This is a genomic window from Micromonospora sp. NPDC048063, assembly GCF_043202855.1.
Lineage (GTDB): Bacteria > Actinomycetota > Actinomycetes > Mycobacteriales > Micromonosporaceae > Micromonospora.
On sequence record NZ_JBIDBG010000002.1, the window covers coordinates 1 to 56,038 of the forward strand.

Consider the following 56,038-nt stretch of genomic DNA (forward strand, 5'->3'; position numbering starts at 1 on the left):
AGGAGAAGCTGGACGGGCGGCCGGTGATGGCCGACGGCGGCTACCGCGGCAACCCCGAGGTGATCATGCCGTACCGCAAGCCCGCCGACGGCACCGATCTGCCGGACTGGAAGGAAGCCCTCAACGCCGAACACCGCACCGTCCGAGCGGGGGTCGAACACGCCCTGGCCAGGATGAAGTGCTTCAAGATCCTGCGCGACTACCGTCGCGCCGCCCACACATTGGCCGACGCCGCTTCCGGCATCGCCAACCTCCACAACATCATCCTCGCCGGCTGACCGCCGACCCCGTCCCAGGCAACGCCTTCACCCGGTTACGAGACGTCCCTTAGGGCAACAAGCTGGACCAGTTGAAGCATCGCGGAGCCGCCCGGACGGAGCTTCGGAGACGAGGTCATCACGCAATGCTCCCGCTCGGATTCAATCGACACCAGTACCCGCGACATCCGGGGCCGTGGGCTCGCTTAAAGAACCTGAGACCTCTCGCTCGCAAGGCAACCAACAGGGCATTTCGACCTGCTGGCCGTCGTGCCGCAACCAGGTGATCGTGTGCGCCGGTGTCCATGCTCGTGCGTCGGTGTCCGTCCTGATCGTCACTCACGCTCCCTCCGGTGTTCGAGAAGGTGCTCCAAGTCGTCGACTTCGCCGTCGCCTGGTCGCGGAAGGATGTTCTTGGGAGACCCGTCAGCGCGGAACGCCTTCTCAACCAGGGGCTTCGCGCAGCCATCCGAGTAATGCGACTTGTGGCTCCCTGCACGACGCTGCATGATCCAAAAGACGATGCCCCAGCCCACGAAGACGATCAGTCCTACCACGATCAACCACTGCACCCATCCCACCCCTGGACTCCCTTCGCGCTGCCGCCGACCCATACACCCGCCACAGGGTAGATCAGGCGGTAGTCAATCCGTCACACAGAGACGCTAGTCTATTTCTATGGATCTGGCGCTTCGCTCGTCGCGGGCAGCTGAGTCCCTGACCAAGTGGCTCGCGCCCCTCTCCTTCACTGACTGGTCAGCACCACGGGTCACCACGGCACTGACGCAAGGCGTTGTGGATTGGGGCGTCGCACACGGTTGGCGCGTTCGGCGGGAAGTCCCGAGCATCGCAGGCCTGCCCGGTGCCCATCCAGACCGGCCCGGCTACCTCGACGTGGTCTGTGAGCGCCTGGGAGCGCCACCGATCGCCGTCGAGATCGACAGGACCGACAAGCAATGGTCGTCACGCAAACTGCTCTGCGAAGCCGACGCGGGAGCTGTCGCAGTCTGGGTTCGCTGGGGTAGCCCTCGGACCTGGATCGTGCCGCATCCGGTCGCCCTGGTCGACATACCCACCATCCGCCGCCGCGTCGCCGGCCGTGTCCTCTACTCCCGCGCGGAGGCACACATGGCCGTTGCTGCGACAGCGCCAACACCGCCGCCCCGCTGCCGCGCCACCACGCGCAAGGGCGCTCCCTGCCCCATCGACCCACGCCCTTCCGGCCTCTGCCATGTGCACGACCCGGCGGTCCAGTGCGGCGCGAGAAAGAAGAACGGCCAGCGTTGCGGCAATGCCACCGGCGGCGCTCGCTGCGCCGCCCACCAGAACAGCCCCATGTACGACGACGCACCTACCCTGCTTTAGCCGGCGGCAGCAGCCCCGAGCGGTGTTGCCATCCCGTCTGCCGTCGACCCGCCCTCCTGGGGAGCGGGCCGCCGCCCGGTCCGCCACGTCAAGACGGCCTTGACGCACGGTCGGACGCTGGCGGGTCGGGCGGTGGTCTGCTCGGCTTGCCCGGGTCGTCGGCTGGCGGGATGGCCCGCGCAACCACCCACGGACCGCAACCCGCCGACGGGGTCTTCAACCATCTCGGAGCCCGAGCGCCCCCGCCGGAGGCGTAGTAACCGCAACCCCGCCACCGGACGCCAGCTTGCCGACGCGGCCGGCGTGCGCTCCCCTACGCCGCGCGGGCTCATGGCCGCGCGGCCCGGCCGGCTGCCGGCTCACCATCCGGTCAACGCTCCCTGTCGTTCTGCGGCGGCCCCTTGGGCTTCCCGCTTCCGCGCCAGCCGCCGGGCGTGTTGCGTGGCCGGAGTCGGAGCGCCAGCGTAGCGACGGACGCGCGCCCAGGCGGCGGCGCGTGCGGCCCGTTCAGGGCCGCCTTGAAGACGTACAGAAAGTTTGAACCACTTCGCCGGCAGCCGGCCGCCAGCTCTGGCTACTGGGACCGGCCGAACTCGGCGTAGTGCGGCTGGTCATCGTCGAGTGCGTCGAGTGCAGCTCGTACCCGGCGTGCCATGGACGGTCGGAGAAGCGGCACCGCGTCGTCGTAGGCCAGGAACCGTAGACCTTTTAGTTCGTCGTCGGTCGGCTTGAGGGCAGCGGCCTGGTCCTCGTCGAGCTGCCCGCCGTCGAAGATGAACATGATGCCGTCGGGCCAGACTCCGTGAGCCGGAATCCAGTCGACGACCAGTAGTCGGTTGACCGGGAGGTCGAGGCCGATCTCTTCGCGGATCTCCCGGCGACACGCGGCCAGTGGCGATTCGTCGGCGTCGGCCACGCCTCCTGGGATGTCGAGGAACGGCTTGTATCCGGGCACTACGAACAGCACCCTGCCGGCGGGATCACGGATCAGGGCGCCGCCGGCCACCCGCTTGCGGGGCAGCCGCCCAGCGATGCCTGGGTTGAACTCTCGTTCCGGCTCGCCTTCAGCGAGGAGGTCCTCGGCCAACGTCACGGCCTTACCGTACTGAACTCCGAGCAGGGTCATGTCATGCACCTCAGCTGGCCAGGAGCAGATCAGCGCGCTGCTGGAAGTTCCTGACGGCGGCTTGCCGCTCGTGTGGTGCGAGCTGCTGTCGAAGCTGTTTCAGGTGCTCTCGGGATCGATGAGACGTCTGTCCGGCGGCCGATTCGACTGCCGTTGTGGCGAAGGCTGTTGACTGTTCGATGTCTCCGTCAAGGAGTGCCACGCGAGCCAGTTGGACGGCACCGTAGACGCGGCGGCGGGCTTGGTCCTTCGTGTTGTCCCAGACCAATTGCAGCATGGGCCGCGCTTCCTTGGCCTTGCCCAGCTCGACCCAGCACGTCCCCGCGTGACTGGCGAACAGGACCTCACTCCAGTGCCTGCTCCATTCGGGGCCTTCCTCTGGAACGACATGGTTGAAGCTCTGCTCTGCGCGAAGCAGCGCCGCGGTGCAGCCCGCTTCGTCGCCTTGGGCGGCAAAGGATCGTGCTTCGAAGATGCATGCTTCGGTGACTGCCACCGGCATGCCGGCCCGGATGCTTGTGTCGCGGGCTACCTGGGCGAGTCGGAGTGCCTGGTCGGGTCGGCGAAGGTACAGGGCCTGGTCGGCCATGCTGGTCAGAACGTAGGCCGCGTAAGCCTGGTCGCCGGCGGCCTCCGCGAAACGCAGTGCCTGAATGAAGTATCGCTGCGCCAAAGAATGCCGTGACGTGTCGTAGGCCATCCATCCGATCAGCTCACACAGAACTGCGGTCGCGCTGAACAGTTCCCGCTCAATAGCTGCTGGCTTCGTCGCATGAACCTTCGGAATGACGCGGTCCCGCAGGTATCGCACTGCCATCATTCGGCAATGCTCGCCACCGAATTTCCGGTCAAGCCCGTCAAACGTGCTAGTCATTGCGCGGACTTCGTCTACATCTTGTGGGGAGACCAATCCGCCGCGAGTCGGGAGGTCCGTCACAGAAGCACCAAAGAGCCAGTCGAGGCAAGCCGCGTTCAGTGCCTCCGGCATGTACTTGCCGAGGGTCACGGCGGTGTGCTTCATGTCGTCGAAACGCGTCAAATCGCCGAGGGTCGACGCGGCCTGACTCAACGAGGCGCTGTAGATGAGGCCGATGTCAGAACGGACCCGGTCCGTTCCGCCGCTGAGCCCCAGCTCGGCAGCGTTCCGCGCGTATGCCTCGCACAGCAGAGAGCGGTACGGGTCAGACGCGTCTCGTTCGCCGCTTTCCCACGCTGAGATCATGCGTAGCAGGCTGGCCCGTGTCGCCAGTGAATGCCGCCCCTGCGCCAGCCGCTCCAGTTCGTGGGCCAGCCGCGCTTTCGACCAACCCTTGTCTTGTCGCGCTTGCCGTAGCGGCGTCATGAACCATCCCCGATCGGTACGCAGACACAATTCGCCCGATCCACCATGCCCTATTTGCTGGGCCGATTGCAAGGGGTGCGTCATCCCTCGTCACTACCGGCCATCCCTCGCCATGTGCGCCCTGTCTCGCCATCTGCTCGGGCGGCCTGGCATGCGTTTCTCTTGATGCACGGGTGAGAGACACCCGGGGCACCCAAGCCCTCTGCCAAAGGAGCAGACATGAAGCTGTACGTAGACACCCAGAGCAAGCAGGTCCAGGTGACGAAGGACCCGGAGCCGAAGAACGACCAGAACGGCAACCAGCGGTCGGAGAAGAACACTGGCCGGCCCATGTGGTCCACCCAGGTCTTCGTTCTCGACGAGACCGGCGGCGAGATCATCACCATCACCACGGCGGGTGAGAAGCCGGGCGTGACGGTGGGTCAGCTCGTCGCTGTCGAGCAGTTGGAGGCCATTCCGTGGGCGACCAACGGGCGTAACGGCGTCGCGTTCCGCGCCATCTCGCTGAAGCCGAAGGCTGGTACGTCGGCGGCTAAGTAGGTCCCTCGCTCACCGTGCTGTGTGAGCCTCTGGTGTCTGACGCGAAGCGGCCTGATGGTCCGCTGATCTGAGATCCAAGGTCCGGGAGTGGTTCCGACTCCTACATTCCCGGCCCGTCACCACCTGTGGTGGTGGCACCCCCGCAAGAGCTGGCGCGGGGTCGGTCCGACTCCTACATCTGCCGACCCCGTGCCCTCCAACTCATCCAGCCCAACTCGCGATTGGGAGGACGTGTCGTGTCCAAGTCTAGCCCCCGCCGCACCTTCGGCGGCAGAAGCAACGGAACGGTGACGGTCATAGAGGCCAAGGTTCACCGTTCCTCGGCCAGGAAAGCTCGCCTGGCGTTCATCCTGACGGCGGTCATCGTCGGCCTGCTCTCGGCCGTGGTGGCCGCTTCCTACATGCACCCCATCCTCGCCCTCATCGTCGGCGCGCTCATCGGCGTACCGACCGGCGCGCTGGCGTGGGTGCTGGTCCGTATCTGGCCGGTGCTGCGGCTGCTGTGGTGGTGGCTTCCCGAGATCGTGCTCACCACCGCCGCCATCACCTTCTGGACGCAGCTGGTCAACCACACCTCCGGCCCGGTGACCTTCGTGGTGGTCGCCTTGGTCGTCGGCGTCCCCGCCGCCATCCCGGCCACACGCCGCGCCCTGGTGGCCTGGACGTGGGTCTTTGTGGTCCGGCACCGGCTGCGCATGTGCTTCGCGCAGTTCATCATCGCCAACCAGTCCGGTTCGCTGCCGCTGATCCTGTGGGCCAAGCCCACCCCCGTCGGCGAGCGGGTCTGGATCTACCTCCGACCCGGCCTGTCCCTGGCCGACCTGGAGGGGCGTCTCGACCGCATCGCGGTCGCCTGCCACGCCTCCACCGCCCTGGTCGAGCGGGCCTCGGACGGCAACTCCGCCTACCTGCGGTTCGACATCAAGCGCCGCGAAGTCCTCACCGCCGATGTCGCCTCGCCGCTGATCGACGTCATCAACCCCGACACCCCGGCCACCGACCGGCCGACGCCGGTCGTCCCGACGGCTCTGGACCTGCCCGACGTCGACGCACCCACCATCACCCTGCCCACCCAGGACAAGCCGGCCGCGAAGAAGCCGGCCACCACTGCCAACGGCAGCAAGCCCGCGGCTACGTCCTCGACGCCCGAGGACGACGTCTCCGACTGGATCTAACCCACCACACCAACCGGACGCGGGGAGCCAACTTCGGCTCGTTCGTGTGGCTCCTCGCGCCCACCAACGCCCAAGGAGGGCATCTCATGACCACCACGGCACCCGCCCCCGCTGCGGGGGTTCCGGTGGGGCCTGGCCTGTCGATGTTCGACCCCATCTTCGTCGGCATCGACGAGTTCGGTCAGCCCGTCTACATCACCCTCGCCTACCGCAACCTCCTCGCCGGCGGCGAACCCGGCGGAGGCAAGAGCGGTCTCTTGAACTGCATCGCCGCCCACGCCGCCCTCTCCATCGACTCCCGCCTCGTCCTCCTCGACGGCAAGCTCGTCGAGCTCGGGCAGTGGGAAGACTGCGCGGACGCGTTCATCGGCCCCGACATCACCGAAGCCCTCGCCGTGCTGCGGCGGCTCCAGGTCGTGATGAACAACCGCTACGCCTGGCTACGCGCCCACGGGCGCCGCAAGCTCACCGCCCTCGACGGCCTGACGGTCATCACCGTCCTCGTCGACGAAATCGCCTTCTACTCCGCCACCGTCGGCAGCAAGCAGGAACAGGAAGAGTTCGTCGCGCTGCTGCGCGACCTCGTCGCCCGGGGCCGCGCCGCCGGCATCCCGGTCGTGGCCGCGACTCAGCGGCCATCGTTCGACATCATCCCGACGTCGCTGCGGGACCTGTTCGGCTACCGCGCCGCGTTCCGCTGCACCACACCCAACAGCTCGAACATCGTCCTCGGGCATGGCTGGGCCGAGCAGGGCTACTCCGCCACCGACATCCAGCCCACCAACCAGGGCGCGGCGTACCTCATCGCCGAAGGTGGCGTTCCCCGCCGCATCAAGGTCGCCTACCTCACCGACGGCCAGATCGCCGGCATCGCCGACTACGCCGCCTGGATCCGCCGACCCACCAACCTCACCGCCTCTGCCACCACGGCAGACCTGGGGGTGGCGGCATGACCACCCGCGAACGCGCCTACGCCAAGGCCAGCAACCAGCGGGCCGCCCAATACACCGAAATGTGGATCGTCGGCAGTCCCGAGGACCTGGCCGTAATGATCCAGGCCGCCACCCGCACGGGCCGGCTCGTCTACGTCTCCGCACCCCACCAGATGGGCGGAGACGACACCCGCCACCGCCGCTACCTGCGGCTCCGCTCCAACTGATCGGCCGACAGGACCAGACGCACGCCTGCCAGCAAGTGCTGGTCCTGCCGGCCTCCGCCAACAGCCCTACCGAAAGGACGTGGCTGCCATGAAGGCTACCCAGAACCCACCCACCACCGTCCAGGTCAGCCCGGCTGACCTGCTGCGGATGGCTGCCCTCTACCTGCGCCGGCACGGCTGGCACCAGGGCACCTACTACGCCAAGAACACCGACACCCTCACCCCGCCGGCCTGCGCCGCCGGGGCCATCGGCATCGCCTGCGCCGGCCACCGCGTCGAGCACTTCTCCCAGCTCGACGGCGACACCCTCGCCGACTACCTCACCGCCCTCGCGGTGTTCGTCGACTACCTCGACGCCTTCGCCCCGGTCTTCTTCATCGACGAAGACGGCCACCTCCTCGACGAACACACCTCGCCCTACTCGTGGAACGACGACCCGACCCGCACGGCCGAGCAGGTCATCACGGCCCTTGAGACGGCCGCTGACGAATGGGACCGCCTCCACCAGCAGGGAGGCGAGAACCGATGAACACCGTCAAGGCCACCTTGACGCACCTGCCGCGATCGCAACGGCGTCGGGATGTCGTCGAGAACGACGAGTTCGCCGCCTTCGCCCGGCGCATCATCCGCGCTCACGGCCGCCGTGTCGCTACCGGCGATGTGGAAGCCCTCCGCGACTTGGTCGCCCTGTCCGCCAACCTCGACGACGCCATCACCGAAGCCGTGATCGGGCTGCGGGCCTTCGGCTACTCCTGGGCCGAAATCGGCTCCCGCCTCGGCATCTCCCGGCAGGCCGCCCAGCAGCGCTGGGGAGGCCAGCAATGACCACCCTCGCCGACGCTCCTACCGGTCTGGCCGTCGAGTTCTACGACCCGACCGGCACCCGCTACGGGTTCCCCACCTTCCCCTACCAAACCGCCCCGGCTGGCCTGGCCACCCGCCGGCAACTGCGCGCCGCCGGCCTTCGTCCGGGCGGCCATGAACCGGTCGCGCAGATCCTCTGGCGGCGCGGCAAGCGCGTCGCCTACCTCTACCGCCTCGACCTCGCCCAACCGAAGCGCACCGCCACCCCCGCCCAGCGGGAGGCCATCGCCAAGGCGCTCCGCGCCCGCCGCATCTGCCGCGTCTGCGGCCTGGTGCAGCCCTACTACATCCCCCGCCGTACCGGCGGCTGCCTCGACTGCATTCCTGGAGGTGCCCAGTGACCACCACGACCGTCAACGCCGCCGCCGAGCAGCGAATGACTCCCGACGACTACGTCGTCACCACCGTCGCCGCTGACTTCGCCGACCACGGCCAGGCGGCCCACCGGGCGTTCCTCGCCGGCTACTACGCCGAGTCGATCCGCCTCATCCACCAAGCCCACCTCACCGACTGCACCATCGCCGCTGGCGACGTCTGCGCCACCTGCAACGCGATCCGGGGCGGCCTCGTCGGTCTGCTTGCCGCGCAGCGCACCGACACCACCGGCCGAGGTGACCGGTCGTGACCCGCGCTGACCACACCACCGGCACCCGCCTCGAAGGCGTCGTCCTGGTCCTCATCCTCCTCACCGTCGCTGGCTTCGCCGGTGCCGCTTCCTTCACCCACGTCAAGGACTGGACCCTCACCAACTCCCCGGACGGGACCGGGGCTTGGTTCGGCTGGGCCAACGCCGTCATCTCCGAACTCGTCCCCATCGCCGCCCTGCTCACCATCCGCCGACGCCGCCGCACCGGGGCACCGATCGGCTATCCGCTGTTCCTGCTCATCGCCGCCGCCGGCCTCTCCCTCGCCGCGCAACTCGCGGTCGCCAAGCCCGGCCCGTCCGGGTGGCTCCTGTCCGCCGTACCCGCCCTCGCCTTCATGGCCCTGGTCAAACTCGTCCTCGCCCCCGCCCCGACCGTGCGGGAAGACACCGCGCCGGCCGTCAAGCCGGCCGAGCCGATCCGCGTCCAGGTGACCGAGCAGGTCACCACCGAACCGGAACCGCCGGCTGCCATCACTCCCGCACCCGAACCGACCCCGGCACCAGAACCGGCCCCCGTCGCTGAGCCGGCCGTCACGCCGGTTGTCGAGCCGGAACCCGTCACCGCCCCGGCCGCCGAGCCGGTCGACGTCCCTGCCCACCTGCTGCCCATGGCGCGGTTCGCCGCCGTGCAGCACGAACAGGCCACCGGAGCGCCCATCACCCCGGCCGAGCTGGCCGACCGGCTCGACGTCGCCCCGGCCGTGGCCGGGCAGCTCCTCGCCATCGCCCGGGGTGCCCGATGACCATTCACCTCGTCGACATCGAACACGTCGAGCACACCTGCCCGGCCCATTCTGAACCGCACCCGTATGACACCCGCCGGACGCTCATCGACGTCACCCCCGGCGGACCCTGCCGCGCACCGGTCACCATCCGCTGCGGCAACACCACCACCCAGATTCCCTGCCACCGGCACGAGCCGGCCAAGCGCCAGTGCGGCGCCTGCCGGGTCATCGTCACCGAACGCACCATCACCACCCGCACCCTCGGGGTGTCGGCTTGATGGCGTCGACGCTGGACCCCACACCCCGGACCACCACGGCCCGGGGTGTGGGCTCGAACGCCGACGTCCCACCCGTCTACACCTACACCGCCGCCGGGTCCGCCTTCGAACGCGCCACCCGGCCGGACTACTTCGGCTGGCTGGAACATGTCCGCGCCGCCGCCGGCTGCACCCGCCCCATCCGCCTCGCCGGTCAACTCCTCACCGTCGAGCAGGGCACCGGGCGGGTTCTGGACCAGCGGCACACCGACGGCATGCCCGACGCCGCCATCTACACCGCCTGCGGCAACCGACGCGCCACCGTCTGCCCTTCCTGCGCGCAGACCTACCAACGTGATGCGTTCCAACTCCTGCGCGCGGGCCTCGTAGGCGGCAAGGGCGTCCCGAAGACGGTCGCCTCGCATCCGGCCGTGTTCGCCACCTTCACCGCCCCATCGTTCGGCCCGGTCCACGCCCGGGTCGTCCGTAAGCACACCTGCGGCAACCGACGTCGCTGCGACTGCCGTGCCGAGCCGTGCCACGCCCGCCGCGATGTCGGCGTCTGCGCCCACGGCCGCCCCGCCGTCTGCTGGGCACGCCACGAAGCCGGTGACACGGTCCTCGGTCGGCCGCTGTGCCTGGACTGCTACGACCACGACCACCAGGTCGTGTGGAACCTCTACTCCGGGGAGCTGTGGCACCGCACGAAGCAAGCCGCGCAACGCCACCTCGCCAAGCTCGCCCGTCAACGCGGCATCCCCCGCGTCGAGATCGTCACCGCCTCCGGCAACACCCGCAAGGTCGCCCCGGTCCGGCTCTCACCCGGCAAGGTCGCCGAACTGCAAGCCCGAGCCGCGGTGCACTTCCACGCCATCGCCCGCCTCGACGGCGTCAACCCAGACGACCCCGATGCGATCGTCCCGCCACCGGCCGGGTTCACCGTCGCCGACCTCATCGACGCGCTGCGCCACGCCGCCGCCCAGATCGCCTTCCACACCCCGGCACACCCCGACCGGCTCGAGGGCTGGCCGATCGCCTGGGGCCAGCAGCTCGACGTGGAGCCGATCGCCACCGATGGCACGGGTGAAGTCACCGATGGCATGGTCGCCGGCTACCTTGCCAAGTACGCCACCAAAAGCACCGAGGCCACCGGGCACACCTCCACCCGCCTGACTGCCGACACGATCGGCGACTACGCCGACCCCGACGGCGACCACACCGCCCGCCTCATCGACGCCTGCTGGCGTATCGGCCGACCCACCGGCACCCCGGTCCCCCTGTCCGAGCGGCCCCGCGACCCCCGGCCCCGGCCCGGCTTCGTCGACCCCTGGGAGTGCCCCGACTGCGGCACCCACACCCGCTACGCCGCCTGCCCCGTCTGCGTCGCCAACCGTCAAGCCAGCCTTGACACCGAACCGACGAAACCAGCGACGGCCAACCCGTACGCACGGCTACGCCGCTGGGCGCACATGCTCGGCTACGGCGGCCACTTCCTCACCAAGGGCCGCCGCTACTCGGTGACCTTCCAGCTTCTGCGGGACACCCGCGTCGCCTTCCGTCGCCACGAACACGCCCACCAGGTCGACGAGCAGCCCGGCATACCACGAACCGCCGACGACCTCGACGACACCACCCTGATCGTCGGCACCCTCACCTTCGCCGGCGTCGGCTGGCACACCACCGGCGACGCCCTCCTCGCCAACACCGCCGCCGCCATGGCCAGAGAGCGACGAACCACCGGCCGCGAAGAACTCGCCCACGAACTCGCCACCACCCCGGCCGGCACCGCGCCGGTAGCCGCGTAACCCGCCAACTAGTGAGGAGTGCAAGATCAATGGCTAGGCGCACAATCGAACCGCTCTGGACCGTCGAGGAGGTATCGGCCTACCTCGGTGTACCCGTCGCCACGCTGTATCAGTGGCGTCACCGTCGCGTCGGCCCGCGCGCATCACGCGTCGGTCGGCATCTGCGCTACGACCCGGCCGATGTACGGGCCTGGCTCATCGAGAGGCAGGCGGCTTGAAATGCCCGTCGATGATCTGTGGTATCTGGGCAAGCGTGGTTCGGACGGCAAGCGGCTGCCCTCCAAGCGGCACGGCCGGGGGAAGCGCTGGCGGGTCCGATACATCGACGACACCGGCCAGCCCAAGCAGAAGTTGTTCGAGCGCAGGGCCGACGCGGACCAGTTCGACGTAAACACTCGGGCCGATGTCTCCCGGGGCCAGTACGTCGATCCGGCCGCCGGGAAGGTTACGGTGACGGCCTACGGCGAGCAGTGGCGCAAGCACCAGTTGCACCGTGACGCGACTGCGGCGCGCATCGAGATGACCCTGCGCGTGCATGTCGAGCCGATCCTTGGTCGGATGCAGCTCGCGCAGGTCCGCCCGTCGCATCTTCAGGCGTGGGTGAAGGACCGGGCGAAGGTGCTCGCACCATCCTCACTGCGAGTCGTGTACCACGTGCTGGTCGGCATGTTCGACGCGGCGACACGTGACCGGCTGATCGGCCGTAGCCCGTGCGTCGGCATTCGGCTACCGGAGATCGAGCGGGCGGAGAGGTTCATTCCCACGCCCGACCAGGTGCACGCACTCGCCGATGCGTTCAGCGTCAAGCCGGAACCGGGCAAGCCGAGCCGGCAGCGGTACGGGGCGCTGGTGTACCTGGCTGCCGGCGCCGGCCTGCGTCAGGGCGAAGCTTGGGGCCTGGAGTTGGAGCACGTCGACTTCTTGCGCCGGGAGATCCGCATCGTTCAGCAGGTTGTCACCCCGCCGGGCAAGTCGCCACGACTCGCGCCACCGAAGACTGCGACCAGTCGGCGGACCGTGGAGATGGGCCAGGTGGTCGCCGATGCGCTCGCCCGGCACATCGAACTCTTCCCGCCGGTCGACGTGGAGGTTCTCGATGAGACGAACCCGCGTAAGCCGGTGGCTCGCAAGGCGAAGTTGCTGTTCACGAGCGGCCGGGGCAACCCGATCCAGCGCACCGGGTGGGCGTACCCATGGAAGAAGGCCGTGGAAGCGGTCGACGGGGTACCGGAGGGGTTCGGTTATCACGGGCTGCGCCACTACTTCGCCACGCTGTTGATCCAGGGCGGAGCAAGCGTGAAGACGGTTCAGATGGCGCTTGGACATTCAACGCCGATGATCACCCTGAACACGTACGCGGGGGAGTGGCCGGAGGCGATCGACCGGACGCGGAACCTGGTCGACGCGGCCCTATCGGGCGCTCGGCTGGCGGTAGCCCGGTGATGGGCCGAGTTGTGCCCGATCTGTTCCCGCGATCTTGGGTTGGCGTTGCGTCGCAGGTCAACGCGGTGGTCTGCTCCGGTTCACACATTTCCGCTGGAAGTAGTGCCGGGACGCTCCTGCGACTAGAGGGAGTAGGTGCGGGCGACCGCCAGCATCTCCGAGCTGTGCGAGCCGACCACCCCCACGCCGGGCGGGCGGGGCCGGAAGCCGGGCAGCGCGTCCAGACCGTCGCTGGCGTCCATCGCGCGCAGCGCCATCTGCCCCGCCTTCGGCGTGACGGTAAGGGTCACCTCGACGCCCTCCGGCGGTGGGGCGTGGAAGACCACGCCGAAGCCCCAGCGGCCCTCCCGGGCCTCCGCCGGCACCGACCGGCCGGCCACCTCCGCGCGTAGCACCGTCGCGGTCGCCGAGTCGACGTGCAGGGTGGCCAGGCGGACCTGGCGCTGCGGGACGAGCCGCAGGCGCAGGGTGCGCTCGGTGCCGGCGGTGGTGTCCGAGAGCACCTCCAGCTTCGGCGCGGGCAGGTTCGCCGCCTGCGCCGGACCGACGCGCAGCTCGGCGTCGCCGAGGCCGGGGAAGTCGGCGACGCCGACGACCCCGTCGACGTAGCCGTCGGTCCACGGCTGCGGGTCCTCCTCGTGGGAGAGCCAGCGGGCCTGCCCGGTGCCGGCGTCGAGGGCGTACATCAGGTGGGTGGGCGCGGGGTGTGCGGCGTCGAAGCGGTCGACGGCGAGCCCGACCCCGGCGAACACCGCCGCCGCCAGCGCGGCGGCTGCGGCCGGCAGCGCGCCGAGCCGGCGGGCGCGCAGGGCGACCATGCCCCGTTGGCCGCCGGCCTGCGGGTGCAGGAGGTCGACCACCGGCAGCGAGGCCAGGCCGAGCAGCACCGCGACCAGCGCCGCGACGCCGCCCATCGCCATGCCGAGCGCCGGGAACAGCAGTACGGCGGTGGGCAGCAGGACCACCACGGCCACCGCTGCGGCCAGGGTCGCCGCGACCACCGGCCACGGGCCGTCGATCCGCGCGCCCACCGCGACCAACCCGGCCAGCGCGCCGGCCAGGGCCGGCAGGGTGACCAGGTACGCCCCGCCGGGCACCAGCACGGCGAGCAGCACCCCGAGCAGGGCCAGCCAGCCCAGCGCGCCGATCGCGAGCGCGGCCGGGCCGACCCGGCGGCGGGTCAGCGCGTACCAGGCGAACAGGACGGCGGCGGCGAGCGCCACCACGGCCAGCCGGTACCAGGCGGGCCGGTACGGATCGAGCAGTTCGGCGTAGCCGGGGCGGACCGCGGTGACCGCCGCCCAGAGCAGTTGGGCGGCGAGCGGGGCGATCACGATCGGTGCCAGCGTCAGCCCGAACCCGGCGGCGAGCCGGCCCCCGGTGACGCGGCCGCGCCGCCGAGCCAGCCAGCCGAGGGCCACCACGGCGGCGAGCGCGAGCAGCGCCAGCGGCAGGCTCAGCCAGCCGGGGTAGCGGACCAGCCCGCCGGGCACCGGGAAGTAGGTGGCGTCGTGCCCGGACTCCAGCGCCGTCAGGTCGACCCGGCCGAACTCGCGGGCGAGGCCGAGGGCGTTGTCGCCGTGGTGCTGGAGGCTGGCCCGGTCCATGGCCGCCGGGGTGTCCAGCGGGGTGTGGTAGATCGCCCCGCCGTCGATGTACGCCGAGTTCAGCCCGACGAAGTCGGCGTCGAGGAACGCGGTGAAGTCGGTGTCGTTGGGCAGCGCCCGGTAGATCTCCACCGCGAACGACGTGCCGACCGGGTGCGGCGCGCCCCGGCCGAAGGCGTCCACCAGCGCCGCGTTGTTCCGCGAGGTCTCGAACATGATCACCGGGCCGGTGGAGCCGCGCGCCTCCAGGTTGAGCACCACCCCGCCGTCGGCCGCCAGGGGGTGGCCCGACGCGAACGCCGACGCCCCGCACAGGCACGCCTCCTCGGCGTCGGTGAGCACGAAGACGATGTCGTTGCGCGGACGGGGGCCGGCGGCCAGCGCGCGGGCCACCTCCAGGATCGCCGAGGTGCCGGCGGCGTCGTCGTTGCCGCCGGGCCCGGACTGGACCGAGTCGTAGTGCGCGACGAGGAAGACCCGGCCGGTCGGATCGGTGCCCGGGAGCCGGGCCACCACGTTGCGGACCCGGGCCAGGGTGGCGCCGCCGGCCGCCCCGCTGAGCTGGCCGGCCTCGGGCGCGACGGTGTCCTGCACCTCCGTCTCCAGGCCGAGGCCGCGCAGCACCCCCTCGACGTGGGCGCGGACCTGGTCGTTGGCCGGGCTGCCGGCCACGTGCGTCCGCGCCGCGACGACCTTGACGTGCTCGTACGCCCGACCCGCGCTGAACTCGCCGGGCGGCGCGTCGGCCGGTCGCGGCGCCGGGGTGCGCAGGTCGAGCAGCGTGCCGGCGCCGACGGCGACGAGCGCGACGAGCGCCGCCGCGGCGGCGGCCAACCGGCGGCGTGGCCGGGCGAGCGCACGGTCGGCGGCGCGGGTGGTGGGTGCGCCCACGGGGACTCCTCGGGGGTGGGGCCAGGGGTGGCACCAATCCTGCACCGGGGCGGCGCCCGCGGGACTCCCCCGGACGGGCGGGGCAGCGCCCGGGCCGCCCGGCGGCGGTGATCCGGCCCATGCCCGCGCCTGCGGCGCCCGTCGTGTTGTGTGCGAACGTTGTCTAATACAGGATCAGCAGGGCACTCGGAAGGAGCCCGACATCACCAGCGAACTTCCGCGTCTCGCGGCGGTGACCCGGCCGCACCGGGGGGCCGGCTCGGCCGGTTCTCCTGTCGTGCCGTACCCGCACGGCGGCATGGGAAGGCACCCCAACCTGCCTCCGGGTGAGCGGCTGCGGGTGCTGCTGGTCGAGGACGACGAGGGCGACGCCTTCCTGGTCGGCGAGCTGCTCGCCGAGACCAACTCCATGATCGAGCTGCTGGTGGCGACGAGCCTCAGCGAGGCCCGGCGGCGGGTGGTGGGCGTCGACTGCGTCCTGCTCGACCTCGGCCTGCCCGACGCGCAGGGCCTCGACGGCCTGCGCCAGGTGCTGGAGATGGCCAGCGGCGCCGCGGTCTGCGTGCTGACCGGCCGCTCCGACGAGCACCTCGGCATCGTCGCGGTCGCCGAGGGCGCGCAGGACTACCTGGTCAAGGGCGAGGTCGACGGGGTGCTGCTGACCCGCGCGCTGCGCTACGCGGTGGAGCGCAAGCGGGCCGACGAGAACGCGCGGCGGCTGCGCGAGGTCGAGCTGCGCCAGGCCGAGTCCGCCCGCCTCGAACGGGGCCTGCTGCCGCAGCCGCTGATGACGACCGACGAGGTCGCGGTGCACACCTTCTACCGGCCCGGCCGGCACGCCGCCCTGATCGGCGGCGACTTCTTCGACGTGGTGCAGACGAGCCCCGACCGGCTGGAGCTGATCGTGGGCGACGTCTGTGGGCACGGCGTGGACGAGGCGGCGCTCGGCGTGGAGCTCCGGGTCGCCTGGCGGGCGCTGATCCTCGCCGGCGTGCCGGACGACGAGGTGCTGCCGGCGCTGGAGCAGGTGCTGATGAGCGAGCGCCGCCTCCAGGAGATCTTCGCGACCGTCGCCACCGCGCGGCTGGACCTCGACGCCAACCGGGCCACCGTCCGGCTGGCCGGGCACCCGCCGCCGCTGCTGCTCGCCGGCGGCAAGGTGGTGCCCGTTCCGGCGCCCGGCGGCCTGCTGCTCGGCGTACGACCCCGCCGGCCCGTGGCCTACGACCTGGAGTTCGACACCGATGACTGGTCCCTGTTGATGTACACCGACGGGCTGATCGAGGGGCGGGTCGGCGAGGGCGACGAACGCCTCGACGTGCCCGGCCTGGGCGGCCTGCTCGCCGACCCGGCGAGTCTCGCCGTGCCGCTGGCCGAGCTGCCGGCCTGGCTGGTCGGGAGCGCCGAGCAGCTCAACGGCGGGCCGCTCGCCGACGACGTCGCCATGCTGCTGGTCAGCCGGGGCGGTGGCCGGTGACCGGAGTCCGCGAGTGGACCCTGCGTCAGCGGGTCGTCACCCTGCTCGCCGTCGTCGCGCTGCTCCTGGTCGGTCTGGCCGGTGGCGCGGTCGTCGTGGCGGCGAAGAACCGGACGCACATCGACGCGATCCTGAACAAGACCGGCCCGCTGCGGGTGCAGGCGCAGGAGGTGCTGAACGCGCTGCTGGACCAGGAGACCGCCGTGCGCGGCTACGCGGTCAGCGGCGACCCTGCCGACTTGGCCCCGTACGACGCCGGCCGGGCGCAGGAGCGCGACCTGGTCGCCGCGATGCAGCGGCTGCTCGACGACTACCCGGGCATCCGGGCGGAGCTGCGGGTCGTCGAGGAGCGGGCCGAGGCCTGGCGCCGGTCGGTGGCGGTGCCGGTGATCACCACGACGGAGCAGAGCGGCACCGCCGCCGGGCAGGCGCTCGTCACCGACCAGGCCCGGGCGCAGTTCGACCAGGTCCGCGGCGCCCTGGAGAACCTCCAGTCGAAGATCATCGAGGCCCGGCAGCAGAGCGCCGCGGACGTCCGGCGGACGAGCGACCAGCTGGTCGTCCTGCTGATCGCCGCCGTCGCGGTGGTGGTCATCGCCGGCAGCATGCTGCTGATCTCGCTGGACAAGATGGTGGTCCGCCCGCTGACCGGGCTGGCCGACCAGGTCCGGGAGGTCGCCGAGGGCGACTACCGGCACGGCATCACCGGCGCCGGCCCGCCCGAGTTCGTCCGGCTCGCCGGCGACGTCGACGCCATGCGGCGCAAGATCGCCAAGGAGCTGGACGAGGTACGGGAGGCCCGGGAGCGGATCGAGTGGGTCAACAGCCAGCTCCAGAAGCAGGCCGAGGAACTCACCCGCTCCAACCGCGACCTGGAGCAGTTCGCGTACGTCGCCTCGCACGACCTGCAGGAGCCGCTGCGCAAGGTGGCCAGCTTCTGCCAGCTCCTCCAGCGCCGGTACGCGGGGCAGTTGGACGAGCGGGCCGACCAGTACATCGCGTTCGCCGTCGACGGTGCGCAGCGGATGCAGCGCCTGATCAACGACCTGCTGGCGTTCTCCCGGATCGGTCGGCTCACCACCGGCTTCACCGAGGTCGACATGAACAAGGTCATGGGCGACGTGGCCGGCCAGACCGAGGCCGCCCGGCAGTACGCCGACGCCGAGCTGACCTGGGGCGAGCTGCCCGTCATCCGCGGCGAGGAGCCGCTGCTGACCAACCTGCTGGCCAACCTCGTCAGCAACTCGATCAAGTTCCGCCGCCCCGACGTGCCGCCGAAGGTGCACGTCTCGGCCCGGCTGGTCGGCGACGAGTGGGAGATCAGCTGCCAGGACAACGGCATTGGGATCGAGCCGGAGTTCGCCGACAAGATCTTCGTCATCTTCCAGCGGCTGCACGCCAAGGACGCGTACCCGGGCACCGGGATCGGCCTGGCGATCGTCAAGAAGATCGTGGAGTACCACGGCGGCCGGGTCTGGGTGGACACCGGCACCGAGGAGGGCACCGCGATCCGCTTCACCCTCCCCGCGCTGCCCGAGGACGTCGAGGCGGCGACCGCCGCCGCCGATGCCGACGGGCCCGCGACCGACGGGCCGGCGACCGACGACGCCGGGGACGGCGACGGCACGAGCGGGGCCGAGGACGACGGCGGGACGATCGGCGGGGCGACCGGCGTGCCGGAGCAGGCCACTGGTTCCGGCGACGAGACGGACGCCACGGACGGCCCCGACCGGGCGCCGGCAGGCGGTAGAACGGGTGACATGAGGGAGACGGTGGGATGACCGCACCGGCGGACGGCAAGAGCCCGATCGAGGTCCTGCTGGTCGAGGACGACCCGGGCGACGTGTTGATGACCCAGGAGGCCTTCGAGGAGCACAAGCTCCGCAACCGGCTGACCGTCGTCTCGGACGGCGCCGAGGCGCTGGCCTACCTGCGGCGCGAGGGCCAGTACGCGGACGCGGTGACCCCGGACCTGGTCCTGCTCGACCTGAACCTGCCCCGCCGGGACGGGCGGGAGGTGCTGGAGGAGATCAAGAAGGACGAGCAGCTCTGCCGCATCCCGGTCGTGGTGCTGACCACCTCCCAGGCCGACGAGGACATCCTGCGCAGCTACCAGCTGCACGCGAACGCGTACGTGACCAAGCCGGTGGACTTCGAGCGGTTCATCTCCGTGGTCCGGCAGATCGACGAGTTCTTCGTCAGCGTGGTCAAGCTGCCGCCGCGTGGCTGACACCCTCCTCGACGACGTCGGTGGGCTGCTGCACGAGACCGCCGACCAGGTCGTGCTGCCGCTGTTCCGCAAGCTGGACGACGCCGACGTCACCGAGAAGGCGCCGGGCGAGCTGGTCACCGTCGCCGACCGTCGTGCCGAGGAGATGATCTCGGCGGCCCTGCGCCGGCTGCGCCCCGGCTCGGTGGTGGTCGGCGAGGAGGGCGTCGCCGACGACCCGGGCCTGCTGCGCCACCTGCGCGGGTCCGGCGACGTCTGGCTGGTCGACCCGGTCGACGGCACGTCGAACTTCGCGGCCGGCCGGCGGCCGTTCGCGTTGATGGTGGCGCTGCTGACCGACGGCGAGCCGGCGGCCGCCTGGGTGTTCGACCCGCTCGCCGGCACGCTGGCCGTCGGGCGGGCGGGTGAGGGGACGTGGCTGGACGGCCGGCCGGTGCGGACCGCCGTGGACACGCCGCCCGTGGACGCGCTGCGCGGTGCCGCGATGTCGCGGTTCCTGCCGCCGGCGGCGAAGGCGCGGGTCGAGGCGGGCGGCGGGCGGGTCGGCGAGCTGCTCCCCGGCCAGCACTGCGCCGGCCGGGAATACCTGGACGTGCTCACCGGCGACCAGCAGTTCGCGCTGTTCTGGCGCACCCTGCCGTGGGACCACGCCCCCGGCACCCTGCTGGTCCGGGCGGCCGGCGGCGTCGCCCGGCGCTTCGACGGCACCGACTACCACCCGGCCGACGAGGGCCACGGCCTGCTGGTCGCGGCGAGCGAGCGGGTCTGGGCGGAGGTCCACGAGGCGCTGCTCGGCGCTGCGTGACGTCGATGCGACACTACGTCGATGTCCGATGGCCGGGGCGGTCACGGGCCTGATCACGAGCGGCCGGTCCGGTATCCTGGCCGCCGGTCTCCGCCAGCAGGCCGCCGACCGGCGCCCGGCGGGGGCCGCCGCCGCGCAGCGCTGTCACCCGGGGCCGGCGGCCGACGAAAGGATGCTTTCGTGCGCAGGACCATGCCCGTCGGGCGTCGCGGCCGTCGTCCGCTGATCGTCCTGTCGGCGCGGCGTGCCCGCCGCCCGCTGCCCGCCCCGTCGGCCGTGCGCCGTCCGCTGGTCGCCCTGCTCGTCGCGGTGGCGCTGCTCCTCGGCGGCGGCGCCGTGCCCGCGTACGCGGAGCCCAACGAGGGCGGCACCAAGAAGCTGCGGGACGCCCTGGAAGCCACCGCCAAGGCGCACATCGAGGCCAAGGCGAAGCTGGACAACTCCAAGCGCCGGCAGAAGACGCTGACGGGGCAGCTGACCACGCTGGAGGGCCGGCTGGTCGAGCTGACCGCACAGGTCGGCGAGGTGGCCGCCCAGTCGTACCGGGTGGGCCGGCTCACCCCGACGGCGATGCTGCTCAACAGCGCCTCGCCCGAGGCGTTCCTGGAGCGGGCGGCGCACCTGGACCTGATGGCACAGCGCGACGGCCGGCGGCTGCGCGACCTGACCGAGGCGCGCGAGCAGGCGCGGCAGGCCAAGATCGCCCTCGACACCGAGGTCCGGGAGCAGCAGAAGCAGCTCGCGGTGATGGCGAAGAAGAAGAAGGAGGCCGAGGCGGCGCTCGCGGCGGTCAGCTCGGGAAGCAGCGGCGGCTTCAGCGGCGGGAACTCCTCCTCGGCGAAGCCGGCGCCGCGCAACCCCGACGGCTCCTGGCCCTCGGAGTCCTGCTCGGTGAACGACCCCACCACCTCCGGCTGCATCACCCCGCGCACGCTCAACGCCCTCCAGCAGACCCAGAACGCCGGCTACAAGCGGCACGTCTCCTGCTACCGCAGCGGCGGCTCCGGTGAGCATCCCAAGGGCCGGGCCTGCGACTTCTCGGCCGCCGCCGGCGGGTTCGAGGACAGGACCGCCACCGGCGGGGACAAGGCGTACGGGGACAGCCTCGCCGCCTGGCACGTGCGCAACGCCAGCCGGCTCGGCGTGCTCTACGTGATCTGGTACCGGCAGATCTGGCACCCGGGCACCGGGTGGCGGGCGTACGGCGGCAGCGGCAGCCCCGCCGCCGACCACACGAACCATGTTCATCTCTCGATGTACTGACCCGCGGCCCCAGGTTCCCTGCGTACCATCGCGCGGGTGAGCTCCCCATCGTCCGACGTCACGGCCCCGCCGGCCAAGCCGGAGCGGCCGGCCGCCCGGGCCCTGCCCAACGGGCTCGCCGCGTTCCTGGTCTTCTTCTCCAGCGGCGCCGTCCTGGTGCTGGAGACCGTCGCGCTGCGCCTGGTCGGGCCGTACGTCGGGGTGACCCTCCAGGTGACCAGCTCGGTCATCGGCATCGCGCTGGCGGCCATCGCGTACGGGGCGTGGTCGGGCGGCTGGCTGGCCGATCGGCGCAACCCGCGCACCCTGCTGGCCCCGGCGCTGGTGCTGGCCGGCATCGCCACCGCGGTCACCCTGCCCGTGGTCCGGTACGTCGGCGAGGTGCTGCGCGGCGGGGCGGCCACGGCCATCCTGCTGCTCGTCGCGCTCGCCGTCTTCGTGCCGGCGGCCCTGCTCGCCGCGGTCACCCCGCTGGTCGTCAAGCTCCAGCTCGCCGACCTGCGGCGCACGGGTCAGGTGGTCGGCCGGCTCTCCGGCATCGGCACGCTGGGCGGCATCACCGCCACCCTGGGCACCGGTTTCGTGCTGGTCGCCGCGCTGCCCAGCACGGTCATCCTGTTCGCCCTGGCGGCCTCGCTCGGGCTCACCGGGCTCGGTCTCGGGGTGTGGCTGCGCCGGCAGGACCGGGCGGAGCTGCCCGGCCCGGCGCGGGCCAAGGTGGCCCTGGCCGTGCTCGGTCTCGTCGGCGCCGGGCTCACCACGGTCGCCCCGAACCCGTGCGACATCGAGACGGCCTACCACTGCGCCAGCGTCGAGGCCGACCCCGGCCGGGACTCCGGCCGCACCCTGCTGCTCAACTCGGCCCAGCACTCGTACGTGGACCTGGCCGACCCCACCCATCTGGAGTACGCGTACACGCGCTGGATCGGGGCGGTGGCCGACGTGGTGGCTCCGAAGGGGCAGCGGCTGGACGCGCTGCACCTGGGCGGCGGCGGGTTCACCGTGCCGCGCTACCTGACCGCCACCCGCCCGGGCACGGACAACGTGGTGTTCGAGATCGACGGCGGGCTGGTCGAGCTGGGCGAGCGCGAGCTGGGCGTACGCCAGGGGCCGGACCTGCGGGCGGTGGTGGGTGACGCCCGGATGCTGGTGGCGGGGGAGGCGACCGACAGCCGGGACCTCGTGGTCGGCGACGCCTTCGGGCACCTGGTGGTGCCCTGGCACCTGTCCACCCGGGAGATGGCCGCCGAGATCCGTCGGGTGACCCGGCCCGGCGGCGTCTACGTGCAGAACGTCATCGACTACCCGCCGCTGCGCTTCATCCGCAGCGAGCTGGCCACCGTCGCCGCCGAGTTCCGGCACGTCGCGGTGATCGCCCCGGCGGCGGCGCTCGCCGGGCAGGAGGGCGCCAACTTCCTCATCGTCGCCTCCGACGCCCCGCTGCCGTTGGACGCGATCCGTGTCCGGCTGGTGGACCTGCGGGAGGGCGCCACCCTGCTCGCGGGCGCCGAGCTGACCGCCTTCGTCGGCGAGGCGCTGGTGCTGACCGACGACTACGCCCCGGTGGACCAGCTCCTCGCGACCGCCTGATCGGGTGACATCGGTGACCGATTCCGACCGCCGAGGTGTAGCCGGGGCAGTCCGGGGCAACAACGACTCCCATGGGTGGACCGATCCGGGACGGCGCGCAACTGCTGGGTGAGCGGTACCGGCTGATCGAGCAGCTCGGCGCGGGCGGCATGTCCGTCGTGTGGCGGGGCTACGACGAGGTGCTCGGCCGCCAGGTGGCGGTCAAGGTGCTCGCGTCCCGGCTGGCCGCCGACCGCGCGTTCCGGCACCGCATCCGGATCGAGGCGCAGGCGGCGGCGCGGCTGTGCCACCCCAACATCACCAACGTCTACGACTACGGCGAGTCCGAGCAGGCCGGCCTGACCGTGCCGTACGTCGTCATGGAGCTGGTCGACGGCGAGTCGCTGACGGGCCGGCTGCGCCGCGGGAGCCTGCCCTGGCGGGAGGCGGTGACGATCGGCGCGGAGGTCACCTCGGCGCTGGCCACCGCACACGCCCGGGGCGTGGTGCACCGGGACGTCACCCCGGGCAACATCATGCTGACCGCCACCGGCGTCAAGGTCGTCGACTTCGGCATCTCGGCGCTGGTGGGCGAGAAGGAGAAGGGGCCGGACGGGGCCCTGCTCGGCACGCCCGCGTACCTCGCCCCGGAGCGGCTCGACAACGGCCAGGTCTCTCCGGCCACGGACGTGTACGCGGTGGGCCTGCTGCTCTACCGGATGCTCACCGGCCGGCTGCCCTGGCAGGCGAGCACCACCACCCAGATGCTGCGTGCGCACATGTACAACGACCCGGAGCCGATGCCGCCGGTGCCGGGGCTCCCCGACGAGGTGCGCGAACTGGTGCACCGGTGCCTGGCGAAGCGGCCCGAGGACCGGCCCGGCACCGCCGAGGTCGCCCGGACGTTCGCCGAGGCGGCCGGCATGATCGCGGCGGTGCCCGTCTCCCCGGCCGCCGGGCCCGTGGACCCGGCCGAGCTGGCCAGCGCCGGCACCACGATCCTGCCCTGGTCCGCCGCCACCGACGCGCTGCCGTTCTCCGGTACGCGGAACCGGCGGGCGGCGGCCCGGCGTCGGCGGGTCGAGGCGGGGGTGGCCGCCGCCGGCCTGGTGGCGGTGACCGCGGCGCTGTGGGGGGTGACCGCCCGCAGCCCGGCCAGCGGCGGCATCGACCAGCCGACGCAGGCGCGGATGGGCGCGGAGCAGCCGGCGCCCTGCCGCGTGGCGTACACGCTGCGCAAGGACTCCGGCAAGGACTTCGCCGCCGAGCTGACCCTGACCAACACCGGCCAGCAGGAGCTGCGCGCCTGGCGGATGAGCTTCACCTTTCCCGGCCAGCAGACCGTGACGAAGTCGGTGCCCGTGCCCGTACGCCAGCAGGGCCGGACGGTGCTCGTGGAGCCGGCCCCGGAGCGGGCGTTGGCCCCCGGCGCGTCGGAGAAGTTCACGCTGACCGGCCGTCACACCGGGGCCAACCCGCTGCCGGTGGAGTTCCGCCTCGGCGACGAGACCTGCGGGGTGCAGGTCTCCGGCGTGGCCGGCTCGGCGCCGAGCACCGCGCCCGCCACCAAGGCCCCGACGACCAAGGCTCCGAAGGCGAAGGCCGGCACCTCCGCGGGCGGCTCGAAGGCCAAGTCCGACAACTCCGGCAAGGGGAAGGGGTCGGGTGGTGGAAAAAAAGCAAGCCAGGAAAGGGGAAGGGACGATGACGACGACTGAGTCCGCCGGGGTCGGCTGAGCCGGCCGGTCAGCTCAGCGCCGCGAAGCTCTGCACCTGCGCGATGCTCCCCTCGATGATCAGCATGCTGCCCGGGGAGATGACGGTCGCGTCGGTGGCGTACCGGAAGCGTTCGCCGGGCAGTTTCACGCCGACCACCCGCACCCCGTAGCGCTCGGTGGGCACCAGGTCCGTCAGTGGCCGGCCGACCATCGCCTCCGGAACGCACACCTTGGCGATGGCGAAGTCGTCGCCGAACTCGATGAAGTCGAGCATCCTGGTGACGATCAGGTGGGCCACCCGTTCGCCGGTCTCCGCCTCGGGAAAGATCACGTGGTGCGCGCCGACCGAGCTGAGGATCTTCGCGTGCTTCTCCGAGGTCGCGCGGGCCCAGATCTGCGGCACGCCCAGCTCCGTCAGCGCCAGCACGCTCAGCACGCTCGCCTCCACCGAGGCGCCGATCGCGACCACCGCCCGGCCGAACTCCGTCACGCCGAGCTGGCGCAGCGCCCCCTCCTCGGTGGCATCGGCCTGTACGACGCGGTCGAGCTCGGCCGACCACCGCTGCACCTGGTCCGGGTTGCGGTCGATGGCCAGCACGTCGTGGTCGAGCGCGGTCAGCGCGCCGGCCAGGTGACAGCCGAACCGGCCCAGCCCGATCACCAGGACGCCGCCTTCGTTCGTGTTCCTATCCGACAATGGGTTGCTCCTCCGGGTAGCGGTACAACCGCCGGCGGGTGTTCAGGGCGATCGCCGACCCGAGGGTCAGCGGCCCGACCCGGCCGACGAACATGAGGACGATCAGGGCGAGCTGGCCGCTCTCCGGCAGTGCGGAGGCGACCCCGACGCTGAGGCCGGTGGTGGTGAACGCCGAGGTCACCTCGAACAGCGCCTGGTAGTAACGGACCCCCTCGGTGAGGAAGACCAGCAGCACCGTGCCGACGGCCACCAGCGCGACGCTGAGCAGCGCGACGGTGATCGCCTGGCGTTGGCTGGCGGTGGCCACCCGGCGGTTCCCGACCGTCACGTCCGGCTCGCCCCGCAGCTCGGCCCAGATGACGAAGGCGAGCAGGAAGAAGGTCGTCACCTTGATCCCGCCGGCGGTGCTGGCGCTGCCGCCGCCGATGAACATCAGCGCGATGATCAGCGGATAGGTCTCGTCCTCCAGGGCCTCGACGTCGACGACGTTGAAGCCGCCGGTGCGGATGAACGCGTTCTGGGTGAACGCCACGAGGAGCTTGTCCGGCCAGGCGTAGAGACCCAGCGTGCTCGGGTTGGCCCACTCGATGACCAGCAGGCCCAGGAAGCCCGCCACCAGCAGCGTCAGGCTGCCCCAGATGGTGAGCTTGGTGGCGACCGCCCAGCGACGCGGCTGCCGCCACTCCCGGGTCGCCTCGAACAGCGCCGGGAAGCCGAGCCCGCCGATGACGGTGCCGATCGCCAGCGGCAGGGTGACCCAGGCGTCGGAGGAGAAGCCGATGAGGTTGTCGGTGTAGAGGGCGAACCCGCCGTTGTTGAAGGCCTGGACGGCGTGGAAGACACCGTTCCAGAGGGCCTGGGTGAACGGGTAGTCGTAGGTGATCCACAGCCGGGCCGTCAGGATCGCGGTGATCACCGACTCGCAGGCCAGGGCGAGGCCGGCGATGCGCAGCAGCAGCCGGCGTACGTCGCCGATGCCGAACTCGGCGGTCTCGGCCTGCACCAGCAACCGGCTGCGCAGCCCCAGCCGCCGGGCCACCACCAGGATCACCAGCGTCGCCCCGGTGACGATGCCGAGGCCGCCGACCTGGGTGAGCACGGTGATCATCACGAGCCCGAAGTCGTTCCAGTAGTTCGGGGTGTCCACCACCGCCATGCCGGTCACCGAGACCGCCGAGGTCGCGGTGAACAGGGCGGTCAGGAACGGGGTGTAACTGTGCTCGCTGGTGGCCCAGGGCAGCATCAGCAGCCCGGTGCCGAGCAGGATCGCCACCAGGAAGCCGAACGGCACGATCCGTACGGGGTGACGGAGAAGCCGGCGCACCAGACAATCTTCCTTTTCCATCGCGATCCGGGTGTCGAAACCGGCATGCCCAGGGTTCATCCGCCCGTCAGCCGCCGACCAACTCGCCGTCAATCCGGACAGGTCTGCTGAGGCGGATCCCTCGACGACAGGAGACGGCGTTGCGACGTACCCTTTCCGCCCTCGGAGTGGCCGGGGCCCTGCTCGCGGCCGCCGTGGCCGTGCCGACCGTGGCCGCGTCGGCCGCCCCGGCGCCCGCCGCCGAGCGGGCCCGGGCGACCGACCGCCCCCTCGTCATCGCCCACCGCGGCGCCAGCGGCTACCGGCCGGAGCACACCCTGGAGGCCTACCGGCTGGCGATCCGGCAGGGCGCGGACTACATCGAGCCGGACCTGGTCGCGACCCGCGACGGCGCGCTGGTCGCCCGGCACGAGAACGAGATCAGCGGTACGACCGACGTGGCCGCCCGCCCCGAGTTCGCCGCCCGCAAGGCCACGAAGACCATCGACGGCGTCGCGGTCACCGGCTGGTTCACCGAGGACTTCACCCTGGCCGAGCTGAAGACGCTGCGGGCCAAGGAGCGGCTGCCGCAGGTGCGCGTCGGCAACACCGCGTTCGACGGGCGGTTCGACGTGCCCACCCTCCAGGAGGTCATCGACCTGGCCCGCGCCGAAGGGCGGGCGCGGGGGCGCACGATCGGCGTCTACCCGGAGACCAAGCACCCCACCTACTTCGCGTCCATCGGGCTGCCGCTGGAGGAGCCGCTGGTCGAGGTGCTGCGGCGCAACAAGCTGACCCACCGGAACTCGCCGGTGATCATCCAGTCCTTCGAGACGGCCAACCTGCGCAAGCTGGACCGGATGATCGACGTCAAGCTCGCCCAGCTCCTCGACGCCACCGGCCGCCCGTACGACTTCACCGTCGCCGGCGACGCCCGCACCTACCAGGACCTGGCGAAGCCGGCCGGCCTGAAGTGGATCGCCGGCTACGCCGACGGTGTCGGCGCGCAGAAGAACCTGATCGTCCCGCGCGACGCCACCGGCAAGCTGCTCGCCCCGACCACCCTGGTCCGGGACGCGCACCGGGAGCGGCTGGTCGTGCACGCCTGGACGTTCCGGGCGGAGAACCAGTTCCTGCCGGCCGACTTCCGGATCGGCACCGACCCGAACGCCCGCGGCGACATCCAGGCCGAGTACGAGCTGTTCCTCGGCCTCGGCTTGGACGGCATCTTCAGCGACCACCCGGACACCGCCGTCGCCGCCCGGGAGGGTCTCGCCCGACGCTGACCGATCCCGCCGCCCCGTCGCCGGCCCGTCACCCTCCCCCGGGTGCCGGGCCGGCGTCGTTGTCGGGGTGCCCGTGGTGCCCGTGGTGCCCGGGGTGGCCGTGGTGCCCGGGCGGGCTGTCCGTGCCCCGCGCACCTGTGTCACGTGCCTGTCGAGCTGATGTCGCAGACGATTCAGGTGTGCCGGGTGGCTGCGTGGACGCTGTCGAGCTGCCCCATGTATAGGGCAGCCCCCGGCCCGATGACGTCCACCCCGACCGGTGACCTGAGGGGCAGCGGACGCCGAAGATCTTGGTACGAAACGGCCCCTCCAGGGGCGTCTTCGTACCAAGATCTCGCAGGCGGTCCAGCGAGGCAGGTGCCTGACGGGGAGGCGCGGCCGGCGGGCGGCGGGCGGAATACGGCATTCGGTGGGTGTCGGTGGCGCGGGGCGACACAGGAGCGTTTCCATCGATGGCCCGGAGACCCATCGCGGACGTGCGCCGTCACTGCCGGGTCGTGACCGTTGTAACTCTCGGCCACCCCACCCCTGTTACTTGTGTGTTTCGGCCACATAGCCCGTGCGTGACGTCACTTCTAGCGTGAGCCGTCACATGTAGTTCCCTACCTCCGAGTCCTCACGTGGAGTCGCAATGACGGTCCGGACGACGCGGCGGGTGTTCCTCTCCGCCGCCACCATGATGGCCGCGGCGCTCGCCGCCACGGCCTGTGGCAGCCCGCAGGAAACCGCCTCCGGCGGCGGTGACAGCGCCGCCCCGGTGAAGGTTGGCCTGGTGTACTCCCAGTCGGGAGCCCTCGCCAGCTACGGCAAGCAGTACATCGAGGGGTTCAAGGCCGGCCTCGACTATGCCACCAAGGGCACGAACAAGGTCGGCGACCGGACGATCGAGATCACCGAGGTCGACGACGCCGGTGACCCGGCGAAGGCGGTCTCCGCGGCCAAGGACCTGATCGGTAAGGGCAACAAGATCATCGCGGGCTCGACGGCGTCCGGCGTGGCGCTCCAGGTCGCCCCGATCGCCGCGCAGAACAAGGTCCTCTTCATCTCCGGGCCGGCCGCCACCGACGCGGTGACCGGCGCGAACAAGTACACGTTCCGCTCCGGGCGGCAGTCGTACCAGGACGTGGTGACCGCCAAGTCGTTCATCGGCGACCCGGCCGGCAAGAAGGTCGTGGTCTTCGCCCAGGACGGCGCCTTCGGCGACGCCAACGAGGCCGCCGTCAAGACCGTCATCGGCGGCGCGGGCGCGACCGTCAGCAGCGTCCGGGCCCCGGCGAGCGCCACCGAGTTCACCCCGTTCGCCAGCCAGATCAAGTCCGCCAAGCCGGACCTGCTCTTCGTCGCCTGGGCCGGCACCACCGCCCCGGCCATGTGGCAGACCCTCGACCAGCAGGGCGTGCTCTCCTCCACCACCGTCGTCACCGGCCTGGACATCCGCGCCTCGTGGCCGACCTTCGGCGCCGCCGGCGCCAAGATCTCCTTCCTGTCGCACTACTTCGACGGGGCCTCCGACAACGAGGCCGCCAAGGCGCTGAAGGCCAAGGTCGGCACCGTCGACCTGTTCCACCCGGACGGCTTCGCCGCCGCGCAGATGGTCGTGCGCGCCGTCGAGGAGGGTGGCGACGACGTCGAGAAGATGGTCAAGGCCCTGGAGGGCTGGAGCTTCGACGGGGTCAAGGGCAAGATGAGCATCCGCGCCGAGGACCACGCGCTGCTCCAGCCGATGTTCCAGGCCAAGCTGACCGGCAGCGGCACCACGTTCACGGCCACCGCCCAGAAGGCGCTGACCGGGGACGAGACCGCGCCGCCGGCCGTGGCGATGAAGGGCTGACAACAGATGCTCGCCACCCGCGGTCTGACCTGGCGGATCGGTGAGGTCGCCATCGTCGACAGCGTCTACCTCGACCTGGCGCCCGGGGAGTTCCTCGGCGTCATCGGGCCGAACGGCGCCGGCAAGACCTCACTGTTCAACCTGATCACCGGCGTACGCCGGGCCACGGAAGGTCGGATCACCCTCGACGGGGAGGACATCGGCTCCCTCCCGCCGCACCGGCGGGCCCGCCTCGGGCTCGGCCGTACCTTCCAGGCATCCTCGGTCTTCGGTTCGCTCAGCGTGCGGGAGAACGTCCGGCTCGCCGTGCAGGCGCACCGCGGGGGCTCGATGAAGCTGTGGCGGCGGGCGGCGGCCGACCGTGAGGTCGCCGCCGCCGCCGACGCGGCGCTCGACCGGGTCGGCCTCGCCCACCGGGGCGAGGCCCTCGCCGGCACCCTCGCCCACGGCGAGAAGCGGAAGCTGGAGATCGCCCTGCTGCTCGCCGGGGAGCCCCGCGTCATGCTGCTCGACGAGCCGATGGCCGGCGTCAGCGCCGAGGACGTGCCCGAACTCGTCTCGGTGATCCGCTCGCTGACCGGCGACAGCGGCCGGTCGGTGCTCATGGTCGAGCACCACATGGACGTCATCCTGGAGCTGGCCGACCGGATCGCCGTGATGCACCACGGCGCGCTGCTCGCCTGCGACACCCCGGAGACGGTGATGGCCAACCCCACCGTGCAAGAGGCCTACCTGGGGGAGTCGCTGTGAGCGCGAGGAATGAGCCGGGTTTGCGAGTCCCGCAGTCGCGAACGGAGACGGCACTGTGAGTGAACCGATTCTCAGCGTGGAGAACCTGTCGGTCCGGATCGCCGGGCTGCACATCCTCCAGGGGGTGTCCTTCACGGTCGCCCCGACCGGCGTCACCGTCCTGCTCGGGCGCAACGGCGTCGGCAAGACGACCACGCTGCGCGCGATCGTCGGCCTCACGCCGCGTGGCGGCGAGGTCCGGGGCACGATCCGGATGGGCGCGCAGAGCCTGCTGGCCCGGCCGACCCACCGGCTGATCCGCGGCGGGCTCGGCTACGTGCCGGAGGACCGCTGCGTGTTCGCCGGGCTCACCGTCACGGAAAACCTGCGGCTCGCCGAACGCCGCGGCACCACCCCGGCCTACGACAAGGTCTACGCCCTCTTCCCAGAGCTGGACCGGCGCGGACGGCAACGGGCCGGCTCGCTCTCCGGCGGGCAGCAGCAGATGCTCGCGATCGGCCGCGTGCTGCTCAACGACAACCGGCTGCTGCTGATCGACGAGCCGACCAAGGGCCTCGCGCCGAAGGTGGTGACCGAGGTGGCCGAGGTGCTGGAACGGGTCGCCGAGTCCGTGCCGGTGCTGCTGGTCGAGCAGAACCTGGCGGTGGTCCGGCGGCTCGCCCGGGACGCGGTCGTGCTGGCCGCCGGGCAGGTGGTCTGGACCGGCGACGCCCAGGAGCTGCTGCTGGAGACCGCCCTGACCAAGTCGTTGCTGGGCGTGGGCTCGGCTGAGGGGCACGCGCCGAGCGCGAGGAGTGAGCTTGCGAGCCCCGCAGGCGCGAGGAAGGACCAGCACTGATGGACACCGTCATCCTGTTGGCGCTGACCGGGCTCGGCCTGGCGGCGCTCTACTTCCTGGTCGCCAGCGGGCTCTCCCTGGTCTTCGGCCTCGCCGACGTGCTCAACTTCGCGCACGGCGTCTTCCTCGGCGTCGGCGCGTACGGGACCTGGTGGGCGGCGCACAACCTGCCCGGCGCCGGCTCGGACGGCTTCGGCTTCGTGGTCGCCGTCGCCTTCGGGGTGGCCGCCGGCACGCTGGTGGCGATGCTGGTCGAGCTGGTGCTGATCCGGCCGCTCTACTCCCGCACCATCGAGCAGGTGCTGGTCACCGTCGGTCTCTCGCTGGCCGGCGTGGCCCTGCTCCAGGCCACCTGGGGCGCGGACGCCCGGCCGTTCCCGCGCCCCGAGTGGACCCGGCAGGTCACCTCGATCCTCGGCGCGAACGTGCCCAACGGCGGCCTGCTGTTGATCATCGCCGCGGTGCTGGTGCTCGGCGCGATCCTCGCCTTCCTCCGCTGGACCCGCTACGGCCTGATCATCCGGGCCGGCGTCGAGAACCGGGAGATGGTCACCGCGCTCGGCATCGACGTGCGCAAGGCGTTCACCCTCGTCTTCGCGATCGGCGGGGCGGCGGCGGCGCTGGCCGGCGCGCTCGGCGGCGTCTACTTCGGCACCGTCTCGCCCGGCCAGGGCAGCTCGCTGCTGATCTTCGCGTTCATCGTGGTGGTCATCGGCGGGATGGGCTCGGTGGTCGGCTCCGCGTACGCGGCCGTCGCCGTCGGGCTGACGCAACAGTTCGTGAACTACTACGGCACCTCCGGGCTGGGCGACATCTGCGTGGTCGCGCTGCTGGCCGTGGTGCTGCTGCTGCGCCCGCAGGGCATCGCCGGAAAGGTGGCAACGGCATGACCGAGGTCAAGAGCCCCGAGGTACCGGCTCCGCCCGCGGCGGTGCCCGACGAGCTGGACCCGCGCCGGGGACGCTGGCACGGACTGCGCCCGTTCCTGCCACTGGTCGCGCTGGTGGTCGCGCTGATCCTGCCGTACTCCACGCTGCACCTGCCGGGCATCTTCGAGGGGGCGCTCAACTCCCCGGGCACCCTGCAACTGCTCGCCGTCTGCCTGGTCTTCGGCGGCCTGGCCGCCGGGTACGACCTGCTCTTCGGCCGCACCGGGATGCTGTCCTTCGGGCACGCCCTCTACTTCGCCGCCGGCGTCTACGGCACGGACATCCTGATCACCAAGGCGGGGCTGCCGCTGTGGCAGGCGGCACTGCTGGCGATCACCGGCGGGACGATCCTCGCCGCGCTGCTCGGCGCGGTGGCGCTGCGCACGGTCGGCATCGCGTTCGCCATGGTGACGCTGGCCTTCGCCCAGGTCGGTGCGATCCTGGTGGCCCGCGACTTCGGCGGGCTGACCGGCGGCGAGGAGGGCCTGCCGCTGGACGTCTCCGGGCTGCCGCAGGCGCTGGTCGGGGTCACCAACACGGTCAACCTCTACTGGCTGGCGCTGGCGTACCTGGTCGTGGTGGTCTTCGTCGTGCATCGGGTCTCCGGCTCGCCGACCGGGCGGGTGCTCGCCGGCCTGCGCGACGACGAGCGGCGGGTCGGGGTGCTCGGGCTCGACCCGTACCGGTTCAAGCTGGTGGCGTTCACCCTTGCGGGTGGGCTGGCGGCGGCCGGCGGCGTGGTCTACGTCCTGATCGTCAGCGGTGCGAACCCGCACATCACCTCCTCCGAGTGGACCCTGGCGCTGCTGGTCATGGTGGTGCTCGGCGGGCCGGGCACCCGGTGGGGCCCGGTGATCGGCGGCATCCTCTACATGTACCTGGACCACCGCCTGGTCGCGTTCGGCACCTCCGACGCGGTGGAGGCGCTGCCCGGGTTCCTGAGCCGCCCGCTGTCGCAGCCGCTGTTCGTGCTGGGCACGGTCTTCATCCTGGCCGTCTACTTCTTCCCCGGCGGCCTGGCCAGCCTCGCCCCCCGCGTGGCACTCCTACGCCACTCGCTCCGCCGCCCCCCTCGCCCCTGACCGACCCCCACCCACCCGGCCTCCGCCCGGCCCGACAGACCCCGTTGATCATGAAGTTGCCGCGAAACGCCGTTGACGGTGGCAATAACCTCATGATCGACGGGGTCTCTGTCGTGGGGCGACGCTGGTCGGGCGGGCCGGCGTACCGGACGACATCGCCGAGGCCGTCCGGTACCTGGCCGGCCACGTCACCGGCCGGGTACTCGGCGTCGACGGCGGCTCCGCCCTCGGGCGCTGACAGCTGCGCGACGGGCCGGGATATCCAGCGGAGCACAGAGCGACCGGGTGTCGCGGCCCCCCGTGCGGCCGCGACACCCGGTCGCCTGCGCCGTCGATCAGCCGTTGAGCATCTCGTACGCCAACTTCGGTGCCTGCTGCGCGGCGTCGCCGCTCGGCGCGGCGAGCTTCGGCGCCGCGCCGTAGTCGAGGTACTTCACCACGTACGTCCAGGCCTTCGCCTTGCCGGCGGCCGGCACGTCCACGGTGAGCGAGGCGAGGTTGCCGTCGGCGCCGACGACGGCGGTGAAGGGCACCTGCCGGGCGGCGTCGCCGAGGGCCGCGACCTCCTCCTCGCCGACCGCCTCGGCAGCCGCACCGCCGGTCAGGTCGACGATCCCGGCGTACGTCCGGTCGCTCTTCTCCTCGACCCTGGTGGCGGCCTCGATGATCGGCCCGGCGTTGCCGACGTCCGCCCCCTCGTACGTCGGGGTGCTCTCCGGATCGGTCAGCCGGGCCCGGTCCAGCTCCATCCAGCGGTTCGGTAGTTTCGGCAGCCCGGTGAGCCCCTCGGTGCCGGTGAACTTCACCTTCATCCAGGTCCGCTCCTGGACCACCAGGAACGACATCCGGGTGGTGAAGCCGTGCTCCGGGTCCTTCACCGCGGCGGTGAGGTCGATGCCCTTCGCGTCCGGGTCCACCACGCCGGACAGGTCCGCGGTGGCGTCCTTGCCGGTGAACCGGAACGCACCCTCGGTGCCGTCCGGCACCGCCGCGAGGAGCGCCTGCTTGGGCGTGGCGGTCGGGCTCGCCTGACCCGAGGCGGTTTCTCCGGCCTCGGAACCCGTCCCGATCGCGCCGCACCCGGCGAGCAGAGTGGTCGCGGTGAGGACGGCGGCCAGGGCGCCGGCGTTCCGTCGGACGGTGCCGGCGCGGCCGGTTCCGTTCGTCATCATGGTCTCTTCCTTCACGAGTCTGGCGTCTGCCGGGACAGATGCTGCCGGCCGGTACGGCGGAACCACTGCCGATATGCTGCGGTCCGACTGCCGTGCACTGCCGTGGCGCACGCAGCGGGGGTGTCAGGAGCGGGAAACTCGCATGTCAGGGACGCTGCGCTTCGAGGTTCTCGGGCCCCAGCGGGCCTGGTGCGGCGAGCGGGAGATCGACCTCGGGCCGGGCAAGCAGCGCGCCGTGCTGGCCGTGTTGCTGCTCGCCGCCGGCCGCCCGGTCACCACCGCGCAGATCGTGGACGCGGTCTGGCCGGACGAGCCGCCGGCGAACGGCACGAACGTGGTGCAGAAGTACGTCGCCGGGCTGCGCCGGGTGATCGAGCCGGAGCGGTCACCGCGCAGCCCCGGCCAGGTACTCACCCTGACCGACGCCGGTTACCAGCTTCGTGTCGGGCCGGAGGCGGTCGACGCTGTGCGCTTCGAGCGGGGGATCCGCCGGGCCGAGCGGCTCCGTGCGGAGGGCCGGGCCGCCGAGGCGGTGAGCGAGCTGAAATCCACGTTGGAGCTGTGGCACGGCGAGCCGTTCACCGGCTTCGCCGGCCCGTACTTCGAGTCCGCCCGGCAACGCTGGGTCGAGCTGCGGGCCACCGCACTGGAGAGCTGGGCCGACCTGGAGCTGCGTCTGGGCCGGCACCGGGAGCTGATCGGCGAGCTGGTGGACCTGACCGCGGAGTTCCCGGTGCGGGAGCGGCTCAGGCACCAGTTGATGCTGGCGCTGTATCGCGGCGGACGGCAGGCCGAAGCGCTGGCCGCCTATCGGGAGTTCGCCGAGATGCTGCGCGACGAGTACGGCATCGAGCCGGGCGACGCGCTCCAGGACCTGCACCGCCGCATCCTTCGTTCCGACCCGGCGCTCATGCCGACCACTGCCGGGCCACTGCCGCCGGCTGCCGCCGAGGTGGCTCCGCCGGCGGAGCCGGCACCGACCGTCGCGGCCCCGCCGGCGGAGCCGGCACCGACCGTCGCGGCTCCACCGGCGGAGCCGGCACCGACCGTCGCGGCCCCGCCGGTCGGGCCACCCGCCGCGTCCTCACCTCCGCCGGCACCGTCGTCCCCGGCATCGCCACCGTCGGCACCATCCACTTCGGCGGCCGCCCCGTCCGGGCCGCCGGCCGTACCGCCGCCGGCCGGGCCGCTGCCCGTCAGCTCACCGCCCGCCGGCCCGGTGCCCCAGCCGGCGTACGGTCCGCCCCCGGCCGCCGCACTGCCGCCCGTGGTCGACGCCAAGCGCCCGAGGACGCCGTTGCCCCGCTGGGCGAGCGCGACCGCCACGATCGCCGGTACCGCGCTCGTTCTGCTCTCGTTCGGGTGCCTCACCTGGCTGGTGATCCTGGCGTACGCCGCCTGGCGGCGCAGTTGGCGCCTGGCTCTCGTCGGCGTCGGCTACCTGGTCGTCCTCGCGGTCGAGGTGGCCATGCTCGACGTGGAGAATCCGGACGCCGAGGTGCCCGGACCGCAGGCGGTGCTCTTCCTCGGCCTGGCCGCGATCACCTGGTTGGTCGGGGCGGCACACGTGGTCCTGCTCAGCCGCGGGGTCTGGGCGGCGCTCACCGGTGGCCAGGGCAGTGCCAGACACCGCGCCGAGGAGGAGCGGCGGATCCGCCGTGAGCACGCCCGTTACCTGCTCTACCACTACCCGGCCGCCCGGAACGAGTTGCGCATCGGGCGGCCCGACCTGTCCCGGACGTTCGACGACGGCGGCCTGGTCGACGTCAACACCGTTCCCGAGGTGGTGCTCGCCGGCCTGCCGGGGCTCACCGCGGACCAGTGCCGCCAGATCGCGGTGGACCGCTGGCTGCGCGGCCCGTACGCCTCGATGGAGGAACTCGCCGGCCGTTGCCTGCTGCCGCCGACCGTCACCGACCGGCTCCGTGAGCTGCTGTTCTTCCTGCCCCCGGCACAGGCTCCCACGCCGGAGCGACCGCCACCGGCCGGATCGTGACCGGAACCTCCGGCGTGAACCGGGGCGCGGTCGTCCGGCGCTGGTAGAAATGCCGGATGAGCCAGGATCGGACGGCGGTACGGGAGCGGGCCGAGGCGGTGCTGCGGCGGTTGGCCGGCGAGCACGCCCGGCTCCGCGAGGACCAGTGGCGGGCGATCGAGGCGCTGGTGGTCGACCGGCGCCGGGTGCTCTGCGTGCAGCGCACCGGGTGGGGCAAGTCGGCCGTCTACTTCGTGGCTACTGCCCTGCTGCGGGGGCGCGACCACGATGCCGCCGCCGGACAGGGCGACGGGGGCGGCACCGGCCCGACCGTGATCGTCTCGCCGCTGCTGGCGCTGATGCGCAACCAGGTCGAGTCGGCGGCCCGCGCCGGCATCCGGGCCCGCACGATCAACTCGGCCAACCTCGACGAGTGGGACGAGATCACCGCCGAGATCCACGCCGGGGCCGTCGACGTGCTGCTGATCAGCCCCGAGCGGCTCAACAACCCAGATTTCCGGGACACGGTGCTGCCGAAGCTGGCCGCCACCACCGGCCTGCTGGTGGTCGACGAGGCGCACTGCGTCTCCGACTGGGGGCACGACTTCCGGCCGGACTACCGGCGGCTGCGTACCTTCCTCAACAACCTGCCCGAGCGGACCCCGGTGCTCGCCACCACGGCCACCGCCAACGCCCGGGTCACCGCCGACGTCGCCGAGCAGCTGGGCGACGCCCTCGTGCTGCGCGGCAGCCTGGACCGGGAGTCGCTGCGCCTCGGCGTACTCGACCTGCCGACCCCGGCGCACCGGCTGGCCTGGCTCGCCGACCACCTGGACCGGCTGCCCGGGTCGGGCATCGTCTACACGCTCACCGTCGCCGCGGCGGGGGAGACCGCCGAGTTCCTCCGTTCCCGGGGCTACGCGGTCGCCTCCTACACCGGCCAGGCCGAGGACGCCGACCGGCGCGCCGCCGAGCAGGACCTGCTGGACAACAAGATCAAGGCGCTGGTCGCCACGAGCGCCCTGGGCATGGGCTTCGACAAGCCCGACCTGGGCTTCGTGGTGCACCTCGGCGCGCCGCCCTCGCCGATCGCGTACTACCAGCAGGTCGGCCGCGCGGGCCGCGCCGTCGCGCACGCCGAGGTGCTGCTGCTGCCCGGCGTCGAGGACGCCGCGATCTGGCGCTACTTCGCCTCGCTGGCGTTCCCGCCGGAGGAGCAGGTCCGGGCGGTGTTGGCGGCCCTGCACACCGACCGCCCGCTCTCCACGCAGGCCCTCGAACCGATCGTCGACCTGCGCCGGGCCCGGCTGGAGCTGATGCTCAAGGTGCTCGACGTCGACGGCGCGGTCCGCCGGGTGCGCGGCGGCTGGCTCGCCACCGGCGAGCCCTGGGTCTACGACGAGGCCCGGTTGCGCCGCGTCGCCCAGGCGCGCACCGCCGAGCAGCAGGCCATGCGGGAGTACGCGACCACGCCCGACTGCCGGCTGCGCTACCTGCGCGAGTGCCTGGACGACGCCGGGGCGACCGGCTGCGGCCGGTGCGACCGCTGCGCCGGCCCGCTGTTCACGCCCGAGGTGTCCGACGTCGCGCTGACCGCCGCGCAGACCTTCCTCGGCCGACCCGGCGTGGAGATCGCGCCGAAGAAGCTCTGGCCGACCGGGCTGGAGGCGGTGGGCGTACCGCTCAAGGGGCGGATCGCCCCGGCGGAGCAGGCGCTGCCGGGGCGCGGGGTGGGGCGGCTGTCCGACCTGGGGTGGGGCGGCCGGCTGCGCGACCTGGTGGCGCCGGAGGCGCCCGACGTCGCCGTCCCCGACGACGTGGCCGCCGCCGTGGTCGAGGTGCTGAAGGCGTGGGCGCACGGGGACGACCCGTGGCCGCGCCGCCCGGTCGGCGTGGTCGCGGTCGGCTCGCGCAGCAGGCCCCGGCTGGTCGGCTCGCTCGCCGAGCGGATCGCCGCCGTCGGCCGGCTGCCGATGCTCGGCCGGGTGACGGCGGCCGGCCCGGCCGGCGGGGGCCCGCGCGGCAACAGCGCCCAGCGGGTACGCGCGCTGCACGGTGCCTTCAGCGTGCCGGAGGACCTGGCCGACACCCTCGCCGGCCTCGACGGACCGGTGCTCCTCGTCGACGACCTGGTCGACTCGGGTTGGACGATGACGATGGTCGCCCGGGAGCTGCGCCGGGCCGGCGCCCCCGACGTGCTGCCCCTTGCCCTGGCGGTGGCCGGCTGAGCCGCGCGTCCGTGTCGCAGACCGGGCGGGGAAGTTCCCGGGCGGGCGGGATTGCGACCGCCGCCACGCCGAGTCGCCGCCGGGGCGGCGCGACCGTGACGGAGGGTAGCGTGAGCGGCATGACCGATCAGCAGCCCGGGCGTGAGCGGGACGGCGGCGGTGCCTGACCGGGCGTCGGCCGTGCCGGACCAGGGATCGACGGTGCGTGAGCAGACCTCGGCGGTGCCGGACCAGTCCCCGGCCGGGCCGGACCAGGTGTCGGCCGGGCCGGACCAGTCCCCGGCCGGGCCGGACCAGTCCCCGGTCGGGCCGGAGCAGGTGTCGGCCGTGCCGGACCGGAGCACGCTCCGGCTGGCGCTGGTCGTCGGCGGCCTGGTGCTCGCGGTGCTGCTCGGCTTCGGTCTCGGCCGGCTCAACGGCGGTGGCCCGGCAGGGTCGGCGGGGCGGGACAGCGCCCTGGCCGATCACGCCCACGCCCCCGGGACGGGCGCGCACGAGCACGGCGCCGACCAGGGCGCGGCGGCGGAGGCGGCGGGACTCTCGGTCACCTCGGCCGGCTACACGCTCGCCCCCGTGGCGTCGTCGTTCACCGCCGGCCGGCCGGGCGAGCTGCGCTTCCAGGTGCGCGACGCGCAGCGCCGCCCGGTGACGCGGTTCGCCGTCGTGCACGACAAGCCGATGCACCTGATCGTGGTGCGCCGCGACCTGACCGGCTATCAGCACCTGCACCCGACCATGGCCGCCGACGGCACGTGGTCGGTGCCGCTGACCCTGCCGCAGCCGGGCGTCTGGCGCGCGTACGCCGACTTCACCGCGCTCGCCGACGACGGCCGGCAGACGGCGGTGACGCTCGGGGTGGACCTGGTCGCGCCCGGCGGCTACCAGCCGCTGCCGTTGCCGGCGCCGGCCACCTCGGCCACGGTCGACGGGTTCACCGTCGGCTACCAGGGCACACCGCAGGCGGGTCTGACCGTCCCGCTGACCTTCCGCTTCGGCTCGGCCGCCGGCGGCACCCCGACGCTGGAGCGCTACCTCGGCGCGTACGGCCACCTGGTCGCGTTGCGCGAGGGCGACCTGGGTTACCTGCACGTCCACCCGGAGCCGCAGACGGTCGACGGGGCGGTGACGTTCTGGGTGACCACGCCCGGCCCGGGCCGGTACCGGCTCTACCTCGACTTCCAGGTCGGCGGCGTGGTGCGGACCGCCGAGTTCACCCTGACCGTGCCCTGATCCTCCGGCGGCCGGCCCCACCGTGGCCGCCGGCCGCGCGGTCGCCATCGCCGCTGGCACTGCGGGTGGTGCCTCGGCCCGCGCTGCGGGTGGCGGTGGTGCGGGTGGCGGCTCAGCCGGCGCGCCGGATCGGGCGGCGGGCCAGGTAGCGCAGCAGGTCGCGGATGTGGTGCTTCTCCTCGGCCGGTACGGTCGGGTCGGCCAGCCGTTGCAGGATCACCCGGACGTCCGCCTCGACCGGGCCGTCGTCGACGCGTCGACGGGGCGCCGGGCCGGCGTCGGGCAGGCCGAGCGCGCGGAACGCGGCCGCGACCGGCAGGTCCAGCGCGGCGCAGAAACCCCGCACCTTGGCGAGCTCGGGGTAGTCCTGCCAGTCCCCGGCGAGCCAGCGGAACACGGTGGAGCGACCGACGCCGGTGTGGGACGCCAGGTCCGTCACGGTCCACCCGCGTTCCTCGCGGGCGTCGTCGATGGCGCGCCGCACGAAGCGGGCGAAGGCCATCTGCGGCGATACCTCTACCGAACCCATCCCTGCGGGTCTTCCCTCCCGACCGGCACCCGGCGGTGCGCCTCCGAGGGTAGTACGAAAAGGTATGGAAACAATTGACTGACCGACCAGACCGTCCCGTGGGCGGGACTTTTTCGCCGGAACAATGACGCGAATCACCCGGGACCGAGCGATGGTTGTCGCTTCTCAACCAATCTGTGAGCGGCTGGGGCGCCGCGGCACCGGCGCGCCCGCGCGGGATCGGGGCGGCGGGCGACGGCGTTGGCCGAGGACGCCACGCGACGAGGGGCCGCGAACAGCGGCGCCGGCGCGGTGACGGTCGGCGTCCGGGCCGCGATCGGCCGCGCCGGCGCGGTGCCGGGCCGGCGTCGGGCGATCGCGCTAGCGCGGTGCGGCGCCGGCGTCCGGGGTGGTTGCGGGGAGCAGCGTCGCCAGCCGTGGGGTGACGTCCCACTGGCCGACCAGGTCCCGGTACTCCGCCCGCTGGCCGTCCGTCGGGGCGGTGCCGGTGCGCCGGGCCCGGATGAGCAGGTTGCGCGGGGTGTGTCGGGAGTCGACGAACTCCACCACCTCGGCCCGGTAGCCGTGCAGCCGGAGCAGCCCGGCCCGCAGCGCGTCGGTGAGGACGTCCGCGAAGCGCTCGCGCAGGATGCCCTGCCGGGTCAGCAGGTCGTACGGCGCGGGGGCCGGCCTGGCGCGCAGCTGGGCGGCGACGTCGTGGTGGCAGCACGGCGCGGCGAGCACCCAGCGGGCCCGCCAGCGCACCGCCCGAGCCAGCGCCTCGTCGGTGGCGGTGTCGCAGGCGTGCAGCGCCAGCACCAGGTCGGGGGCGGGCTCCACGACGGCGTCGGCGATCGTGCCGGCCACGAAGCTGACCCGCTCGGCCCAGCCGAGCCGCTCGGCCAGCTCGGTGTTGCGGCGGCGCTGGTCCTCCCGGACGTCCACGCCGACCAGCTCGACGTCGAGCCCCCGCCGCGCCAGCCACCGGTACGCGGCGAAGGTCAGGTACGCGTTGCCGCACCCCAGGTCGACGACGCGTAGCGGCCCGGTCAGGTCGTCGGGGAGGGTCGCCGCCAGCGCCCGCAGGAACGCGTCGACCTGTCGGCGTTTGGCCGCCGAGCCCCCGATCTCCGCGAAGATCGGGTCGCCCGGGTCGAGCAGGTACTCCTTCGCCCGGTCGTGCCCGCCCGGCTCGGCGACCGGCCGGGCCGCGGCGGCCCGGTGCACCTGCGCCTCGCCCGACTTGGTCACCCGCAGTTGCAGCGTCGCGTCGGCGGTCTCCACGTGCCAGTTGCCGAACGGCTCGGCCAGCAGCGCGTCCACCGCCGCGTCCGCCTCCGGGCCGGGGGCGACGTTGCGGGTGTACGGCCGGGAGCCGTCGGAGGTGGAGATCTGCAGCCGGGGACCGGCCTTCAGCGCGACCGGCCGCAGTTCGGCGCGGACCATCGAGGGGCGGTGCCCGCGCCGGCGTCCGGCGGCCACCGCCCGCGTCAGCGCGGGGTCGAGCAACAGCGCCCGAACCTCGGTCAGGGCGGCATCCAGCGGTTCGGGCATTGCTCCATCTTCCTCGTCGTCGGCGGCGCACCGCCGGGCGGCCCGACCCTCTCGGGCACGCTGCGCTCCCGCGGACGCGCCGCGTGCGCCCCGACCACGCGCGGTGGTGCGGTGGGCGGGTGGGGGCCGGTCGCGTTCGGTCGTCCGGTCGCGCGGGCCTTCATCCGGTCACGACGGCGACATCCCCGCACCGGGGAACGGTACGGGGATGTCGGGTGTCGTGCTCGGGTCAGTCGGCGGTCGCCTCGGCCGGCGTACCGGCGGCGGAGCCACCGCCACCACGACGGCGCCGGCGGCGGCGCGGCTTCGGGGCCTCGCCCGCGGCGGGGGCGGGGGCGGGGGCGGCGGCGGCCTCGGTGGTGATCACCGCGGTCGGCTCGCCCGAGACGGTCTCGCCGGCGCGGCGACGCCGGCGGCGACGCGGGGTGCGGGTGCCTTCCTCGGCGGCCTCGGCCGGCGCGTCGGCGCCCGGCCCGCCGGTCTCCCCGGTGGCGTGGCCCTGGCGGCGCTCGCCGCGACCGCGACCGTCGCCGCGCCGGGAGCCCCGGCCCTCGCCCCGGCGGGACCGGCCACCGCCCAGGTCTTCCTCCACCTCGGCCGCCAGGCCGGCGCGGGTGCGCTCGGCCGTCGGCAGGGTGCCGGTGATCTCGGTGGAGATGTGCAGGTCGGTGTAGAGGTGCGGGGACGTGTGGTACGTCTCCGGCGGCTCCGGCATCTCCAGGCCCAGCGTCTTGTCGATGATCCGCCAGCGGGGCATGTCGTCCCAGTCGACGAAGGTCACCGCGACGCCGCTCGCCCCGGCCCGGCCGGTGCGACCGATCCGGTGGGTGTAGGTGTCCTGGTCCTCGGGGCAGTCGTAGTTGATCACGTGCGTGACACCGCTGACGTCGATGCCCCGGGCGGCGACGTCGGTGGCGACCAGGGTGTCGATCTTGCCCGCCCGGAACGCCCGCAGTGCCCGCTCGCGCGCGCCCTGCCCGAGGTCGCCGTGCACGGCGGCGACGGCGAAGCCCCGGAAGTCGAGGTCCTCGGCGACCCGGTCGGCGGCCCGCTTGGTGCGGGTGAAGATCATGGTCAGCCCGCGACCCTCGGCCTGCAGGATGCGGGCCACGATCTCGATCTTGTTCATCGAGTGGGTGCGGTAGGCCAGCTGCTCGGTCTGCGGCGACGGCCCCGTCTCGGCGGTGTGGCCCGCGTGGATCGTCACCGGGTGGCGCAGGAAGCGCCGGGAGAGGGTGACGATCGGGTCGGGCATGGTCGCCGAGAAGAGCATCGTCTGCCGGTCCTCCGGCAGCATCGCGAGGATCCGCTCGACGTCGTCGAGGAAGCCCAGGTCGAGCATCCGGTCGGCCTCGTCGAGGACCAGCGCGTGCACCCGGTCCAGGCGCAGGTGCTTCTGCTTGGCCAGGTCCAGCAGGCGGCCGGGGGTGCCGACCAGGATCTCCACACCCTTGCGCAGCGCGTCGACCTGCGGCTCGTAAGCCACGCCGCCGTAGATCGGCAGCACCCGGACGCCCCGCGTCCGGGCCGCGGCGGCGAGGTCCTTGGCGACCTGGATGCCCAGCTCGCGGGTGGGCACGACGACCAGCGCCTGCGGCACGCCGTCGCCGCCCTCCTCGGGCGCGAAGACGCGCTCCAGCAGCGGTACGCCGAAGCCGAGGGTCTTGCCGGTGCCGGTGGGCGCCTGGCCGATCAGGTCGGTGCCGCGCAGCGCGATCGGGAGCGCGTACTCCTGGATGGCGAACGCGCGGGTGATGCCGGCCGCGGCCAGCGCGTCGACGGTCTCCTGACGCGCGCCCAGCTCGGCGAAGGTGGGTGCCTCCGGACGCACCGGAGCGGTGGCGGCCAGCTCCTGGCCGTCCATGAGTTCTTGGGTCAGCTCGCTCATATGGATTTGGGGGTGCCCTCTCGTGGGTGCGCCCCGTCATGTCCTCAGGGCGCGATCGGTGTGGCGCGGGCCACACGGTCGGCGGCAGAATGCCTGGCCGGACCGGGCCGCACGCGCGCCGTGGAGTCGGACTTCGATCGGACCGACCGGTCTGTTGGACCGGCCTGGCCAGCTCGGCGCCCACGGCAACTGCTCCATGTTACCTGAACAGCACGCCGGTCGTCCTGATTCCTGGCGCAGGTGGCGGGCGCGGGGGCGCCGGGTGTGACCTGCGCCACTCCCCCCGGCGGGTGCGGGCGGGCGGTAGCCTGCGCTCGTGCCTGACCCCGACCAGACCGGCCCTGCCGTCCCTGACCTGCCCGGCCCTGCCGTTCCGGACCCGCCCGACCCTGCCGTCCCGGATCTGCTCGGCCTGGTCGCGTTCGGCGAACTGCTCGCCTTCGAGCGGATGGCCGTCGACGCCCGGCTCGCCCCCGACCTGCGCCGCCGGGCGGCCCTGAGCGAGATGGCCGCCGCCGAGATCGGCAACTACCGTCGGTTGGCCGACCGGCTCGCCGCGCTCGGCGTGCTCCCCGACGACGCGATGGCGCCGTACGTCGCGCCGCTGCAGGCGTACCACGACTCGACCGAGCCGCGGGACTGGGCGGAGGCGGTGACCAAGGCGTACGTGGGCGACGCCATCACCGACGACTTCATCCGGGAGATCGCCGCGGCCCTGGCCGAGCCGGACCGCCGGCTCGTCCTCGACGTGGTGCACGACTCCGCGTACGCCGACTTCGCCGTCGCCGAGATCCGGGCCGCCATCGCGGCCGACCCGAAGGTGGCCGGCCGGCTCTCGATGTGGGCGCGGCGGCTGGTCGGGGAGGCCCTGTCGCAGGCCGGTCGGGTCGCCGCCGACCGGGGCACGCTGACCGCCCTCATCGCGGGCAGCGACGGGGTGGACGTGCAGGGATTGTTCCGGCGGCTGACCGCCGCGCACACCACGCGGATGGCCGCCGCCGGGCTGAACAACTGACGTGCGGGCCCGACGACTGACGCACCGGCACACGGAGTGCCGGACGAGTCGGCGTGCCGGGCCGGTGGGCGGGGTCCGCGACGGGCGACGCCGTCACCCGTCGCGGGCTGCCGACCGGGTCAGCGGACGGTGAAACCGACCGCCCGCGGCGACGCCTCGGCGATCTCGACGTAGGCGACCTTGTTGACCGGCACGATCACCCGCCGGCCCTTCTCGTCGGTCAGGGAGAGGGTGCCCTCGTCCTTGGTCATGGCGTCGGTCACGATCTGCTCGATCTCGGCCGGCGACTGCGCGCTCTCCAGCACCAGCTCGCGGGGCGCGTACTGCACGCCGATCTTGACCTCCACAGTGCCTCCTCGTTCGGGCGAAAGAGCCGCCGAGGGGAAGGCTATCCGATCTCGCGCCCCGATGCTCAGGCTGACTCACCTTGCAGCGGGAAGCTGGCGATGCCCCGCCAGGAGAGCGCGGCGACCAGAGCCTCGGCCTCGGCCTTGGGCAGCTGCCGGCCGCGGGCCAGCCAGAACTGCGCGGCGGTCTCGGCCGCGCCGACCAGGCCCGAGGCGAGCAGCTCGGCGTGTGCCCGGCTGATCCCGGTGTCGGAGATGATGGTGTCGGTGATGGCCGCGATGCAGCCCTGCTCGACCCGCTCGACGCGCTGCCGCACCGCCGGGTCGTTGCGCAGGTCGGACTCGAAGACGAGGCGGAACGCCTCGCTCTCGTGGTCGACGAAGTCGAAGTACGCGCGCACCGACGCGCCGACCCGCTCCTTGTTGTCGTTGGTGCCGCGCATGGCCTCGTCGACCTTCGCGAGGATCGCGTCGCAGTGCGTGTCCAGCAGCGCGAGGTAGAGGTCCATCTTGCCGGGGAAGTGCTGGTAGAGCACGGGCTTGGAGACTCCCGCCCGTTCGGCGATGTCGTCCATCGCCGCCGCGTGGTAGCCCTGGGCGACGAACACCTCCTGAGCGGCGGCGAGCAGTTGCTTGCGGCGCGCCGAACGGGGCAGGCGGGTGGGCCGGCCGGCTGTCTGTGCACCGTTCCCCACAGCGGTCATGGGAACCTCCGAGTTTCTTCGTACGAGCCGGCATTTCACCCGAACCGGTCTGGGCTCATGGCCCGTCGCGGAATTGGCCCGCCGCTGTAACTTATCGCCACTGTCACCACACGGTAGCCTCAGCGGGGGCGACCAAGGAGCGCGCGGTGAGTGAAACAGGGCAACCCGGTGCCGCCACCCCGGGAGAGCACGGCGACGGGACGGGTCAGCAGGACGACCTGGGCCGGGCCGGCAGCGGGTGGGCGCCCTCGGCGGCCGGATGGTCCCGGGGCGAGGAGATCTCCGGGGCCCGCGAGCAGGCCTCGGCGTGGGGCCCGCCCGACCCGGGTCTCGGCTGGGCCGCCTCCTCACCCCGGCACGGCGACCTGCCGTCGCCGCTGCCCGGTCCGCCGGCCGCAGCCGAGCCGCCGGCCCGGGCCAACGGTCACCACGTCAACGGCGTCAGCCACGCCGACGACTCGCCGGTCGGCCGCCAGGCCCCGGTGAGCGCCCCGCCCGGCATCCTCGGCGAGCAGCGCCGCGACCCGGGCGGCGACCGGCTGGTGGTGCCCGCGCAGCGGCCGGCGCCCGCGGCCGAGCAGCCGTCGGTCCCGCAGCCCGGGCTCGCCGAGCCCGAGTCGGGCCCCGCCCGGCACTCCTCCGCGGACCCGTCGGCCGGCCGCCAGCCGCGCTGGGCCGACCCCGGCCTGCCGACCTCGGCCCCGCCGGCCACGCAGGTGCCGCCCGTCGGCACGGCGGCCAGCGGCTTCGAGGTGCCGCCCGGCTTCCACGCGCCGACCGTCGACCGTTCCGCCACCGAGGAGCCCTCCCCGGCCGCCGGTGCCCCCGGCTGGGTCGACCCGTTCCCGCCGGAGCCGCCGTCCCCGGCCCCCCGCCCGTTCCCGCCGGCCGGCGAGCGCCCGTCCGCGCCCGAGGCGTCGGCGGGCGACCGGCCGGTGACCGGCGACCGGCTCTCCGGCGTAGACCGCGCGCTCGGCGCGGAGCGCGCCTTCCGGCAGGAGCACGGCTCCGACCCCGACCGTGGCCCGGTCGCCGGGCAGGACCCCGCGCCGGCCCCCGCCGGGCAGGCCGGCACCTCGGGTGCCACCGGCGACCGCGTGCCGGGCGTCGGGCAGGTGGCCGCGGAGCACGCGCCGGGCGCCGACCGTGGGCCCGGTGCCGGCCGGGAACCGGGCGACCCCCACGCACCCGCCGCCGAATGGCCACCGGCGACCGAGCCGGACTGGTCCGGCCCGAACTGGAACCGGCCGAGCTGGGGCGGTGGCTGGGCGCCCCCCTGGTCCCGTGAGGAAGGCGAGCCGGCCGGCCGCCGGGCCTGGGACGAGCCCGCCACCACCGGCCGCCGGTCCCGGGCGGAGGACGAGCCGGTCGGCCGCCGGGCGCGCGAGGAGGACGAGCCCGTGGGCCGCCGGTCCCGGGAGGACCGGGCGTCGGGCTGGACCGCCGAGCCGCACCGACCCTACGAGCCGCCGCGCGCCGAGCCGGGCCGCCCCTACGAGGTCGGCCGAACCGAGTCCGCGCCGCGCCCGGCGTACGAGCCGCCGGCCGATCCCGCCGGGCGGGCGGCGTCGCCCGCGACCGACCGGTCCGTCCCGGTCCCGGCCGAGCGACCCGCCTGGGCGGGCGGGGGGCCGTCCGGCGCGCCCGCGAGCGCGCCCCCGGCTGCCTACGACCTGGCCGGCACGGCGGAGGGCACCACTCCTGCGCCGGCCGGGGACGAGGCCGCGGTCCGGCCGTTCCGGCTCCGGTCGGTGAGCGAGGAGCCGCCCCCGGTGCCGCCGGAGGCGTCGGTCGGCCCGCAGGTCGCCTCCGGTCCCGCCGCCGCGAGCGGGCCCGGGCGACGTGACCGCACCCCGTCCGCGCCCGCTCCGACGAGCGCACCTCCCTACGCGGCCCGCCGATCCGCCCCCGAACCGGCGTCGACGGCCGAGCCGGCCGGCGACGACCGGCTCCCGGACCGCCCGTTGGCGGTGTTGCCGCAGCGCGTCCCCGCCGAACCGGACGTGCCCGTCGTGCCGGAGCCGCCAGCCGTGGAGCCACCCGCCGAAACCCCGGAACTCGCCCGCATCGCCACCCATCTGCGCCGTGACGACGAGCCCGCACCGCTGCGGGAGCGGCCGGAGGGCTTCGACGTCAACGCGATCCTCGACGCCGTACGCGGGGTGGCCGGCGTCCGCGACGCGGCCCTGCGCCGCACCCCGGCCGGCGCGCACAGCCTGCGGCTCGACCTGGCCGACGGGGCCGACCCGGCCGAGGTGAGCCGGCAGGTCGCCCGCCTGCTCCAGGAGCGGATGGGGCTCGCCGCCGCCCCGCGGAACGTGCCCGGCATGCCGGCCGCCCCGGCCCCGCCGGTACGCCGCCGGTCGGCCGAGCCGCGCGCCGCCGAGACCAGGTCGCCCGGCTCCGCCGGGCCGCGGAGCGCCGAGCCGCCGGCCGCCGAGACCCGGGTGCCCGGCAGCCGCGCGGCCGGCAGCCCGACCGAGGCCCCGCAGGCCCGCGCCGAGCAGCGCCCCGAGGCGGCGCCGGAGCCCCCGCGCCGGCGCCGGCAGTCCGCCGCCCCGCACCGGGGCCGGGCCACCGTGGAGGAGCCGGGCTCGGTGTCGGCCGCCCCGGCCGGAACCCCCACCGGCAGCCCGGCGACCGTCGGCACGTCGTACTCCGGCGGGCAGGTGACGACGACGGAGTCCGCGCCGTCCCGGCCGTTGGACACCGGCGGCGCGGCCGGTCCCCGGGTGGTGATCGACCACGTCCAGGTGAGCACCTTCGGGCTCGACGCCACCGTGGAGGTGCGCCTCGTCGCCGGCGGGGAGAGCGCCGCCGGCTACTCGACGGGACCGGCGGTCGACGGGTACGTGCTGCGGCTCTGCGCGGTGGCCGCCGCGGCGGCGGTGGACGAGCTGCTCCGCGGCGGGGATCCCGGGCCGGAGCGGGGCCGCTGCTTCGTGGAGCACGCCGCGGTGGTGCCGTTCGGCAACTGCGAGGTGGCCACGGTCGTGGTGCTGCTCGTCTGCGACGGCTGGGTCGAGCAGCTCGTCGGCTCCGCGCTGGTCGCCGGCGATCCCCGGCAGGCGGTCGTCCGGGCCACCCTGTCCGCGGTCAACCGCCGGATCGAGGCGCTGCTGGCCTGAGCGCGGGGGTGTGGTCCCGACGCACCGGGGGAGCGGTGCGGGCGGCTCGCGGCCCGCGCGCCGCAGGCGTGGTCCGAACGCTGCCGCGCGCCGCGGGCGGGGTTCGACGCGCTGCCGGGCGGCGCGGGCACGGGCAGACTGGAGCGATGAAGCCCGCCACCCTCTGGCCGGACCATCTCCTCCCCGAGCACTCCGTCCCGCCGCCCTGGCCGGGGCGCGAGGTGCGCCTCGACGGCACCGTGACGTACGTCCGGGACACCCCGGCCACCGCTCCCGGCGCGGAGCCGGCGCTCTACGTGCACGGCCTGGGCGGCTCGTCGCAGAACTGGACCGACCTGGCCGGCCTGCTCGCCGACCGCCTCGACGGGCAGGCCATCGACCTGCCCGGGTTCGGCCGCAGCGAGCCGGGGCGCCGCTACACCATCCCGGCCTTCACGGAGCGGGTGATCCGCTGGATCGAGCACTCCGGCCGGGGGCCGGTGCACCTGTTCGGGAACTCGTTGGGCGGGGCGATCTCGGTGCAGGTGGCGGGGCTGCGGCCGGAGCTGGTCCGGACCCTGACCCTGATCTCGCCGGCTCTGCCGTTCCTCGACTTCCGGCGCTCGTTGCAGGGTCGGATGCTGCCGCTGCTGGCGATCCCCCGGGGCGAGCGCCTGGCCGCCCGGCAGCTGGCCAAGCTCGCCCCCGAGGTGATGGCCCAGCAGGTCATGGAGGCGTGCATCGGCGACCTGAGCCGGATCAGCGAGCAGCGCCGGCAGGAGGCGCTGGAGGAGATCCGGGTGCGCTACGAGGCCGAGCACTACGCCGCCGCGTACGTCCGGACGTTCCGCGGCCTGGTCTCCAGTTTCCTGCGGTCGTACCTGCCGGGGTCGGGGTCGCTGTGGCGGCTGGCCGGTGTGGTCCGGGCGCCCACGCTGGTCATCGGAGGGCGGCACGACCGGCTGGTGGACGTCCGGGTGGCGCCGCAGGCCGCGCGGGTCGTCCCGGACAGCCGCCTGCTGATGCTCGACGGCGTCGGGCACGTGGCGCAACTGGAGGTGCCGCGCCTGGTCGCCCGTGCCGTGCTGGGCCTGCTCGCCGAAACGGGGGACACCGCGAAGCGGTCCGACATGGCAGGCTGACCGGGATGTCCTCCGCCCGCCGCCCCGCCCCGCCCCCGACCCGGGGCCAGCGGGCCGCAGCCTCCGCCGGCGGGCGTCGGCGCTCCACAGGGCGGGCGCCGGCCGCCGCCCAGGGCCCCGACCTGTCCCGTCCCCGGCACCGCCGGCCGGCCCGCCGGCGTCGCCTCGTCGAGCTGGTCGCACTCCTCCTCGCGGTCGGCGCGGCGGTGGCGGTGGTCGCCGACCGGCGGGGTGCCGACGTCGACGCGGAGGTGCTCACCGCCGAGGAACTGGCCTCCGCGCCGGCGGTCGCGCCGGTGTCCGCCTCGCCGGTCCCGGCGTCGCCCGCCGCCGCGGCCACCACGCCCCCGCCGCCGGTGCTGCGGCTGCCCGGGCCGGTGCCGTCGGCGGGCCGGGGCAGCTTCGGCTACGACGACCGGGTGCGCCCGGTGCAGGGGGAGGCCGGCAGGCTGCACCGCTACCGGGTCGCCGTGGAGTCGGGCTCCGACGAGGACGCGGGCGAGTTCGCGGCTGCCGTCGAGGAGGCACTCACCGGGCCGGGGAGCTGGGTCGACGGCGGGCTGCGGTTGCAGCAGGTACGCGCGGACGCCCGGCACGACTTCACGGTCTACCTGGCCACCGCCGCCACGGCGGGCCGGATGTGCGCGGCGGGCGGGGTCGACATCCGGGTGGGCGGGCGGCCGTACACGTCGTGCCGGGCGCCCGGCAAGGTGATCATCAACCTGGACCGTTGGCGGCTGTCGGTGCCGCACTACGTGAGCGCCCGCATACCGCTCTCGGTCTACCGGACGTACGTGGTGAACCACGAGGTCGGGCACCAGTTGGGGCACCGGCACGAGCGCTGCCCGGGCAGGGGCCGCCCGGCGCCGGTGATGATGCAGCAGACGCTCTTCCTCAACGGCTGCGTCGCCAATCCCTGGCCGTACCGCGACGGTCGGCGTTACGCCGGGCCGCCGCTCTAGCCGCCGCCGACGGGGCAGAGGAGCGACCACCGGCGCCGTCGTCGACGGCCGGGACTGGCTGTAGCCAAAATCGCGGCAAAATCGCGGAAATGCCCGGATTGGCGTGGGACGCTCAGGTCATGACGTCGTCGTCCCCTTGCGACCCGCCTGGTCCGCCGACCCACCGTCCGTCGCCGTCGCCGACCCCGCGACCCCTGTCCCGGGACCGCCGCCTGCCGGCCCTGCTCCGGGACCGGCGCGCCCTCGGGATCGGTCTGGCCCTGCTGCTCGCGGCGGCCGCCGTGGTGACGCTGGCCCCCCGGCCCGACGGGCAGGCCGGCGAGCCGCCCACGGGCGACCCGGGCCGGGCGGCGTACGGGGCGGCGGCGGGCGAGCACGAGCAGCGCCCCACCCCCACCCCCTACCCGCGGGAGGGCACGGGCAGCTTCGTCGCCGCGACCGGGGACTCCCCGGTGCGGGGCACCGACGGGCCGGTCCGGCGCTACCGGGTGGCCGTGGAGTCGGGCACCGGCCAGGACGTCGCCGCCTTCGCCGCCACCGTCGACGAGGTGCTGGGCGACCCGCGCGGCTGGACGGCCTCGGAGGAGTTCCGAATGCAGCGGGTGGCCGAGGCGGACGACGCCGACTTCACCGTCTACCTCGCCACCCCGGACACCTCGGAGCGGATGTGCGCGGAGGGCGGGCTGAGCACTGAGGGCTACACCTCCTGCCGGCTCCCCGGTCAGGTGATCATCAACCTCGCCCGCTGGTTGGAGGCCGTCCCGGACTACGGGGCGCCGCTGGAGATCTACCGCGCCTACGTGGTCAACCACGAGGTGGGCCACGAGTTCGGCGAGGAACACCAGGCCTGCCCGGCCCCGGGCGAGCCGGCGCCGGTGATGCAACAGCAGACGTACGGACTGGACGGCTGCGTCGCCAACGCCTGGCCCTACGTCGATGGCTCGCGCTACGAAGGCAAGCTGGTCCCCGGGATCTGAATATTCCCGCTCCCGCAGTTCGGGCGACGTGTCCCTCCTCATGGCCGACCGGCCCCACGACGGGCGACAATGGCTCGGTTCGCCATCAGCCGATCCCGGGGAGTCCACCGTGTCGTTGCCCCCGCTCGTCGAGCCCGCCGCCGAGCTGACCGTTGACGAGATCCGCCGCTACTCGCGCCACCTGATCATTCCGGACGTCGGGGTCGAGGGGCAGAAGCGGCTGAAGAACGCCCGGGTGCTCTGCGTCGGCGCCGGCGGTCTCGGCTCGCCGGCCCTGATGTACCTGGCCGCCGCGGGCGTCGGCACCCTCGGCATCATCGACTTCGACACCGTCGACGAGTCCAACCTCCAGCGCCAGATCATCCACGGCGTCTCCGACATCGGCCGCTCCAAGGCCGAGTCGGCCGCGGCGTCGATCCGGGAGATCAACCCGCTGGTCGACGTGGAGATCCACAACACCGCGCTGGACCGGGACAACGTCCGCGACATCTTCTCCCGGTATGACCTGATCGTCGACGGCACGGACAACTTCGCCACCCGCTACATGGTCAACGACGCGGCGGTGCTGCTCGGCAAGCCGTACGTCTGGGGGTCGATCTACCGCTTCGACGGCCAGGCGTCGGTGTTCTGGGCCGAGCACGGCCCCTGCTACCGCTGCCTCTACCCGGAGCCCCCGCCGCCCGGCATGGTCCCCTCCTGCGCCGAGGGCGGGGTGCTCGGCGTGCTCTGCGCGTCGATCGGCTCGATCCAGGTCAACGAGGCGATCAAGCTGCTCGCCGGCATCGGGGAGCCGCTGGTCGGCCGGCTGATGGTCTACGACGCCCTGGAGATGAGCTACCGCAAGATCAAGGTCCGCAAGGACCCGAACTGCGTGCTCTGCGGCGAGAACCCGACGGTCACCGACCTGCTGGAGGACTACGAGGACTTCTGCGGCGCGGTGTCGGTGGAGGCGCAGGAGGCGGTGGTCGACTCGACCATCACCGCGCTGGAGCTCAAGGAATGGCAGGACGCCGGCAAGGACATCTTCCTCGTCGACGTCCGCGAGCCGGCCGAGTACGAGATCGTCCGGATCCCCGGCGCGACGCTGATCCCCAAGGGCGAGATCATCTCCGGCGAGGCGCTGGCCAAGCTGCCGCAGGACCGGCAGGTTGTGCTGCACTGCAAGTCCGGGGTCCGCTCCGCGGAGGCGCTCGCCGCGCTCAAGGCGGCCGGGTTCCGCGACGCGGTGCACGTGCAGGGCGGCGTGCTCTCCTGGATCAAGCAGATCGACCCGTCACTGCCCGCGTACTGACCGGTCGCACCAGAGGCCCTTCCGCCCGCGCGGGAGGGCCTCTGTGCCGTGCCGCCAGCCCGGCACACCGGACCGGTCCGCACGTCGCGCCGGTCGACGGTGGCTGCCCGGTGGACCCGGCCGAGCCGTTTCCCGGAGGCGGGACCGACTTTTCGCAGGTAGCGTGTCCGCCGTGATCGACATGGACGCCGCGATCGGCTTCGTCGTGGCGCACGGGGACGCGGTGGACCGCGCCCGTCTCTCCCGGTTGCGCACCGGCGCGCCGGTGCCGGTGGAGCTGCTCGACGAGGCCGAGGCCGGGCAGGCGCCCGGCGGTGGCTGGCCGGCAGTGCTCGGCGGCGAGGTCGCCTCGGTCGACGCGACCTGCTTCCGCCTCGCCGAGCTGGACGACCTCGGCGCGCTCGGCCGTCCCGCCGCCCGGCACGCGCTGGACTGGCTCGCCGCCCGGCAACTGCCCGACGGCGGCTGGGAGGAGGACCCGCGGCTGGCCGGCCTGGCTCCGGAGTGGGCCCGCCCCGGTGACCCGGAGGCCCGGCTCTACCTGACCGCCAACGCCGGCTACTGGCTGACCGTCGCCGGGCTCGACGCCCGGGCCGCCGGCCCGCTGGACCACCGGGTCGGTGGGGCGTACGCCGGGGTGGTGCAGGCGGCGGCGCACGCGCTGGCCGCGGCGCTCGCCCCCGACGGCAGCTGGCCGTCGTTCCTGCCGGCCGGCTGGCTGAGCGCGGCCGTGCTGCACCGGCAGCAGATGTACGACGAGTCGGCGCGTATCCAGGCGGTGCTGGCCGAGCGGGTGCCGAAGATGTCCCCGGCCGACGTGGCCTGGCTGGCCGCCACGCTGCGCCGGGTCGAGGTGGGCGAGGAGCAGTGGTTGCTGGTGTCCGCCCGCAGGCGGCTCACCGAGACCCAGCGCAGCGACGGCGGCTGGGACAGCGACGACGGACACCAGTTCGACGTGCACACCACCCTGACCGCGATCCGGGCCTGCCGCCCGGCGGTCACTTCAGCTGGCTGATCACCAGCGGCCACCAGCCGTCCGGGGTGAACGCGGCCGGGTCGATGCTCTCCAGCACCATCCGTAGCTGCTCCGCCCGTTCGGCCCGGCCCGGCTTGCCCTCGTCCGCCTCGACGAAGAGCGCGAACTGGTAGAGGAACTCGAGGAAGGTGCGGAAGTTGCTGTTCACCGGCTGCACGTCCGGCTGCTCCAGGTCGCACTGGAGGATCTCCCCGGTGCGCGGGTCGAGCACGTAGAGCAGGTCGGTGTTGTCGGCCACCGCGCCGACCACGATCAGCCGGACGTCCAGCGAGCCGTCCTCGGTGGTCAGCTGGATGGTGTCGTACAGCTCGATGTCGCCTTCGAGGAAGGCGGTGAAGACCACCGCCACGTCGAGCGGGATCTCGTCGCCCTCGGGGAGCATGTCGGGGGTGAAACCCCCCTCCAGCCACGCCTCGCGCGGGTAGGGGATGAGCTCGTCCTCGCTCCACAGCGCGGTGAACCGGGGATCAGCAGCCATGACGGTCCTTCGCAGGGTCGACGGGTGGGTCAGGAGGACAGGCCGGCGGCGATCAGCAGCCGCCGCCAGTTGTCGGCGTACTCGCCGGCGTGCCGGCCCTTGCGTAGCCGCTGCTCGGGAGCGGCGGGACCGAAGACGGCGGCGACCAGCTCCGGATAACGGGGGCCGAGCACGTGCTCGTCGAAGAACGTGGCGACATCGGGGGCGATGAGGGTGAACTCGACGTCCTCGTCGGGGTGCTCGTACTGGTAGACGTAGGCGGTGGACTCCATGTAGTACACGTCCAGGTCTTTCCGGTCGAGGTAGATCGGATCGCCGCCGCGGATCTCGGCGCGCAGGCCGGAGGGGACGCTGTCCATCTCGTAGCCGACGATCAGCGGGCTGCCCATCGGGTCGTTCGGGTTGACCTCGTCCTCCTCCCACGTCTGCGGGGTGAGGATCTCCTTCGGCGCGTGGAACCGGAAGTTGTCGCCCTCGATGCGCCGGAACAGGCTGTAGACCTCGGCGACGCCGGGCAGCTCGGCGATCGGCTCCAGTGGAGCTGGCCCCTCGATGCGCACGCCGAAGCCGTGCTCGGCCTCCACCCGGGTGAGCAGCTCCAACTTCTCGGCGATCCGGGCGAGGACGGTCGGGTCCGGGCGGGTCACGCCAGGACCTTCACGACGACCTTCGTGTCCGGGTCGACGTCGCGCAACGCCACGGAGATCTCGCGGCCGATCTCGCGGTTGGTCCGGGCGTCCATCGGCCTGAGGTTAGCGTATTCGTCCTTTCTGTCGAGTTGCAGCTCGTGGACGTGGTCCGGGTCGAGTCCCTCGCCTCGGGCGCTGACCGGCCCCCGGCCGCCGTAGAGGCGGTCGACGAGGTCCTTGTTGGCCAGGTACTGGTTGGTCTCCGGGGTGCCGTGCTGCTGGGTCAGCCGCTTGTTCCCCGTGGCGGCCGTGCCAACCGGGCCCAACGTGGCGATCCGGGACAACTCTCCACTACGGAGGGTCAGCCGCGCAGGTGGCCGTCCCCGGTGACCACGTACTTGGTGGAGGTCAGCTCGGGCAGGCCCATCGGGCCGCGGGCGTGCAGCTTCTGCGTGGAGATGCCGATCTCGGCGCCGAAGCCGAACTCCCCGCCGTCGGTGAACCGGGTCGAGGCGTTGACCATCACGGCCGCCGCGTCCACCCGGGCCACGAACTCCCGGGCGGCGGCGGCCGAGTCCGTGACGATCGCCTCGGTGTGCCCCGTGCCGTACCGCCGGATGTGCGCGACCGCCGCGTCGAGCGAGTCGACGACGGCGACCGAGATGTCCGCGGAGAGGTATTCGGTGGCGAAGTCCTCGTCGGTGGCCGGCACCACCGCCGGCGAGTGGGCCGCGACGCGGTCGTCGCCGTGCACGGTCACGCCCGCGTCGGCGAACGCGGCCAGCACCGGCGGCAGGAAGGCGTCGGCCACCGCC

General features: G+C 73.2%; 54 protein-coding genes and 1 pseudogene (1 of these 55 cut by a window edge). 39 read left to right on the forward strand and 16 right to left on the reverse strand.

The annotated features are described in order from the left end of the window. Positions 1-278, forward strand: a 278-nt coding sequence (locus ACGFZ2_RS04705; protein WP_393450287.1) for a transposase family protein, incomplete at its 5' end; no start/stop codon positions are given. Between the two features lie 314 nt (positions 279-592). On the opposite strand, the gene ACGFZ2_RS04710 is transcribed toward ACGFZ2_RS04705, so the two are convergent. Then, positions 593-838: a hypothetical protein gene (locus ACGFZ2_RS04710; protein WP_393450290.1), complete on the reverse strand. Its 246-nt coding sequence runs from the start codon at positions 836-838 to the stop codon at positions 593-595. Positions 839-935: 97 nt separating this feature from the next. Here ACGFZ2_RS04710 and ACGFZ2_RS04715 point away from each other — a divergent pair, with 97 nt between their 5' ends. After that, positions 936-1,622, forward strand: coding sequence for a hypothetical protein (locus ACGFZ2_RS04715; protein WP_393450293.1), 687 nt, complete (start codon positions 936-938; stop codon positions 1,620-1,622). 574 nt (positions 1,623-2,196) lie between these two features. Here the strand turns inward: ACGFZ2_RS04715 and ACGFZ2_RS04720 are convergent. Both ACGFZ2_RS04720 and ACGFZ2_RS04725 read right to left on the reverse strand, forming a co-directional pair. Further along, the gene (locus ACGFZ2_RS04720) at positions 2,197-2,748 is read right to left on the reverse strand and encodes an NUDIX domain-containing protein (RefSeq protein WP_393450296.1); all 552 of its coding nucleotides are present in this window, start codon (positions 2,746-2,748) and stop codon (positions 2,197-2,199) included. Positions 2,749-2,758: 10 nt separating this feature from the next. Then, positions 2,759-4,090: a multiprotein-bridging factor 1 family protein gene (locus tag ACGFZ2_RS04725; protein WP_393450299.1), complete on the reverse strand. Its 1,332-nt coding sequence runs from the start codon at positions 4,088-4,090 to the stop codon at positions 2,759-2,761. 219 nt (positions 4,091-4,309) lie between these two features. On the opposite strand from ACGFZ2_RS04725, the gene ACGFZ2_RS04730 reads away from it, so the two are divergent. From ACGFZ2_RS04730 to ACGFZ2_RS04790, 13 genes are all read left to right on the forward strand, one after another. Beyond that, on the forward strand, positions 4,310-4,630 hold the full coding sequence (locus ACGFZ2_RS04730; protein ID WP_313724003.1) for a hypothetical protein: 321 nt from the start codon (positions 4,310-4,312) through the stop codon (positions 4,628-4,630). Between the two features lie 287 nt (positions 4,631-4,917). Then, positions 4,918-5,805 carry a hypothetical protein gene (locus ACGFZ2_RS04735; RefSeq protein WP_393450302.1) on the forward strand — a complete coding sequence of 296 codons (888 nt, stop codon included), beginning with the start codon at positions 4,918-4,920 and terminating at the stop codon, positions 5,803-5,805. 86 nt (positions 5,806-5,891) lie between these two features. Then, a complete protein-coding gene (locus ACGFZ2_RS04740; protein ID WP_393450305.1) occupies positions 5,892-6,758 on the forward strand; it encodes an FtsK/SpoIIIE domain-containing protein in 867 nt (288 codons plus the stop codon). Further along, on the forward strand, positions 6,755-6,964 hold the full coding sequence (locus ACGFZ2_RS04745; protein WP_393450308.1) for a hypothetical protein: 210 nt from the start codon (positions 6,755-6,757) through the stop codon (positions 6,962-6,964). The genes ACGFZ2_RS04740 and ACGFZ2_RS04745 overlap by 4 nt, the downstream gene beginning before the upstream one ends. Before the next feature lie 88 nt (positions 6,965-7,052). Then, positions 7,053-7,493 (forward strand): hypothetical protein, encoded by a 441-nt coding sequence (locus tag ACGFZ2_RS04750; protein WP_393450311.1) that lies wholly within the window; start codon positions 7,053-7,055, stop codon positions 7,491-7,493. Beyond that, positions 7,490-7,789 carry a hypothetical protein gene (locus tag ACGFZ2_RS04755; RefSeq protein ID WP_393450314.1) on the forward strand — a complete coding sequence of 100 codons (300 nt, stop codon included), beginning with the start codon at positions 7,490-7,492 and terminating at the stop codon, positions 7,787-7,789. Before ACGFZ2_RS04750 ends, ACGFZ2_RS04755 begins: the two co-directional genes overlap by 4 nt. Continuing rightward, positions 7,786-8,169, forward strand: a complete 384-nt coding sequence (locus ACGFZ2_RS04760) for an RRQRL motif-containing zinc-binding protein (protein ID WP_393450317.1) — start codon at positions 7,786-7,788, stop codon at positions 8,167-8,169. Before ACGFZ2_RS04755 ends, ACGFZ2_RS04760 begins: the two co-directional genes overlap by 4 nt. Beyond that, on the forward strand, positions 8,166-8,453 hold the full coding sequence (locus tag ACGFZ2_RS04765; protein WP_393450320.1) for a hypothetical protein: 288 nt from the start codon (positions 8,166-8,168) through the stop codon (positions 8,451-8,453). The genes ACGFZ2_RS04760 and ACGFZ2_RS04765 overlap by 4 nt, the downstream gene beginning before the upstream one ends. Continuing rightward, positions 8,450-9,217: a hypothetical protein gene (locus ACGFZ2_RS04770; RefSeq protein WP_393450323.1), complete on the forward strand. Its 768-nt coding sequence runs from the start codon at positions 8,450-8,452 to the stop codon at positions 9,215-9,217. Before ACGFZ2_RS04765 ends, ACGFZ2_RS04770 begins: the two co-directional genes overlap by 4 nt. Further along, positions 9,214-9,477, forward strand: a complete 264-nt coding sequence (locus ACGFZ2_RS04775; RefSeq protein WP_393450326.1) for a hypothetical protein — start codon at positions 9,214-9,216, stop codon at positions 9,475-9,477. Before ACGFZ2_RS04770 ends, ACGFZ2_RS04775 begins: the two co-directional genes overlap by 4 nt. Then, positions 9,477-11,261, forward strand: coding sequence for a replication initiator (locus ACGFZ2_RS04780; RefSeq protein WP_393450329.1), 1,785 nt, complete (start codon positions 9,477-9,479; stop codon positions 11,259-11,261). Before ACGFZ2_RS04775 ends, ACGFZ2_RS04780 begins: the two co-directional genes overlap by 1 nt. A gap of 29 nt (positions 11,262-11,290) precedes the next feature. Beyond that, positions 11,291-11,479: a helix-turn-helix domain-containing protein gene (locus ACGFZ2_RS04785; protein ID WP_328851534.1), complete on the forward strand. Its 189-nt coding sequence runs from the start codon at positions 11,291-11,293 to the stop codon at positions 11,477-11,479. Position 11,480: 1 nt separating this feature from the next. Next, on the forward strand, positions 11,481-12,704 hold the full coding sequence (locus ACGFZ2_RS04790) for a tyrosine-type recombinase/integrase (RefSeq protein WP_393450333.1): 1,224 nt from the start codon (positions 11,481-11,483) through the stop codon (positions 12,702-12,704). A gap of 122 nt (positions 12,705-12,826) precedes the next feature. Here the strand turns inward: ACGFZ2_RS04790 and ACGFZ2_RS04795 are convergent, their stop codons facing one another. Next, positions 12,827-15,202: a M28 family peptidase gene (locus ACGFZ2_RS04795; protein WP_393450336.1), complete on the reverse strand. Its 2,376-nt coding sequence runs from the start codon at positions 15,200-15,202 to the stop codon at positions 12,827-12,829. 298 nt (positions 15,203-15,500) lie between these two features. Between ACGFZ2_RS04795 and ACGFZ2_RS04800 the strand changes: the two genes are divergently transcribed. From ACGFZ2_RS04800 to ACGFZ2_RS04830, 7 genes are all read left to right on the forward strand, one after another. Beyond that, a complete protein-coding gene (locus ACGFZ2_RS04800; RefSeq protein WP_393264861.1) occupies positions 15,501-16,679 on the forward strand; it encodes a PP2C family protein-serine/threonine phosphatase in 1,179 nt (392 codons plus the stop codon). Beyond that, positions 16,676-18,460 (forward strand): ATP-binding protein, encoded by a 1,785-nt coding sequence (locus tag ACGFZ2_RS04805; protein ID WP_393450339.1) that lies wholly within the window; start codon positions 16,676-16,678, stop codon positions 18,458-18,460. Before ACGFZ2_RS04800 ends, ACGFZ2_RS04805 begins: the two co-directional genes overlap by 4 nt. Continuing rightward, on the forward strand, positions 18,457-18,909 hold the full coding sequence (locus ACGFZ2_RS04810) for a response regulator (protein ID WP_091102297.1): 453 nt from the start codon (positions 18,457-18,459) through the stop codon (positions 18,907-18,909). The genes ACGFZ2_RS04805 and ACGFZ2_RS04810 overlap by 4 nt, the downstream gene beginning before the upstream one ends. After that, complete coding sequence (locus ACGFZ2_RS04815; RefSeq protein WP_393450342.1) at positions 18,902-19,714, forward strand: inositol monophosphatase family protein; 813 nt, start codon at positions 18,902-18,904, stop codon at positions 19,712-19,714. The genes ACGFZ2_RS04810 and ACGFZ2_RS04815 overlap by 8 nt, the downstream gene beginning before the upstream one ends. A gap of 192 nt (positions 19,715-19,906) precedes the next feature. After that, complete coding sequence (locus ACGFZ2_RS04820) at positions 19,907-20,977, forward strand: coiled-coil domain-containing protein (protein WP_393451421.1); 1,071 nt, start codon at positions 19,907-19,909, stop codon at positions 20,975-20,977. Positions 20,978-21,013: 36 nt separating this feature from the next. Further along, positions 21,014-22,567 carry a fused MFS/spermidine synthase gene (locus ACGFZ2_RS04825; protein WP_393450345.1) on the forward strand — a complete coding sequence of 518 codons (1,554 nt, stop codon included), beginning with the start codon at positions 21,014-21,016 and terminating at the stop codon, positions 22,565-22,567. Positions 22,568-22,638: 71 nt separating this feature from the next. Continuing rightward, positions 22,639-24,264 carry a protein kinase gene (locus ACGFZ2_RS04830; protein ID WP_393264871.1) on the forward strand — a complete coding sequence of 542 codons (1,626 nt, stop codon included), beginning with the start codon at positions 22,639-22,641 and terminating at the stop codon, positions 24,262-24,264. A gap of 28 nt (positions 24,265-24,292) precedes the next feature. Here ACGFZ2_RS04830 and ACGFZ2_RS04835 read toward each other — a convergent pair whose 3' ends face one another. Together ACGFZ2_RS04835 and ACGFZ2_RS04840 are read right to left on the reverse strand one after the other, a co-directional pair. Further along, positions 24,293-24,925: a potassium channel family protein gene (locus tag ACGFZ2_RS04835; RefSeq protein ID WP_393451424.1), complete on the reverse strand. Its 633-nt coding sequence runs from the start codon at positions 24,923-24,925 to the stop codon at positions 24,293-24,295. Positions 24,926-24,950: 25 nt separating this feature from the next. Further along, on the reverse strand, positions 24,951-26,285 hold the full coding sequence (locus ACGFZ2_RS04840; protein ID WP_393450348.1) for a TrkH family potassium uptake protein: 1,335 nt from the start codon (positions 26,283-26,285) through the stop codon (positions 24,951-24,953). Positions 26,286-26,425: 140 nt separating this feature from the next. On the opposite strand from ACGFZ2_RS04840, the gene ACGFZ2_RS04845 reads away from it, so the two are divergent. The 7 genes and pseudogenes from ACGFZ2_RS04845 to ACGFZ2_RS04875 form a co-directional block, all read left to right on the forward strand. Next, positions 26,426-27,550: a glycerophosphodiester phosphodiesterase gene (locus ACGFZ2_RS04845; RefSeq protein ID WP_393264875.1), complete on the forward strand. Its 1,125-nt coding sequence runs from the start codon at positions 26,426-26,428 to the stop codon at positions 27,548-27,550. Between the two features lie 631 nt (positions 27,551-28,181). Beyond that, positions 28,182-29,381 carry a substrate-binding domain-containing protein gene (locus tag ACGFZ2_RS04850; protein WP_393450351.1) on the forward strand — a complete coding sequence of 400 codons (1,200 nt, stop codon included), beginning with the start codon at positions 28,182-28,184 and terminating at the stop codon, positions 29,379-29,381. Positions 29,382-29,387: 6 nt separating this feature from the next. After that, a complete protein-coding gene (locus ACGFZ2_RS04855) occupies positions 29,388-30,131 on the forward strand; it encodes an ABC transporter ATP-binding protein (RefSeq protein WP_357457389.1) in 744 nt (247 codons plus the stop codon). A gap of 55 nt (positions 30,132-30,186) precedes the next feature. Continuing rightward, positions 30,187-30,969 carry an ABC transporter ATP-binding protein gene (locus ACGFZ2_RS04860; protein WP_393450354.1) on the forward strand — a complete coding sequence of 261 codons (783 nt, stop codon included), beginning with the start codon at positions 30,187-30,189 and terminating at the stop codon, positions 30,967-30,969. Beyond that, entirely contained in the window at positions 30,969-31,859 is an 891-nt protein-coding gene (locus ACGFZ2_RS04865; protein ID WP_350707141.1) for a branched-chain amino acid ABC transporter permease, read from the forward strand. Before ACGFZ2_RS04860 ends, ACGFZ2_RS04865 begins: the two co-directional genes overlap by 1 nt. After that, the gene (locus ACGFZ2_RS04870; RefSeq protein ID WP_393450357.1) at positions 31,856-32,980 is read left to right on the forward strand and encodes a branched-chain amino acid ABC transporter permease; all 1,125 of its coding nucleotides are present in this window, start codon (positions 31,856-31,858) and stop codon (positions 32,978-32,980) included. The genes ACGFZ2_RS04865 and ACGFZ2_RS04870 overlap by 4 nt, the downstream gene beginning before the upstream one ends. A 118-nt stretch (positions 32,981-33,098) precedes the next feature. Then, positions 33,099-33,218: pseudogene (locus tag ACGFZ2_RS04875) on the forward strand (short-chain dehydrogenase); the annotation flags it as partial. Between the two features lie 97 nt (positions 33,219-33,315). Here ACGFZ2_RS04875 and ACGFZ2_RS04880 read toward each other — a convergent pair. Next, complete coding sequence (locus ACGFZ2_RS04880; RefSeq protein ID WP_393450360.1) at positions 33,316-34,152, reverse strand: hypothetical protein; 837 nt, start codon at positions 34,150-34,152, stop codon at positions 33,316-33,318. Positions 34,153-34,294: 142 nt separating this feature from the next. Between ACGFZ2_RS04880 and ACGFZ2_RS04885 the strand changes: the two genes are divergently transcribed. From ACGFZ2_RS04885 to ACGFZ2_RS04895, 3 genes are all read left to right on the forward strand, one after another. Beyond that, entirely contained in the window at positions 34,295-36,148 is a 1,854-nt protein-coding gene (locus ACGFZ2_RS04885; protein ID WP_393450363.1) for a BTAD domain-containing putative transcriptional regulator, read from the forward strand. 56 nt (positions 36,149-36,204) lie between these two features. Next, positions 36,205-38,355 carry a DEAD/DEAH box helicase gene (locus ACGFZ2_RS04890; RefSeq protein ID WP_393450366.1) on the forward strand — a complete coding sequence of 717 codons (2,151 nt, stop codon included), beginning with the start codon at positions 36,205-36,207 and terminating at the stop codon, positions 38,353-38,355. Between the two features lie 201 nt (positions 38,356-38,556). Continuing rightward, positions 38,557-39,585, forward strand: coding sequence for a hypothetical protein (locus ACGFZ2_RS04895; RefSeq protein WP_393450369.1), 1,029 nt, complete (start codon positions 38,557-38,559; stop codon positions 39,583-39,585). A gap of 112 nt (positions 39,586-39,697) precedes the next feature. On the opposite strand, the gene ACGFZ2_RS04900 is transcribed toward ACGFZ2_RS04895, so the two are convergent. The 3 genes from ACGFZ2_RS04900 to ACGFZ2_RS04910 form a co-directional block, all read right to left on the reverse strand. Further along, positions 39,698-40,114 (reverse strand): helix-turn-helix domain-containing protein, encoded by a 417-nt coding sequence (locus ACGFZ2_RS04900; RefSeq protein WP_091627481.1) that lies wholly within the window; start codon positions 40,112-40,114, stop codon positions 39,698-39,700. A 360-nt stretch (positions 40,115-40,474) separates the two neighbouring features. Further along, complete coding sequence (locus ACGFZ2_RS04905; RefSeq protein WP_393264894.1) at positions 40,475-41,647, reverse strand: class I SAM-dependent methyltransferase; 1,173 nt, start codon at positions 41,645-41,647, stop codon at positions 40,475-40,477. 229 nt (positions 41,648-41,876) lie between these two features. After that, entirely contained in the window at positions 41,877-43,535 is a 1,659-nt protein-coding gene (locus tag ACGFZ2_RS04910) for a DEAD/DEAH box helicase (protein WP_393450372.1), read from the reverse strand. A gap of 316 nt (positions 43,536-43,851) precedes the next feature. Between ACGFZ2_RS04910 and ACGFZ2_RS04915 the strand changes: the two genes are divergently transcribed. Continuing rightward, the gene (locus ACGFZ2_RS04915) at positions 43,852-44,550 is read left to right on the forward strand and encodes a ferritin-like fold-containing protein (RefSeq protein ID WP_393264899.1); all 699 of its coding nucleotides are present in this window, start codon (positions 43,852-43,854) and stop codon (positions 44,548-44,550) included. Positions 44,551-44,669: 119 nt separating this feature from the next. Here ACGFZ2_RS04915 and ACGFZ2_RS04920 read toward each other — a convergent pair whose 3' ends face one another. Then, positions 44,670-44,897, reverse strand: coding sequence for a DUF3107 domain-containing protein (locus tag ACGFZ2_RS04920; RefSeq protein ID WP_350684773.1), 228 nt, complete (start codon positions 44,895-44,897; stop codon positions 44,670-44,672). Between the two features lie 65 nt (positions 44,898-44,962). After that, the gene (locus tag ACGFZ2_RS04925; RefSeq protein WP_393264901.1) at positions 44,963-45,601 is read right to left on the reverse strand and encodes a TetR/AcrR family transcriptional regulator; all 639 of its coding nucleotides are present in this window, start codon (positions 45,599-45,601) and stop codon (positions 44,963-44,965) included. Between the two features lie 1,097 nt (positions 45,602-46,698). Here ACGFZ2_RS04925 and ACGFZ2_RS04930 point away from each other — a divergent pair. The 6 genes from ACGFZ2_RS04930 to ACGFZ2_RS04955 all read left to right on the forward strand — a co-directional run bounded on the left by ACGFZ2_RS04930 (position 46,699) and on the right by ACGFZ2_RS04955 (position 54,095). Then, positions 46,699-48,729, forward strand: a complete 2,031-nt coding sequence (locus ACGFZ2_RS04930; RefSeq protein WP_393451427.1) for a hypothetical protein — start codon at positions 46,699-46,701, stop codon at positions 48,727-48,729. Between the two features lie 146 nt (positions 48,730-48,875). After that, on the forward strand, positions 48,876-49,850 hold the full coding sequence (locus ACGFZ2_RS04935; RefSeq protein ID WP_393264903.1) for an alpha/beta fold hydrolase: 975 nt from the start codon (positions 48,876-48,878) through the stop codon (positions 49,848-49,850). Between the two features lie 5 nt (positions 49,851-49,855). Beyond that, a complete protein-coding gene (locus ACGFZ2_RS04940) occupies positions 49,856-50,812 on the forward strand; it encodes a DUF3152 domain-containing protein (protein WP_393450375.1) in 957 nt (318 codons plus the stop codon). Positions 50,813-50,931: 119 nt separating this feature from the next. Then, entirely contained in the window at positions 50,932-51,789 is an 858-nt protein-coding gene (locus ACGFZ2_RS04945) for a DUF3152 domain-containing protein (RefSeq protein ID WP_393450378.1), read from the forward strand. A gap of 109 nt (positions 51,790-51,898) precedes the next feature. Beyond that, positions 51,899-53,080, forward strand: a complete 1,182-nt coding sequence (moeZ, locus tag ACGFZ2_RS04950; RefSeq protein ID WP_393450381.1) for an adenylyltransferase/sulfurtransferase MoeZ — start codon at positions 51,899-51,901, stop codon at positions 53,078-53,080. A 181-nt stretch (positions 53,081-53,261) separates the two neighbouring features. Then, positions 53,262-54,095: a prenyltransferase/squalene oxidase repeat-containing protein gene (locus ACGFZ2_RS04955; RefSeq protein ID WP_393265046.1), complete on the forward strand. Its 834-nt coding sequence runs from the start codon at positions 53,262-53,264 to the stop codon at positions 54,093-54,095. Here the strand turns inward: ACGFZ2_RS04955 and ACGFZ2_RS04960 are convergent. The 4 genes in view from ACGFZ2_RS04960 to ACGFZ2_RS04975 are tightly spaced (at most 29 nt apart) and all read right to left on the reverse strand, a layout consistent with a single transcriptional unit that may run on beyond the window. Beyond that, positions 54,079-54,594, reverse strand: coding sequence for an SUKH-4 family immunity protein (locus ACGFZ2_RS04960; RefSeq protein WP_393450384.1), 516 nt, complete (start codon positions 54,592-54,594; stop codon positions 54,079-54,081). The two genes, ACGFZ2_RS04955 and ACGFZ2_RS04960, sit on opposite strands and share 17 nt — an antisense overlap. A gap of 29 nt (positions 54,595-54,623) precedes the next feature. Next, positions 54,624-55,241: a hypothetical protein gene (locus tag ACGFZ2_RS04965; protein ID WP_393450387.1), complete on the reverse strand. Its 618-nt coding sequence runs from the start codon at positions 55,239-55,241 to the stop codon at positions 54,624-54,626. Further along, the gene (locus ACGFZ2_RS04970) at positions 55,238-55,567 is read right to left on the reverse strand and encodes a hypothetical protein (RefSeq protein ID WP_393450390.1); all 330 of its coding nucleotides are present in this window, start codon (positions 55,565-55,567) and stop codon (positions 55,238-55,240) included. The genes ACGFZ2_RS04965 and ACGFZ2_RS04970 overlap by 4 nt, the downstream gene beginning before the upstream one ends. A gap of 17 nt (positions 55,568-55,584) precedes the next feature. Next, positions 55,585-56,038 carry the 3' end of a glutamate-5-semialdehyde dehydrogenase gene (locus ACGFZ2_RS04975; protein ID WP_393450393.1) on the reverse strand. 791 nt of this gene lie beyond the right edge of the window, so only the last 454 of its 1,245 coding nucleotides appear in the window; its start codon lies beyond the right edge, outside the window; the stop codon is at positions 55,585-55,587.

What these genes read in the sequence shown, in the direction of transcription:
- ACGFZ2_RS04715 (WP_393450293.1), top strand. Translation starts at nt 936, where the DNA reads ATGGATCTGGCGCTTCGCTCGTCGCGGGCAGCTGAGTCCCTGACCAAG.
- ACGFZ2_RS04720 (WP_393450296.1), bottom strand. Translation starts at nt 2,748, where the DNA reads ATGACCCTGCTCGGAGTTCAGTACGGTAAGGCCGTGACGTTGGCCGAG.
- ACGFZ2_RS04725 (WP_393450299.1), bottom strand. Translation starts at nt 4,090, where the DNA reads ATGACGCCGCTACGGCAAGCGCGACAAGACAAGGGTTGGTCGAAAGCG.
- ACGFZ2_RS04730 (WP_313724003.1), top strand. Translation starts at nt 4,310, where the DNA reads ATGAAGCTGTACGTAGACACCCAGAGCAAGCAGGTCCAGGTGACGAAG.
- ACGFZ2_RS04740 (WP_393450305.1), top strand. Translation starts at nt 5,892, where the DNA reads ATGACCACCACGGCACCCGCCCCCGCTGCGGGGGTTCCGGTGGGGCCT.
- ACGFZ2_RS04745 (WP_393450308.1), top strand. Translation starts at nt 6,755, where the DNA reads ATGACCACCCGCGAACGCGCCTACGCCAAGGCCAGCAACCAGCGGGCC.
- ACGFZ2_RS04750 (WP_393450311.1), top strand. Translation starts at nt 7,053, where the DNA reads ATGAAGGCTACCCAGAACCCACCCACCACCGTCCAGGTCAGCCCGGCT.
- ACGFZ2_RS04755 (WP_393450314.1), top strand. Translation starts at nt 7,490, where the DNA reads ATGAACACCGTCAAGGCCACCTTGACGCACCTGCCGCGATCGCAACGG.
- ACGFZ2_RS04760 (WP_393450317.1), top strand. Translation starts at nt 7,786, where the DNA reads ATGACCACCCTCGCCGACGCTCCTACCGGTCTGGCCGTCGAGTTCTAC.
- ACGFZ2_RS04775 (WP_393450326.1), top strand. Translation starts at nt 9,214, where the DNA reads ATGACCATTCACCTCGTCGACATCGAACACGTCGAGCACACCTGCCCG.
- ACGFZ2_RS04780 (WP_393450329.1), top strand. Translation starts at nt 9,477, where the DNA reads ATGGCGTCGACGCTGGACCCCACACCCCGGACCACCACGGCCCGGGGT.
- ACGFZ2_RS04785 (WP_328851534.1), top strand. Translation starts at nt 11,291, where the DNA reads ATGGCTAGGCGCACAATCGAACCGCTCTGGACCGTCGAGGAGGTATCG.
- ACGFZ2_RS04790 (WP_393450333.1), top strand. Translation starts at nt 11,481, where the DNA reads ATGCCCGTCGATGATCTGTGGTATCTGGGCAAGCGTGGTTCGGACGGC.
- ACGFZ2_RS04800 (WP_393264861.1), top strand. Translation starts at nt 15,501, where the DNA reads ATGGGAAGGCACCCCAACCTGCCTCCGGGTGAGCGGCTGCGGGTGCTG.
- ACGFZ2_RS04810 (WP_091102297.1), top strand. Translation starts at nt 18,457, where the DNA reads ATGACCGCACCGGCGGACGGCAAGAGCCCGATCGAGGTCCTGCTGGTC.
- ACGFZ2_RS04820 (WP_393451421.1), top strand. Translation starts at nt 19,907, where the DNA reads ATGCCCGTCGGGCGTCGCGGCCGTCGTCCGCTGATCGTCCTGTCGGCG.
- ACGFZ2_RS04830 (WP_393264871.1), top strand. Translation starts at nt 22,639, where the DNA reads ATGGGTGGACCGATCCGGGACGGCGCGCAACTGCTGGGTGAGCGGTAC.
- ACGFZ2_RS04850 (WP_393450351.1), top strand. Translation starts at nt 28,182, where the DNA reads ATGACGGTCCGGACGACGCGGCGGGTGTTCCTCTCCGCCGCCACCATG.
- ACGFZ2_RS04855 (WP_357457389.1), top strand. Translation starts at nt 29,388, where the DNA reads ATGCTCGCCACCCGCGGTCTGACCTGGCGGATCGGTGAGGTCGCCATC.
- ACGFZ2_RS04865 (WP_350707141.1), top strand. Translation starts at nt 30,969, where the DNA reads ATGGACACCGTCATCCTGTTGGCGCTGACCGGGCTCGGCCTGGCGGCG.
- ACGFZ2_RS04870 (WP_393450357.1), top strand. Translation starts at nt 31,856, where the DNA reads ATGACCGAGGTCAAGAGCCCCGAGGTACCGGCTCCGCCCGCGGCGGTG.
- ACGFZ2_RS04880 (WP_393450360.1), bottom strand. Translation starts at nt 34,152, where the DNA reads ATGATGACGAACGGAACCGGCCGCGCCGGCACCGTCCGACGGAACGCC.
- ACGFZ2_RS04885 (WP_393450363.1), top strand. Translation starts at nt 34,295, where the DNA reads ATGTCAGGGACGCTGCGCTTCGAGGTTCTCGGGCCCCAGCGGGCCTGG.
- ACGFZ2_RS04890 (WP_393450366.1), top strand. Translation starts at nt 36,205, where the DNA reads ATGAGCCAGGATCGGACGGCGGTACGGGAGCGGGCCGAGGCGGTGCTG.
- ACGFZ2_RS04900 (WP_091627481.1), bottom strand. Translation starts at nt 40,114, where the DNA reads ATGGGTTCGGTAGAGGTATCGCCGCAGATGGCCTTCGCCCGCTTCGTG.
- ACGFZ2_RS04905 (WP_393264894.1), bottom strand. Translation starts at nt 41,647, where the DNA reads ATGCCCGAACCGCTGGATGCCGCCCTGACCGAGGTTCGGGCGCTGTTG.
- ACGFZ2_RS04910 (WP_393450372.1), bottom strand. Translation starts at nt 43,535, where the DNA reads ATGAGCGAGCTGACCCAAGAACTCATGGACGGCCAGGAGCTGGCCGCC.
- ACGFZ2_RS04925 (WP_393264901.1), bottom strand. Translation starts at nt 45,601, where the DNA reads ATGACCGCTGTGGGGAACGGTGCACAGACAGCCGGCCGGCCCACCCGC.
- ACGFZ2_RS04935 (WP_393264903.1), top strand. Translation starts at nt 48,876, where the DNA reads ATGAAGCCCGCCACCCTCTGGCCGGACCATCTCCTCCCCGAGCACTCC.
- ACGFZ2_RS04940 (WP_393450375.1), top strand. Translation starts at nt 49,856, where the DNA reads ATGTCCTCCGCCCGCCGCCCCGCCCCGCCCCCGACCCGGGGCCAGCGG.
- ACGFZ2_RS04945 (WP_393450378.1), top strand. Translation starts at nt 50,932, where the DNA reads ATGACGTCGTCGTCCCCTTGCGACCCGCCTGGTCCGCCGACCCACCGT.
- ACGFZ2_RS04955 (WP_393265046.1), top strand. Translation starts at nt 53,262, where the DNA reads ATGGACGCCGCGATCGGCTTCGTCGTGGCGCACGGGGACGCGGTGGAC.
- ACGFZ2_RS04960 (WP_393450384.1), bottom strand. Translation starts at nt 54,594, where the DNA reads ATGGCTGCTGATCCCCGGTTCACCGCGCTGTGGAGCGAGGACGAGCTC.